The organism is Planosporangium spinosum (assembly GCF_049999945.1).
Classification (GTDB): Bacteria; Actinomycetota; Actinomycetes; order Mycobacteriales; family Micromonosporaceae; genus Planosporangium; species Planosporangium spinosum.
Map to the genome: position 1 here is coordinate 1 of NZ_JBLYUB010000020.1, position 57,671 is coordinate 57,671.

Annotated in this window: 46 protein-coding genes and 3 pseudogenes (1 of these 49 running past the window's edge); 24 read left to right on the top strand and 25 right to left on the bottom strand. The window is 69.0% G+C overall.

The features are described 5' to 3' along the window. Positions 1-214 precede the first annotated feature (214 nt). A pseudogene (locus tag ACNTMW_RS23975) lies at positions 215-2,067 on the top strand (IS481 family transposase). A gap of 375 nt (positions 2,068-2,442) precedes the next feature. Here ACNTMW_RS23975 and ACNTMW_RS23980 read toward each other — a convergent pair. Continuing rightward, positions 2,443-3,000 (bottom strand): dihydrofolate reductase family protein, encoded by a 558-nt coding sequence (locus ACNTMW_RS23980; protein ID WP_426636139.1) that lies wholly within the window; start codon positions 2,998-3,000, stop codon positions 2,443-2,445. A gap of 189 nt (positions 3,001-3,189) precedes the next feature. Between ACNTMW_RS23980 and ACNTMW_RS23985 the strand changes: the two genes are divergently transcribed. The 4 genes from ACNTMW_RS23985 (at position 3,190) to ACNTMW_RS24000 (ending at position 5,534) form a co-directional block, all read left to right on the top strand. Beyond that, positions 3,190-3,438, top strand: coding sequence for a DUF3027 domain-containing protein (locus ACNTMW_RS23985; RefSeq protein WP_426636027.1), 249 nt, complete (start codon positions 3,190-3,192; stop codon positions 3,436-3,438). 193 nt (positions 3,439-3,631) lie between these two features. Then, positions 3,632-4,522: an IS5 family transposase gene (locus ACNTMW_RS23990; protein WP_426636028.1), complete on the top strand. Its 891-nt coding sequence runs from the start codon at positions 3,632-3,634 to the stop codon at positions 4,520-4,522. Between the two features lie 251 nt (positions 4,523-4,773). Next, positions 4,774-5,196: a hypothetical protein gene (locus ACNTMW_RS23995; protein WP_426636029.1), complete on the top strand. Its 423-nt coding sequence runs from the start codon at positions 4,774-4,776 to the stop codon at positions 5,194-5,196. After that, the gene (locus ACNTMW_RS24000) at positions 5,193-5,534 is read left to right on the top strand and encodes a winged helix-turn-helix domain-containing protein (protein ID WP_405433767.1); all 342 of its coding nucleotides are present in this window, start codon (positions 5,193-5,195) and stop codon (positions 5,532-5,534) included. Before ACNTMW_RS23995 ends, ACNTMW_RS24000 begins: the two co-directional genes overlap by 4 nt. Before the next feature lie 121 nt (positions 5,535-5,655). Here ACNTMW_RS24000 and ACNTMW_RS24005 read toward each other — a convergent pair whose 3' ends face one another. From ACNTMW_RS24005 to ACNTMW_RS24035, 7 genes are all read right to left on the bottom strand, one after another. Beyond that, positions 5,656-6,009, bottom strand: coding sequence for an HIT family protein (locus tag ACNTMW_RS24005; RefSeq protein ID WP_426636030.1), 354 nt, complete (start codon positions 6,007-6,009; stop codon positions 5,656-5,658). A 174-nt stretch (positions 6,010-6,183) separates the two neighbouring features. Then, positions 6,184-6,927 carry a FadR/GntR family transcriptional regulator gene (locus ACNTMW_RS24010; protein ID WP_426636031.1) on the bottom strand — a complete coding sequence of 248 codons (744 nt, stop codon included), beginning with the start codon at positions 6,925-6,927 and terminating at the stop codon, positions 6,184-6,186. A gap of 73 nt (positions 6,928-7,000) precedes the next feature. Then, positions 7,001-7,576, bottom strand: a complete 576-nt coding sequence (locus tag ACNTMW_RS24015; RefSeq protein WP_426636032.1) for a ricin-type beta-trefoil lectin domain protein — start codon at positions 7,574-7,576, stop codon at positions 7,001-7,003. After that, positions 7,465-7,752, bottom strand: a complete 288-nt coding sequence (locus tag ACNTMW_RS24020; protein WP_426636033.1) for a cellulose binding domain-containing protein — start codon at positions 7,750-7,752, stop codon at positions 7,465-7,467. Before ACNTMW_RS24020 ends, ACNTMW_RS24015 begins: the two co-directional genes overlap by 112 nt. Further along, positions 7,737-9,314, bottom strand: coding sequence for a ricin-type beta-trefoil lectin domain protein (locus ACNTMW_RS24025; RefSeq protein ID WP_426636034.1), 1,578 nt, complete (start codon positions 9,312-9,314; stop codon positions 7,737-7,739). The genes ACNTMW_RS24020 and ACNTMW_RS24025 overlap by 16 nt, the downstream gene beginning before the upstream one ends. A 562-nt stretch (positions 9,315-9,876) precedes the next feature. Continuing rightward, on the bottom strand, positions 9,877-11,640 hold the full coding sequence (locus ACNTMW_RS24030) for an amylo-alpha-1,6-glucosidase (protein WP_426636035.1): 1,764 nt from the start codon (positions 11,638-11,640) through the stop codon (positions 9,877-9,879). Between the two features lie 32 nt (positions 11,641-11,672). Beyond that, a complete protein-coding gene (locus tag ACNTMW_RS24035; RefSeq protein ID WP_426636036.1) occupies positions 11,673-12,161 on the bottom strand; it encodes an ABC transporter permease subunit in 489 nt (162 codons plus the stop codon). A gap of 200 nt (positions 12,162-12,361) precedes the next feature. Here ACNTMW_RS24035 and ACNTMW_RS24040 point away from each other — a divergent pair, with 200 nt between their 5' ends. Next, the gene (locus tag ACNTMW_RS24040) at positions 12,362-13,372 is read left to right on the top strand and encodes a LacI family DNA-binding transcriptional regulator (RefSeq protein WP_426636037.1); all 1,011 of its coding nucleotides are present in this window, start codon (positions 12,362-12,364) and stop codon (positions 13,370-13,372) included. A gap of 241 nt (positions 13,373-13,613) precedes the next feature. On the opposite strand, the gene ACNTMW_RS24045 is transcribed toward ACNTMW_RS24040, so the two are convergent. Next, the gene (locus ACNTMW_RS24045) at positions 13,614-15,596 is read right to left on the bottom strand and encodes an alpha-L-fucosidase (protein WP_426636038.1); all 1,983 of its coding nucleotides are present in this window, start codon (positions 15,594-15,596) and stop codon (positions 13,614-13,616) included. A gap of 645 nt (positions 15,597-16,241) precedes the next feature. Between ACNTMW_RS24045 and ACNTMW_RS24050 the strand changes: the two genes are divergently transcribed. The 5 genes from ACNTMW_RS24050 (at position 16,242) to ACNTMW_RS24070 (ending at position 25,409) form a co-directional block, all read left to right on the top strand. Beyond that, complete coding sequence (locus ACNTMW_RS24050) at positions 16,242-18,665, top strand: ricin-type beta-trefoil lectin domain protein (RefSeq protein WP_426636039.1); 2,424 nt, start codon at positions 16,242-16,244, stop codon at positions 18,663-18,665. Between the two features lie 138 nt (positions 18,666-18,803). Next, the gene (locus ACNTMW_RS24055) at positions 18,804-20,504 is read left to right on the top strand and encodes a family 43 glycosylhydrolase (protein ID WP_426636040.1); all 1,701 of its coding nucleotides are present in this window, start codon (positions 18,804-18,806) and stop codon (positions 20,502-20,504) included. 95 nt (positions 20,505-20,599) lie between these two features. Next, positions 20,600-21,988, top strand: coding sequence for a ricin-type beta-trefoil lectin domain protein (locus ACNTMW_RS24060; protein ID WP_426636041.1), 1,389 nt, complete (start codon positions 20,600-20,602; stop codon positions 21,986-21,988). After that, the gene (locus ACNTMW_RS24065) at positions 21,943-23,754 is read left to right on the top strand and encodes a ricin-type beta-trefoil lectin domain protein (protein ID WP_426636042.1); all 1,812 of its coding nucleotides are present in this window, start codon (positions 21,943-21,945) and stop codon (positions 23,752-23,754) included. Before ACNTMW_RS24060 ends, ACNTMW_RS24065 begins: the two co-directional genes overlap by 46 nt. Before the next feature lie 185 nt (positions 23,755-23,939). After that, positions 23,940-25,409 (top strand): arabinofuranosidase catalytic domain-containing protein, encoded by a 1,470-nt coding sequence (locus ACNTMW_RS24070; protein ID WP_426636043.1) that lies wholly within the window; start codon positions 23,940-23,942, stop codon positions 25,407-25,409. A gap of 146 nt (positions 25,410-25,555) precedes the next feature. Here the strand turns inward: ACNTMW_RS24070 and ACNTMW_RS24075 are convergent, their stop codons facing one another. Together ACNTMW_RS24075 and ACNTMW_RS24080 are read right to left on the bottom strand one after the other, a co-directional pair. Beyond that, the gene (locus ACNTMW_RS24075) at positions 25,556-27,979 is read right to left on the bottom strand and encodes a ricin-type beta-trefoil lectin domain protein (RefSeq protein ID WP_426636044.1); all 2,424 of its coding nucleotides are present in this window, start codon (positions 27,977-27,979) and stop codon (positions 25,556-25,558) included. A 79-nt stretch (positions 27,980-28,058) separates the two neighbouring features. Then, positions 28,059-29,276, bottom strand: coding sequence for a ricin-type beta-trefoil lectin domain protein (locus tag ACNTMW_RS24080; RefSeq protein ID WP_426636045.1), 1,218 nt, complete (start codon positions 29,274-29,276; stop codon positions 28,059-28,061). A gap of 1,154 nt (positions 29,277-30,430) precedes the next feature. On the opposite strand from ACNTMW_RS24080, the gene ACNTMW_RS24085 reads away from it, so the two are divergent. The 5 genes from ACNTMW_RS24085 (at position 30,431) to ACNTMW_RS24105 (ending at position 38,396) form a co-directional block, all read left to right on the top strand. Beyond that, positions 30,431-32,863: a non-reducing end alpha-L-arabinofuranosidase family hydrolase gene (locus tag ACNTMW_RS24085; RefSeq protein WP_426636046.1), complete on the top strand. Its 2,433-nt coding sequence runs from the start codon at positions 30,431-30,433 to the stop codon at positions 32,861-32,863. Positions 32,864-33,049: 186 nt separating this feature from the next. Then, positions 33,050-34,324, top strand: coding sequence for an ABC transporter substrate-binding protein (locus ACNTMW_RS24090; protein ID WP_426636047.1), 1,275 nt, complete (start codon positions 33,050-33,052; stop codon positions 34,322-34,324). 74 nt (positions 34,325-34,398) lie between these two features. Next, positions 34,399-35,349: a carbohydrate ABC transporter permease gene (locus tag ACNTMW_RS24095; RefSeq protein ID WP_426636140.1), complete on the top strand. Its 951-nt coding sequence runs from the start codon at positions 34,399-34,401 to the stop codon at positions 35,347-35,349. Beyond that, on the top strand, positions 35,346-36,236 hold the full coding sequence (locus ACNTMW_RS24100) for a carbohydrate ABC transporter permease (protein ID WP_426636048.1): 891 nt from the start codon (positions 35,346-35,348) through the stop codon (positions 36,234-36,236). Before ACNTMW_RS24095 ends, ACNTMW_RS24100 begins: the two co-directional genes overlap by 4 nt. Positions 36,237-36,368: 132 nt before the next feature. Next, complete coding sequence (locus tag ACNTMW_RS24105) at positions 36,369-38,396, top strand: family 43 glycosylhydrolase (protein WP_426636049.1); 2,028 nt, start codon at positions 36,369-36,371, stop codon at positions 38,394-38,396. Positions 38,397-38,590: 194 nt separating this feature from the next. Here ACNTMW_RS24105 and ACNTMW_RS24110 read toward each other — a convergent pair whose 3' ends face one another. The 3 genes from ACNTMW_RS24110 to ACNTMW_RS24120 form a co-directional block, all read right to left on the bottom strand. Further along, positions 38,591-38,944, bottom strand: a complete 354-nt coding sequence (locus tag ACNTMW_RS24110) for an AAA family ATPase (protein ID WP_426636050.1) — start codon at positions 38,942-38,944, stop codon at positions 38,591-38,593. A 180-nt stretch (positions 38,945-39,124) separates the two neighbouring features. Then, positions 39,125-40,639, bottom strand: coding sequence for an arabinosylfuranosidase ArfA (gene arfA, locus ACNTMW_RS24115; RefSeq protein ID WP_426636051.1), 1,515 nt, complete (start codon positions 40,637-40,639; stop codon positions 39,125-39,127). 82 nt (positions 40,640-40,721) lie between these two features. Continuing rightward, on the bottom strand, positions 40,722-40,871 hold the full coding sequence (locus tag ACNTMW_RS24120) for a hypothetical protein (protein ID WP_426636052.1): 150 nt from the start codon (positions 40,869-40,871) through the stop codon (positions 40,722-40,724). Positions 40,872-41,328: 457 nt separating this feature from the next. Between ACNTMW_RS24120 and ACNTMW_RS24125 the strand changes: the two genes are divergently transcribed. The 3 genes and pseudogenes from ACNTMW_RS24125 to ACNTMW_RS24135 all read left to right on the top strand — a co-directional run. After that, positions 41,329-42,072 carry a class I SAM-dependent methyltransferase gene (locus ACNTMW_RS24125; RefSeq protein WP_426636053.1) on the top strand — a complete coding sequence of 248 codons (744 nt, stop codon included), beginning with the start codon at positions 41,329-41,331 and terminating at the stop codon, positions 42,070-42,072. A 113-nt stretch (positions 42,073-42,185) separates the two neighbouring features. Then, positions 42,186-42,325: pseudogene (locus ACNTMW_RS24130) on the top strand (IS5/IS1182 family transposase); the annotation flags it as partial. A gap of 48 nt (positions 42,326-42,373) precedes the next feature. After that, positions 42,374-42,505 (top strand): annotated as a pseudogene (locus ACNTMW_RS24135) (IS5/IS1182 family transposase); the annotation flags it as partial. Positions 42,506-42,641: 136 nt separating this feature from the next. Here ACNTMW_RS24135 and ACNTMW_RS24140 read toward each other — a convergent pair. After that, on the bottom strand, positions 42,642-42,992 hold the full coding sequence (locus ACNTMW_RS24140; protein ID WP_426636144.1) for an MDR/zinc-dependent alcohol dehydrogenase-like family protein: 351 nt from the start codon (positions 42,990-42,992) through the stop codon (positions 42,642-42,644). Then, the gene (locus ACNTMW_RS24145; RefSeq protein WP_426636054.1) at positions 42,893-43,132 is read right to left on the bottom strand and encodes a hypothetical protein; all 240 of its coding nucleotides are present in this window, start codon (positions 43,130-43,132) and stop codon (positions 42,893-42,895) included. The genes ACNTMW_RS24140 and ACNTMW_RS24145 overlap by 100 nt, the downstream gene beginning before the upstream one ends. A 219-nt stretch (positions 43,133-43,351) precedes the next feature. Between ACNTMW_RS24145 and ACNTMW_RS24150 the strand changes: the two genes are divergently transcribed. Beyond that, a complete protein-coding gene (locus ACNTMW_RS24150; protein ID WP_426636055.1) occupies positions 43,352-44,230 on the top strand; it encodes a GNAT family N-acetyltransferase in 879 nt (292 codons plus the stop codon). A gap of 413 nt (positions 44,231-44,643) precedes the next feature. Here the strand turns inward: ACNTMW_RS24150 and ACNTMW_RS24155 are convergent, their stop codons facing one another. Then, positions 44,644-45,126, bottom strand: a complete 483-nt coding sequence (locus tag ACNTMW_RS24155; RefSeq protein WP_426636056.1) for a DUF2269 family protein — start codon at positions 45,124-45,126, stop codon at positions 44,644-44,646. After that, a complete protein-coding gene (locus tag ACNTMW_RS24160) occupies positions 45,123-45,278 on the bottom strand; it encodes a hypothetical protein (protein ID WP_426636057.1) in 156 nt (51 codons plus the stop codon). Before ACNTMW_RS24160 ends, ACNTMW_RS24155 begins: the two co-directional genes overlap by 4 nt. Before the next feature lie 177 nt (positions 45,279-45,455). Here ACNTMW_RS24160 and ACNTMW_RS24165 point away from each other — a divergent pair, with 177 nt between their 5' ends. The 3 genes from ACNTMW_RS24165 (at position 45,456) to ACNTMW_RS24175 (ending at position 48,182) form a co-directional block, all read left to right on the top strand. Further along, complete coding sequence (locus tag ACNTMW_RS24165) at positions 45,456-46,412, top strand: GlxA family transcriptional regulator (RefSeq protein ID WP_426636058.1); 957 nt, start codon at positions 45,456-45,458, stop codon at positions 46,410-46,412. A gap of 330 nt (positions 46,413-46,742) precedes the next feature. After that, the gene (locus ACNTMW_RS24170) at positions 46,743-47,633 is read left to right on the top strand and encodes an IS5 family transposase (RefSeq protein ID WP_426636059.1); all 891 of its coding nucleotides are present in this window, start codon (positions 46,743-46,745) and stop codon (positions 47,631-47,633) included. A gap of 120 nt (positions 47,634-47,753) precedes the next feature. Then, positions 47,754-48,182 carry a DUF6010 family protein gene (locus ACNTMW_RS24175; RefSeq protein ID WP_426636060.1) on the top strand — a complete coding sequence of 143 codons (429 nt, stop codon included), beginning with the start codon at positions 47,754-47,756 and terminating at the stop codon, positions 48,180-48,182. Between the two features lie 343 nt (positions 48,183-48,525). Here ACNTMW_RS24175 and ACNTMW_RS24180 read toward each other — a convergent pair whose 3' ends face one another. The 4 genes from ACNTMW_RS24180 to ACNTMW_RS24195 all read right to left on the bottom strand — a co-directional run bounded on the left by ACNTMW_RS24180 (position 48,526) and on the right by ACNTMW_RS24195 (position 51,208). Beyond that, the gene (locus ACNTMW_RS24180; protein WP_426636061.1) at positions 48,526-48,927 is read right to left on the bottom strand and encodes a hypothetical protein; all 402 of its coding nucleotides are present in this window, start codon (positions 48,925-48,927) and stop codon (positions 48,526-48,528) included. A 284-nt stretch (positions 48,928-49,211) separates the two neighbouring features. After that, the gene (locus ACNTMW_RS24185) at positions 49,212-50,420 is read right to left on the bottom strand and encodes a GAF domain-containing protein (protein WP_426636062.1); all 1,209 of its coding nucleotides are present in this window, start codon (positions 50,418-50,420) and stop codon (positions 49,212-49,214) included. Positions 50,421-50,610: 190 nt separating this feature from the next. Beyond that, on the bottom strand, positions 50,611-50,766 hold the full coding sequence (locus tag ACNTMW_RS24190; RefSeq protein WP_426636141.1) for a helix-turn-helix domain-containing protein: 156 nt from the start codon (positions 50,764-50,766) through the stop codon (positions 50,611-50,613). Beyond that, positions 50,717-51,208, bottom strand: coding sequence for a recombinase family protein (locus ACNTMW_RS24195; protein WP_426636063.1), 492 nt, complete (start codon positions 51,206-51,208; stop codon positions 50,717-50,719). The genes ACNTMW_RS24190 and ACNTMW_RS24195 overlap by 50 nt, the downstream gene beginning before the upstream one ends. Positions 51,209-51,504: 296 nt before the next feature. Here ACNTMW_RS24195 and ACNTMW_RS24200 point away from each other — a divergent pair, with 296 nt between their 5' ends. Beyond that, positions 51,505-52,728 (top strand): PP2C family protein-serine/threonine phosphatase, encoded by a 1,224-nt coding sequence (locus ACNTMW_RS24200; RefSeq protein ID WP_426636064.1) that lies wholly within the window; start codon positions 51,505-51,507, stop codon positions 52,726-52,728. A 173-nt stretch (positions 52,729-52,901) separates the two neighbouring features. Here ACNTMW_RS24200 and ACNTMW_RS24205 read toward each other — a convergent pair whose 3' ends face one another. The 3 genes from ACNTMW_RS24205 to ACNTMW_RS24215 form a co-directional block, all read right to left on the bottom strand. Then, on the bottom strand, positions 52,902-53,216 hold the full coding sequence (locus ACNTMW_RS24205) for an STAS domain-containing protein (RefSeq protein WP_426636065.1): 315 nt from the start codon (positions 53,214-53,216) through the stop codon (positions 52,902-52,904). Next, on the bottom strand, positions 53,213-57,388 hold the full coding sequence (locus ACNTMW_RS24210) for a SpoIIE family protein phosphatase (protein ID WP_426636066.1): 4,176 nt from the start codon (positions 57,386-57,388) through the stop codon (positions 53,213-53,215). The genes ACNTMW_RS24205 and ACNTMW_RS24210 overlap by 4 nt, the downstream gene beginning before the upstream one ends. Positions 57,389-57,645: 257 nt before the next feature. Beyond that, on the bottom strand, positions 57,646-57,671 hold the 3' end of the coding sequence (locus tag ACNTMW_RS24215) for an STAS domain-containing protein (protein WP_426636067.1). Its footprint extends 301 nt past the window's final position; 26 of the gene's 327 nt are visible here — the last part of the coding sequence; the start codon falls outside the window, past its right edge; the stop codon is at positions 57,646-57,648.

Consider the following 57,671-nt stretch of genomic DNA (forward strand, 5'->3'; position numbering starts at 1 on the left):
GCAGAACAAAAGAGCGACCCGGAGATCCGCCGCTGTCTCAAGCGCTACACCGCGCGCCGACTGTTCCGGTTGATGGAAACCGCCGCAGCGCTTGACAGGCCATAGAAGCGTCAAGTGGAGCCCGACAACCAGCTATCGGCCGTGTCCGGTCTCAGGACCTGCGTGACACATCGGTATCAGGACCTGGGTGACACTCCGCCGAGTGCTGGTGGAGTTGACCATGACGGAGCAGCGGTACCGCGCTGTGTTGAAGGTTCAGGCCGGGGTGCCGGTGACCGAGGTGGCCGAGCGGTTCGGGGTGTTCCGCCAGGCGGTGCACCGCTGGATCGGCTGGCACCGCGACGAAGGTTTGGACGGCTTAGCGGGCCGGTCGAGCCGTCCACACAGCTCGCCGATCCAGACTCCGCCCGAGGTGGAAGCGGCGATCTGCGAGCTGCGTCGGACCCATCCGCGGTGGGGCGCCCGGCGGATCGAGTTCGAGTTGGGCCGCAACGGCTGCCCCGGTCGTATCCCCTCGCGTGTCACGATCCACCGGGTCCTGGTCCGGCACGGCCTGATCGACGCGGTCCCTCGTCGGCGACGGCGGGAGGACTACCGGCGCTGGCAGCGGGCGGTGCCGATGGAACTGTGGCAGCTCGACATCGTCGACGGCATCCGGCTGGCCGACGGGTCGGAGACCAAGATTGTCACTGGGGTTGACGACCACTCCCGGTTCTGCGTCATCGCCACTGTGGTGCGTCGGGCCACCAGCCGAGCCGTCTGCTCGGCGTTCGCCGAGGCGTTGCACCGGTTCGGGATCCCCGACGAGGTCTTGACTGACAATGGCAAGCAGTTCACCGGCCGGTTCACCAAGCCCCGTCCGGCCGAGGTCATGTTCGAGCGGATCTGCCGGGAGAACGGCATCGTCGCCCGCAACACCAAACCGAGAACCCCGACCACGACGGGGAAAGTGGAGCGGTTCCACCAGACCCTGCAACGCGAACTGCTCGACCATGTCCAGGTGTGGCCGGATCTAGAGGCGGCGCAGGCCGCCGTGGACGCGTTCCGGCACGAGTACAACACCAACCGACCCCATCAGTCGCTGGACATGGCGTTTCCGGCCGACCGGTTCACGCCCCGACCGGTCGACGAGCGGCTGCCGCTGCGACTGCCCACCGCGCTGTCAGCGGCCACTCTCACCGCGCGCACCGACCCGACTCCGGCGGCATTGCCTTCCCCGAGCGCGCCTGTGCCGCCGGCTCCGCTCGTGCTGTCCACCAACGGCGTCGACCCGGTCGACCTGGCCGTGGAGTTCACCCGGGTCGTGCCACTGTCCGGGAACCTGTGCGTATGCGGCCAGCAGTTCTGGCTCGGCCCGACCGGGCCGGCACCACGGTCACGTTCTGGGCCGACACCACCGTCGTGCACCTGCGGGTCAACGGAGTGCGACTCAAGACCGTCCCGTCCCGACTCACCATCGCCCAGCTGCAGCGGCTACTCGCCGAGGACGCCCAACCGGCCGGCCCGCCACCCATCCCCGCCGGTCAGCCCGGCGACCCGATCGAGGTCGACCGCACCGTCAACACTGTCGGCGCGATCGGCCTCGCCGGCCGGCAGCACTCCGTCGGCTACCACTTCGCCGGCCGGCGCGTCACCGTCCGCCTCGACCACGGCCTGCTCCAACTCGTCGACAACGGCATCCTGCGGCGCAGCCTGCCCAACCCCCTCACCCCCGCCGAGACGGCCCGCATCCGCGACGCCCGACCCGCCGGCCCACCACCAACGCCGGCGGTCGAGCCGGTGCGCGTGGAACGGCGAGTCAGCTGCCGGGGCGCTGTCGTTGTCGCCCGCCAACGCATCCACGTCGGTATGGTCCACGCCGGACGCACCGTCGCCGTCGAAGCCGCCGACCACACCTTCCGCGTCTACGCCGGCGACGAGCTGCTCGCCGAGGTTGCGCGGACCGCCACCAGGCCGATCGCCCGGTTCAAGGTCCGCAAGCCCGAACCGCCGCGCCGGCCTCCCGGTCAGCGCACTCCTGACCCTCGAGAATCCGATCACCCTGCCGGGCCGGTGGAGGCAGGCTGAACTCATAGCAACCGGCAAGCCATGGACCGGCGACGACATCCGTCACAACGAGGAGTGTCACCAGCGGTGGATCCTGCGCAGCAACCGGCGCACCAGCGACCCGGACTACACCGAGCAGTGGTATGACGCCTGGCTTCGGTCGTTGAAACGGGACCCCCCATAGGCGTCTCTTCTGGGCCCAGGGCGGAGTGTTTCTCCATGATCAATGTGCGGGACTTTGGGTCCCGCCCTGGAGGCGTCGGCGGGTGAGCCGAGCATGTCGATCAATTAGCCGGGGCCGCCGGTGACGTCGTGGCCGCCGAGAAGGGCATCGACCTCGTCGTAGCCGCTCGGGCCGATGCTGCCGGTGAGCTGGCGGCGATGGACTCCTGTGATTCAGCGCGCGCGGCGGTAGTGCGTGGCCACCGCGCCGTTGCGGAGCGGCTCCGCCGAGATCAGCTCGAGCTGGCGCGTGCCGGGCAGCCCGCCCTGGTGCAGCGTCGGGCCGTGGCCGGCGATCCTGGGATGGACGAGCAGCTTGTACTCGTCGATCAGGTCCAGCCGGTCGAGCTCGGTCGCGAGCTTGCCGCTTCCGAGGAGGACCCCGGCCGGGGTCGCGTCCTTGAGCTTCTGCACGCCCTCACGCAGATCGCCGGCGATGTGGTGGCTGTTGGCCCATGGGAAGTCTTTGCGCGTCGACGACACCACGTACTTGGGTTTGGCCTCCAGCTTGACCGCCCACTCGCGCATGGCCGGCGGCGCCTCCTCGTCGCCGCGGGCGACGGCCGGCCAATAGCTCTCCATCATCTCGTAGGTGACGCGACCCCACAGCATTGCCCCGCCCTCGTCCATGAGACGGGTGAAGAAGGAGTGCGTCTCGTCGTCGGCGATCCCCTCCTGGTGGTCGACGCAACCGTCCAGGGTGAGGTTGAGGCTGAAGATGAGCAGTCCCATGGCCGGCGAGTCTAACGCCACTACGGCGTCGACCCAGGCGGACGTCGCGTCAGCGAGCTCGAGGTACACGCGCCCCGTCTCGTTGAAGTCATCGGTCTGGACGAACCTGCGCTCGCTCGCGGGCTTCGCCAGGTCGACACCCACATCCAGGGCGGGTCCCAAACTCACGCCCAATGAACCCGCCGGAAGATGCCGGGACCCAGACTCCCGCCCAACCGGGACCGCTACTCGCGCTCAGAGCCAGACGCCGAGTGCGGCGGCTGCCGGTTCTGGGTCGCGCTGCACGGACACCTGGGCCGCGACTACGGCGCCTGCACGAACGCGGACTCGCCCTTCGACGGTCAGGTCCGCTTCGAGCACGACGGCTGCGCCGCCTACGCCGACCGTGAAGACGGCTCATTCGGGCAGCTTGAAACCGGATCCAGGAAGATCGTCTAGCCGGACGTGTCATTCACGTCCCGAGACTGATCTGTCACCCATGTCCTGAGTGCCTGTCTGGGATCTGAACCTCTGGATCGATCGGAGACGATCCTCAGTGTCGATGCCCGGCGTGTCGAGATGACAACAGGCAGAGCTCTTCGGTAGGTGCACTGGCGACCAAACCAGTTGTGCCACAACCGAAGAGCCCCGCATGAGTTTCTACCTGGTCGCCGGTGTCAGCGCACCTACCGACCCGGCGGATGCGTCCGCGCATCTGTCCACTGCCCGGCCCCGCCGCTACCCCTCCGATACCAGCGACGCCGAGTGGGCGGTCCTTGCTCCGCTGGTACCGGCCGGCGGGCCAGGCCGCCAGGGTGGACGCCGACCGACACATTCGCGCCGCGACATCATCGACGCGATCCGCTACATCGCCCACAACGGGTGCGTGTGGCGGGCGCTGCCGGCGGACTTCCCGCCCTGGCAGACCGTCTACGACTACCACGCCCGGTGGATCGCCGACGGCACCATCACCCGGCTGCACAACGCGTTACGTGACCAGGTCCGCCATGTCGAAGGCCGCGACCACGATCCCACTGCGGCCATCATCGATTCCCAGTCCGTACGCGCCGCCGAGACGGTCGCCCGCACCAGCCGCGGCTACGACGCCGGCAAGAAGGTCAACGGCCGCAAACGTCACCTTGCTGTCGACACCATCGGGCTGCTGCTCGTGGTGATGGTCAGCGCCGCCTCGGTGCAGGACCGCCACGCCGCTCGCATAGTGATCAACGCGCTGCGTGCGTGTCAGCGCCAGGTACGGATGGTCTGGGCCGACAGCGGCTACAACGGCACACTGGTCACCTGGGCGGCTACTCTGACGATCACCGTGCGGATCGTGGCCAAGCTCGCCGGTCAGATCGGATTCCGTGTGCTGCCTCGCCGCTGGGTGGTCGAGCGGACCCTGGCCTGGATCAGCCGCTGCCGACGCACCGTCCGCGACTACGAGCGCCTACCCGCTCACCACGCCGCCATGGTCCACTGGGCGATGATCATCGTGATGACCAGACGCCTGGCACGCCATCACCCAACTACCGCCACGGCATGAGATCCCAGACAGGCACTGAGACTCGACAATCAGCTATCGGCCGTTGTGACCCGACAACTGATGTACGACAGAACTCCGTCAGTTGAGGTGCGACACCGGCCAGGGAACTAGGCAAACGAGCCGTTGCCGCCTGAACGTACGGATCTGACGATGAGTGCTTGCCCCTGCATCGGCTCACCGTGTCAGCTGGCGCAGCTTCCCATCCCGGCATCGACTTGCCAATACGGCAAGTATATGCCAGAGTGGTATGCATGGATGACGAGATGACGCCCGAAGCGGCCCGTGACGCGATACGCTCCGCCGCCAGCGCGTCTCAACGGCTGCGGGCACGAGCGCGCTGGGCCAGCACAAAACTCACCGTCTTCGGGGTCGGCATCGGTCTGGTCACGGCTGCCGTCGGTCTCACCGAGTCGAAGCTGTTGAAGAGCGCCGTCTTCGTGGCGTGGGGGGCCCTGGCCGTAGCCATGACAATGTGGGAACGCCGCCGCCTCGCCCACCTTGCCGGCACACGCCAGCGCATCAGCCCGTACTGGGCTGGCAGCTTTGCCTTCTACGGCGTAGCGCTGGCAGCGGGCACCGACAAGACATTGGGAGACTTGACATACTGGCTGCCCGCCAGCGCAATAGTCGCACTGCCCATGCTCATCGGAGCGTTGCGGGAGCGGCGCGCATGAGCCACGGACGCGACAGTGACGCCGGGTGTGCGGGAGGCCTCACCCATCCGCGCCGCGATCTGGACGAGCTGCTGACCCACGCGGTCCGGTTCTCGATCGTCGCCGCGCTCGCTGGCGTTCAGCGCGCTGAGTTCGCCGCGGTACGCGACAGCGTGGAGATCAGCGACGCGATGCTCTCCAAGCAGGTGGCACTGCTGGAGAAGGCGAGCTACGTCCACGTCGAGAAGGGGCGCGTCGGCCGGCGACCGCGTACCTGGCTGTCACTGACCGGCGAAGGGATAGCGGCGTACGAGAAGCATGTCGCGGCGCTGCGAGCCATCGCCGGGCTCGCCGACTGACGCCAGACCGACCACATTGCCGCGATCCGCGCGGCTGTCGCAGATCAGTTGACGGACGCGTGTCGCACATCAGTCGACGGAGGACATCAGCTATCGGCCGTGTCGTACTCCGCTTGATGCGCTACATCGTGGCTTCACTTGATGCGTAACAGTCTGCCAAGGGCTGGTCGTGTTCGAGGTAAGGCCGCAGCCGTTTACACAGCTTGACGACGGCTGTCATTGGACCGCGAGGTGCGCCGGCCCATCGATCGCCGGTCATCCAGTCGTACTGGGCCGGCGTGCCGGGGTGGCGGACGAACACGTGTTGATGGAAGTGCGCGAAACTCATGCCGACGATAGCCGAGAACACGAAGTTGACGCCCAACTCCTTCCGCAAGCCCGAGGCGGCTCGCCTGACGGTACGGCCGATCGCTTCGGCCTCAGCGTCGCTAAGGTCGGCGAGGTGCTGGCTTTGGAGGCAGCCCTCGCCGGACACCGGCTGCCCGCGGTACCGGACCGGCGCCCGGTCGCATCGCCGCGCCACCCCGATCGTGGTCCTGACGCAGCGGCCCCCGCAGGACGCCCACCGCTGGCCCGCCACGCCGGCGGCACCGCCCCCGCCCGACGGCTCGCGCTTCTGATCGCGCCGGCGTAGCCGGGCCGCGACCGGTCAGCCGACCGTGGAGAAGATCCGCTGTTGGATCTCCCTGCGGTAGTCGTCCAAGGCGTTGTCGATGTGGATCGCGGCCGCCTGGGCCGCACCTTCCGGGTCACCGGCGCGGATCGCCTGATAGATGGCGTCGTGCTCGTCGACGGCCTTGGCGGCATGGCCACCAACCGAGCCACGCAGCCCGATAAGAGTGGATTGTGCCTGCAGCCGGCGCGCCTCGCGCACCGCGATCTGGAGAAACATGTTGTGCGAGGCGGTGGCGATACTGGCGTGGAACGCCTCATCCCCCTCGCTGAACAAGTCTTCGCGCCCGGTTTCGAAGCCACCGCGGCACATTTGCGCCGCCTTCTCGATGGCCTGCAGCTCGGCGGGGGTAGCCCGTCGCGCGGCCAGCCGGCTGGTCTCCATCTCCTGCGTCCGGCGAAACTCGAAGAGCATGTAGACGTGGTCCAGGTCGGTGGGGAGGAAGAAGTGCGCCCACCGCCCGGCACCGAACATTCCCTCGTCATCGGCGACGTAAAGGCCGCGGCCTTTCTCGGCGCGAACCCGGCCGAGCGCCGAGAGAATCTTGACTGCCTCGCGAACGACGGTGCGGCTCGTGCCCAGTTGTCGGGCCAGCTCGACTTCGGTGGGCATGCGGTCACCGGGGCGCAGGCGTAGCTGGGCGATCAACTCCAACACCCGCTCGGCGGCCACCTCGTAGCCCGGCCGGTATCCGCGTTCCGCGCGCTCGGTTTCCGTCACGGCCGCCCTCCGCAGATCAAGCCGATGGATGCGACTCATTGGCGTCCATATGTACTTGCGTCGAATCCTAGCCTCAGCCTCCGACGCGCGGCAGCCCATGCCCGCAGATCCGGGCACCCGGCGGCCCAGCACCCCGGCTTCGGCCACGAAATGAGTCCCGCGGGCGCCGACACCGCAGCCTGACACTGCCGCTCGGGTGCGCCCACCGCGGTGGAGCGGACGGCGCGGCCCCGCCACCGGACCTGTGCCAGGTTCGGGGCCGGACCTCGCCGGTTACCTGGCCCCGAAACCGATCAGTTGCGCAGGCTCCACTGCTGGTTCGACCCGCCCAGCAACCGTACAGCTGGATCAGCGTCCCGTTGCCGGTCCCGGAACCGCTGGCGTCGAGGCACAGCCCGGACTGCACTCCGGTGATGGCGCCGTTGGGGTTGACGTTCCACTGCTGGTTCGGCTGGCCGTTGCAGTCCCAGATGATCACCCCAGTGCCATGGGTCGTGCCGCCGCCCGAGGCATCCAGGCACTTGTTCCCGTATACCGTCAACTGCCTGTGATGCCCTGACCGTTGTTCAGGATCCACCGGACGGTCCACCCGTTGATCGCCGAACTGCCGGCCGTCACCGTGACCTCGCCCTGGAAGCCGCCGGTCCACGAGCTGACCGTGCGGTACGTCGCGCTGCACGCGCCGACGCGTCGGCCACCTGCCGTCGCATCGCGGCGTACCTCCTGGTCCGGCGCCACCGCGGTGGCCGCCGCGGTGGTCCGGTGCAGCTGGCGGTGGCGGGTGCCGTGCCACCGCGGTCCGGCCGGGTTCAGCTGCGGCTCCATTTCTGGCTGGCCGCCCCGGTGCAGTCCCAGATCTGGGTACGCGTGCCGTTGGCCGTACCGTTGCTCACCAGATCCAGGCACCGGCCGGAACCGACCGCGGTGATGGTGCCGTCGGCGTTGAACCGCCACTGTTGGTTCGCCTGGCCGTGGCAGTCCCAGATGATCACAGGTGTGCCGTTGGCGGTGCCGGCGTTGTTGACGTCGAGACACTTGCTGCCGTAGACCCGCAACTCCTGGGCGCTGGTCGAGGTCCACGACTGGTTGCTCTGGCCGTGGCAGTCCCAGATGATGACCGCGGCGCCGTTGGTCTGCGACGCACCGTTGACGTCCAGGCACCGGTTGGCCGGGGCGCTGCGGATGGCCGACGTGGTGCTCGGCGGAGGCGTGCCACCGCCGGAGACCAGGAACATCGCGGCGCCGTGCGCCGGCACCGACGCGCTGATCGCGCCGGTGGACGTGGAGTCGGTGTGTGCCCACAGGTCGCGGACCGTGTACGACGCGGCGCTACCGAGACCGAGCGCGGTGGCCGTGGTGGACACCGTGGCGGTGTTCCCGCCGCGGTTGAGCAGGACCGTGGCCACCGCACCGGTGGACATCGGCTTGCGCCAGACCTCCAGGTCACCACTGTCACTGATCTTGTAACCCTGCCTTCCACCCCAGTCCTGGTTGACCGCGATGACTTCGGTGTTGGTGAGGATAGCCCGGGTGGCCGCCGACATCGTGCGGATGTCGTTGCCGGCCAGCAGCGGCGCGTTCAGTAGCGACCACAGGCTGAAGTGGGCGCGGGACTCGGTGTCGGTGGGACCGTTGCCGACCTCCAGCATGTCCGGGTCGTTCCACGCGCCGGGCCCGGCGTACGTCTCCTTGCCGACCTGCTGGTCGAGGATGCCCATGATGGAGTTCCAGTTCCCGGCGATGTCGCCGGTGTTGCGCCACGAGTTGCCGACCCCGGCACCCCAGGTCCAGACGTTCTCCTGGCCCCAGTTGCAGAGACTGAACAGGATCGGCCGACCGGTGGCGGCCAGCGCGTCCCGCATCGCGGTGTAGCGCTGCTGCGCGCTGCGACCCAGGTGGTCGCCGCAGTTGTCGTACTTGAGATAGTCGATCCCCCACGACGCCCAGAGGTTGGCGTCCCGCTGCTCGTTGTTGATGCTGGCCGGGTAACCGGCACACGTCGTGGTCCCCGCCGAGGAGTAGATGCCCAACCTGAGGCCCTTGCCGTGGACGTAGTCCGCCAGGGCCTTGATGCCGCTAGGGAACTTCTGCGGATCAGCGACCAGGTCGCCGTTGGCATTGCGCTGCCGGGTGGACCAGCAGTCGTCGATGTTGACGTACTGGTACCCGACCGCCGCCATGCCACTGGACACCATCGCGTCGGCGGTCTGCCGGATCAAGCTCTCGTTGACGTTGCACCCGAACGAGTTCCAGTCGTTCCAGCCCATCTGCGGCGTGCGGGCCAGGCCGTTGTTCAACGCCTGCGCCGGCGGGGCACCCGCGAGCACCGCCGCGCCGACGGTTGCGGCGAGCAGAACGGGGAGCAGTAGGGCGGCTTTTCTGAGCATGTGCACTCCTCGCCTGATCGGGGCCGTGGCCTCCGTCGAACGCGGCCCGGACGGCCTGGTACCCGGCCCGGCAGCCCGGGTAGGCGGTGATGATGCGTTTCCGGCTGCCCGGCGCCGGTGCCGGTGGGTTCCGCACATCGCGCTTTCCCCACGTGCAGTGGGTGGTCTGCTCCGGGGCGACGTGCGGGTACGACCTACACGTCGGGGTTCCCCAGACGCCGCAAGCCGCTAATGAGATCCGACATCGCGCCAAGCCGGCTCGATCAGCCTAGGTCGATGAGTCTGAAGCCGTCAAGTGAAGTTCATCGATGGAGTGCGCGCTTCAGGTGATCCCGGAATCGCCCGCGTTCTCCGGCCGTCCCGGCATCGCGCCCCCGGTCGGGAACGGCGGGGCGGCGGTCGAAGCGGGAGTCGTCCGCGCTATTTCGGGGACCAATGAGTCATACCTATGGCCAACGCCGGTCTAGGTCCGGCTCGCAACCTGACCCGGGCGCACGGAGGGCCGGCGCTGTCCCGGTCCCCCAGCCCGGTGGGGTGGCTGCTGCCCCGCGGATCACCACGTTCAGACCGCTGGTACGGGCGGGCGCTGGCCCTCTCCGGCGGCGCCCGACTGAAGGCGACGCCGCTGGTACGCGGCGGCGAGGATCAGGTAGCCGCTGGCGGTCCAGGTGTAGGCGCGGTCCCGCAGGCCCGCTCCGGTCAGCGCGTCGAAGTTCTCGGCAAACCCGGACCGTTCGCACAGTGTCCGGAACCGACTGCTGATGTCGTCGGCGAGTGCGGTGAACCCGCCGCGGCGCAGCCCGTCCTCGATCAGGACGGTCGCTGGGGCCCAGATAGGACCACGCCAGTAGCCGTCGGCCTGGTAGTGGGGTGAGGTCGGCAGCTCGGTGGCCAGCCCGTGGGGCGTCAGGTGGCAGTGGAGGCGGCCGACCAGCGCCTGCAGTATCGGGTCGGGCAGTTCGTCCGCGAGCACGATGGGCATCAGGTCGAGCAGGCTGGCGCTGGTCCAGGTGTCGTCGGTGCCGGCCGCCCGGGCGGCGAACTGCTCCCCGCTCCACAGGTCCACCAGCGCCCCGCAGATCCGGTCAGCGGTCCGGCTCCAGGCCACCGCGTCGCCGGGGAGTTCCAGCTCGCCGGCGAGGTCCGCGAGTTGCCGCAACTGCAGGACGAGGTACGCGGCCAGGTCGGCCGATTCGACCACGCGTCCGGGGTCGAAGGTGGTGGCGTTGTCCCAACCGCTGTCGTTGCCGTGCTGGTAGTGCGGGAGCGGGCGGCCGGGCACGCGGCGGGAAATGAGCCAGAAGCGGGTCCAGCCCTCCAGCATCCGGTAGGCCCGGAGCATCTCGGCCCGCGGTAGCGCCGGGATCTCCCGGCGAAGCCGGCGCAGGGCCCAGCCGTGGATGGGCGGTTTGACGAAGTTGTAGAGGACCTCGGAGTGCGCGACGGAGTCGGGCAGGGAACCGGAGCTGTCCTGGTGGTCGAAGGGCAGCAGAAACTGGTCCCAGGCCAGCTCCGGCTGCCCCGCGGCCAGGGCGAGCGCGTTGAAGCAGTGGTCCCAGCTCCACACCTTGTCCATCCAGTGCTTGGACATCAGCACGGCCGGTCGGGTGACGAATCCGGCGGGACGGACGGTTGCCGACCACAGCACGTAGGCGGCCAGCTCGGCGGCTGGCGTCTCGACGGTGCGCCAGGGTGCGACCGCGTCCGCGTACCGGGAGAAGTCCGCGGCCGCGGCGGCAGCGACCTGGTCGAACGTCAGGTCCGCCCGGTACGGCGGGCGGGCGGTGCCGTACTCCTCGATGGCCAACTCCCAGGCGCCCCCGTCAGGGCAGGTGACGGCCCGCTCGACGGTGCCCAGCTGCTGCTCGCCTGTTGCGGTGACCGGCGAACCCGCTACCGGCGTGACGCGGTACCGCCGGCCCGTCTCGTACAGGGTGAACAGGTACGACCCGTCCACCGGGTCGTGCAGGAAGTAGGGCCCGGAGAACGGCGTCAGGGCAGGTCGGGCGGCGGCGATGCCCAGACCGAGCCCGGCGCCGCGGACGCGTACGGTATCGACGGATTCGTAGGCCAGCTCGATCCGGGCGTCGCCCCGCGCCCAGGTCAACCGGGATGGTTCGGCGGTGATGGTGGTCTCCACCCGCGCGCCGCCGGCCTGCGGGACCAGCCGCAGCACCGGGTGCATTCCGGTCTGGTGCGATACGAGATGGACGTCGTCCGCGTAGGTCTTCTCCGCGATGACCGGGGAGAAGCCGAACCAGGATCCGCAGTAGCTGAACGGAATCTCCCGTATCGAGAACTGCGGGCCGGGTCGGGCGACGGGCATGGTGAGGCTCGCTTTCGCTGGTTTCGGTCCGGTCAATCCCTGAGTGCACCGGCGGTGACACCGGCGGCGATGTAGCGTTGCGCGACGACCAGGAGCACGGCCGCGGGGACCGATGCCACGACGGCGGTCGCCATGATCGCGTTCCACTGCTGGTTGTTGTTGCCGATGTACTGGTAGATGCCCAACGTGATCGGTCGCCGCTCGCCGCCGCCATCCAGGGTGGACGCGGAAACTAAATCCGACCAGGCCCGCAGGAAGGCGAACAGGGCGACGGTGATGGTCGCGTTCCGGCCGACCGACCAGAACGTGCGCAGCGTTCCCGCGCCATCCACAGTGGCCGCCCGGGTGTGCTCCTCAGGAATCGTCGACATGAACGCCTCGAAGATGAGCACGCCGAACGGGACCGCGATGGTGGCGTCCGCGACGAGGAGGCCGGGCAGCGTGTTGATCACGCCAAGGTGCGGGTAAGCCGTGGTCGAATCGATTCGAACGAATCTAAGCTCATTTCCAGCGTCGGTCAAGACGTGGCGCAGCCCGGAAAGGCTAGATTAGGCCGGTGATCAGGTGGTCGCCCGGATACCGGAGATTGACAGCTATTGGTAGGTGACCTACGTTTGCCGAATCGGTTCAACAGCTCGGAGCCCTGAGCGCGGACGCCGGGTCCGCTAGGGCAAGCTGCCCACAGGCACGACCACGCCCGAACCGATCCGAGGAGTGCGGCATGAACATCGGCGAGATTGCCCGCAGAGCCGGCGTATCCCGCAGCACCGTGTCCTACGCCCTCAGCGGCAAGCGGACGGTCTCCGAAGCGACCCGGCGACGCATCCAGGCCGTCATCGACGAATCGGACTACCATCCCAACGCCGCCGCCCGCGCATTGAAGGAAGGCCGCACCCGCACCCTCGGGCTCGTCATCCCGCCGGCCAGCCTGCGCCTGACCGACGTTCAGCTCGGCTTCGTGGCCAGCGTCGTCGAAGCCGCCGCCCGGGTCGACCTCGACGTGCTGCTCTCCCCCTCCGGCGGCGACCACGACCGGTCCTTCGAACGGATCGTCACCGGCCGCCGGGTGGACGGCGTCATCCTGATGGAGATCCGGCTGCAGGACGAGCGGGTCGCCCGGCTGCAGCAGAGCGGCCTGCCATTCGTCACCATCGGCCACACCGCCGACCCGCACGGCACCTGCTGGGTCGACATCGACTACGCCACCCTCGTCACCCGGTGCGTGCACCACCTCGCCGACCTCGGCCACCGGCACGTCGCCCTCATCAACCGCTCCGCCGAGCTCGTCGCCTCCGGTTACGGCCCGGCCCACCGCGCGCTGACCGGCTTCCGCCACGGCATCGGTCAGCGCGGGCTGACCGGAGTGGACATCTGCTGCGCCGACGACCCCGCCGCCGGTGAGGCGTGCCTGGAGCGGCTGCGCACCGAGCACCCGGACATCACGGCGATCGTCACCATCAACGAGGCGGCCCTCCCGGGCGTCCAGCGCGCCGTCGAGGGCGCCGGCATCGCCGTACCCCAGGACCTGTCGATCACCGGCGTCCTCGCCCGGCACTGGGCCGAGGGCTTCCGCCCGCCGCTGACCGCCGCCGACGTGCCGACAGAGATGGGCACGCAGGCGGTCAACCTGCTCCTCGAACGCATCGCCACCCCCGACACTCCACCCCAGCACCTGCTGCTGACCCCACCCATCTCGCTGCGCGCCAGCACCGGCCCCGCGCCGGGCCGGTAGCCCGCAGGGGCGAACGCGGCGGACGAGCCGGCGGCACATCGGCCGGTCCCGCACGCCCACATCCGCCACGCCGGTCCCAGGAGTCACCCATGGATCCCCGTTCCCAGATCGGCCGGTGCGGGGGGCGGGACCCGCACCGGCCCACCGGCGCGAGGACGGCGCCCAGTCCGACTGGACCTGGTTACGCCCGGCCGTCTTGGTGCGGTAGAGCGCCTCGTCCGCCCGGAGCGCGGCTGGCAGGTCAGACGGCGGTCATGGTCCATTGGTTGTTGGTGCTGCCGTTCGGCGCCCACAGCACCACCGTGGAACCGACGGTGGAGTCGCCGGCGCCGTCCAGCGCGGTGCCGGTGCCCCGGTTGATGATCTGATAGCGGCCGTTGCCGAGACTGTTGAGCCGCCACTGCTGGTTGTTACCGCCGTTCCACGGCGCCTGCATGGCGGTGGCGCCGTTGGCGCTGTTACCCCCGCTGTCGACCACCATGCCGTTGGTGCGGTTGACGATGCGGTAGTAGCCGCCGCCCAGGTCCACCAGTTGCCACTGCAGGTTGCTGCTGCCGTCCCAGTTCCACTGCTTGAGCCGCGAGCCGGACGCGACGCTGCCGCCGCTGTCCAGGACCAGGCCGGTGGTGACATTGGCGATCCGCACCCAGCCGGTGCTCGGGCCGCCGCCACCCCAGGCGGGGATCTGGCCGGCGAAGGTCAGCTTGATCACGTATGCCAGGGCGCTGAACGGGGCGTTGGCCGACGGCAGGGTCACGTGTAGGCCGGCGCCGTCCTGACTGCGGCTCGGCAGGTCGATGTACTGTCCGGCGTTGGGGCCGAGCAGCTGCACCGAGACCAGCGTGCTCAGGTTGATCTGGTTGGTGCTCAGGCTGGGGATGTTCAGCGTGCTGCCCGGCCAGCCCAGCACGGTGGCGTACAGCACGGTGTTGTCCTTGTTGCGGGTGAACCGGATGTCCTGGCTGGTGCCCTCGCGGGGGGTGGTGAACGATCCGCCACCCATCTGGGTCGGGCCCTCACCGTGGATCGCGAAGACGCGGGTGGCGTAGACCGACTCACCGAACCGCTTGAGCTGGTCACCGATGCCGCGCAGGACCGCCTGCTGCCCGGCCGGGATGGTGCCGTCCGCCATGGGGGCGATGTTGAGCACCATGGTGCCGCCCTTGCTGACCCGGTCGATCAGGGCGTGCAGCAGGGCCTTGGTCGAGTAGTAGCCGATACCCTGGGTGTAGCACCAGCTGGAGCTGGAGATGCTGTCGTCGGTCAGCCAGTACGGGGTCTGGATGCCGGCCGGGCCGCCGCGCTCGAAGTCGTAGACCTCGCCGCGGTTGTTGAACCCGTCCTTGTACGTGGCGACCACGTCGGCGTTCCAGGCCACCGCCTTGTTGTAGTAGTAGGCCAGGAACTCCAGCCGTCGCGCCTCCGGGATCGCGCCCAGGTTGAAGTCCTGCCAGATGATGTCCGGCCGGTAGCCATCGATCACCTCACGCAGCTTGTCCACCCACAGCTGCTGCTCGGCGGCCGCGCCGAGCTGGCCGTACAGCTTCTTGAGGCTGCTGTCCGACTGCGCCGGCACCGCGCTGTAGTAGCCGGTGAAGTTGTAGGCATGGTGCAGCGACACGAACAGCCTCATCCCCTTGGCGCGGATCGCATCGGCGTGCAGCCGCAGCATGTCCAGCTTCGGCCCCTTGGCCACCGAGTTCCACTCGTTGACCGTGCTGTTCCACTGGGAGAACCCGTCGTGGTGCTCGGCCACCGGCCCGGCGAACCTGGCACCCGCGTCGACGAACAGCTGCGCCCAGGCGTCCGGGTCCCAGTTGCCGCCGGCGGAGACCAGCTTGGGCGCGTACTGCACCCAGTTGCCGGCCTTGTCGCGGGCGCCGTTGATGAAGTTGTGGTACGGCCACCCGGACGGATCGCCGTACACGCTCTTGTGGTGGTTGTTCTCCGCCGAGTTGGCGATGTACATGTTGCGCGGGTACCACTCGTTGCCGAACGCGGGGACACTGTAGACACCCCAGTGGTAGTAGATGCCGAACTTGGCATCCTGGAACCACTCCGGCGCCGGCGGGTGCTGGTCCACCGAGGCCCAGGTCGCGGCGTAACTCTGCGGACCGGCCGTGGCCCAGACGACACCGGCCCGCGACAGGCCGGCGGTGACCGCGCCGACACCTACCGCAGCGAGCAGGCGGCGACGGCTGACGGGGAAGGATGACGACGACATGGCGGGTAACCTCCCGGGTACGGGATGCAGGGCGGTTGGTGGGTGAACGGCATCCGGCGGGCGGGCCTGGTGTTTCTCCCTTCTCACCCGACGAGGGCGGCGCACGACGTCGAGAGTGCGAAGAGCCGCCGTGCTGTGTTGCCGTCCGTCGATCGCGGTAGACCGCGCGCATACCGCCGACTGCCGGCGGCCGGCCGGGCGGGATCGCGTTCCGGACAGGCGATGTCACCGCGTAGTCATAATTACGTCCATCAATTCGTTGCCAGTCAAGTCTCCAGGCCCGCCTAATTTTCCGGTCCGCGATCCGAGATTTCCTACCCTTACGCGCCAGTGGCGGCCGTCAGCCGCTGATCACTGCGCGATGGCCACCCGGGCCAGCTCGGACATCGACACACTTCACTTGACAGTGTCAGACTCATCGACTTACGCTCGTCGAACCGGTTCGACGTGGGAGCGGACAGGCAGACCGGGGCTCATGGGTCGCAGCCGCGCGCGCCGTACGCATGCGACCACGGCGGCAACTGGTCAGTCGCGGGATCTGGCCAGTGCCGCATCGGGCGATGGCCGCACGGAGCCGCCAGGCAATTCGCCGGTACGCCCGCCCCGTGAGCGGTCATCCGACTACTCGACTCTTGGGGGTCTCTCGTGCGGTTGTTCCCGACACGTACCGCCCGGCTGCCGCTGCTGGCCGGTCTGGCCACCGCGGCGTTGACCGGCACGGCAGCCGTTGTGGTCGTCGCCGGTTCAGCGGTCGCCGCCACGACCACGCTGTACGCCTCCCCCTCCGGCACCGGCAACACATGCTCCTCCACCGAACCGTGTCCCCTGGCCGCGGCACAGGCGGCCGTGCGCTCCCTGACCGGTGGCATGTCCGACGACATCGTGGTGCAGCTGGCGGACGGGGTGTACCGGCTGACCACGCCCTGGCGGCTGACCTCCGCCGACTCGGGCACAGGCGGCCATACGGTGCGGTGGCAGGCCGCACCATCAGCGCAGCCGACCATCAGCGGCGCGAAGAGAGTGACCGGATGGACGGTGGCCAACCAAGCCAGGAACATCTGGCAGGCCAGCGTGGGAGCCGGCCTGGAAACCCGGCAGTTGTACGTCAACGGCACCGTCGCCACCCGGGCCCGTGCCCAGGTCAACCGGTCCGACTTCACCTTCACCACCACCGGGCTGCGGTTCACCGCCAGCAGCCTCGGCTACCTCAACAGCCTGGCCAACCAGAACCGCGTCGAGGTGGAAAGCGTCAACTCCTTCACCGACCGGTACTCCCCGGTCCAGAGCATCGGCGGCAACGTCATCACCATGCAGCAGCCGGCGTGGAACAACAACACCTTCGGGTACGACACGTTCAGCAGCCCGTTCCGGGCCGGGCCGATGTACCTGGAAAACGCGTACGAGTTCCTCGATTCACCCGGGGAGTGGTACGTGGACACGACCGCCGGCATCCTGTACTACATTCCCCTGTCCGGTCAGAACATGACGAGCGTGGACGTGGAGTTCCCGCTGCTGCAGTCGCTGGTCCACGTCGGCGGCACCTACACGGACCCGGTCCACGACATCGCCTTCTCCGGCATCACCTTCACCGGCACCAGCTGGCTGGGGCCAAGTAGCAACCAGGGCTACGCCGACCAGCAGACCGGCGCCTACCTCGCCGGCACCTGGGACCGCCCCAGCGACGCGTTGACCTCCTGCCAGTCCGGATGCCGGCAGTTCGAAGCCACCCGCCCACGCTGGTCGCAAATGCCGGCCGCGGTACAGATCTCAGCCGCCAACCACATCACCTTCGACAACGACCAGTTCGTCAACCTGGGGCAGAACGCGATGGGCATCGGAAACGACGCCAACGCCCACGCCACCGGGGTCGGCCTGGGCGCCAGCGCCATCACCGTCACCCGCTCGGTGTTCACCGGCGACTCGGCGAGCGCGATCGTGGCCGGCGGGGTCCAGGCCGACGCCCACCACCCCGGTGACGCCCGGATGACCAACCGGGACATCACCATCAGCAACAACTCCGTCCACGACATCGGCATCGACTACCGGGGCATCACCTCGTTCCTGCCCACCTACGTCACCAACGCCGTGATTTCACACAACGAGATCTACAACATGCCCTACTCCGGCCTGTCCGCCGGGTACGGCTGGGGCGCCAACGACGCAGGGGGCAGCAGCGACTACGCCAACCGCGGCCTGTACAACTATCAGCCCCGCTACACCACAGCCACCACCGCGTCCGGCAACCAGCTCACCGGCAACTACATCCACGACGTCATGCAACAGATGAACGACGGTGGATGCATCTACACCCTCTCCGCCAACCCGAACGCCGTGATCAGCGGCAACTACTGCCTGCGCACCAACGGCTTCTTCGGACTCTACTTCGACGAAGGATCCCGCTACTTCACCGCTGGCAGCAACGTCTTCTCCGCCACGGGCGTCTGGTCCACGGCGAACGCCAACAGCTCCAACAACACCGGCAACCTCACCGTGACGAACAACTGGACCACCAACGGCACCACCTGGATCGGCGACGGTTCCCGCGGCAACTCCGTCACCAACAACACCGTGGTAACCAACAACAACTGGCCCTCCGGAGCCCAGAGCGTCATGGCATCGGCCGGCATCCAACCGTCCGGCGGCCCGTCACCCACCACGACGCCGCAGCAGCCGGCGGGCGGCCGACAGATCGTGGGGGGCCAGTCCGGCCGCTGCCTGGACGTGCCGAACTCCGCCACCACCAACGGCACCCAGCTGCAGCTGTGGGACTGCGGCGGCAGCGCCGGACAGCGCTGGACCACCACGGCCAGCAGGCAGTTGACCGTCTACAACGGCAGCAAGTGCCTGGACGCCAGCGGCGCCGGTACCGCCAACGGCACCAAGGTCATCATCTGGGACTGCAACGGCCAGCCAAACCAGCAGTGGAACCTCAACGCCAACGGCACCATCACGGGCGTGCAGTCCGGACTGTGCCTGGACGCCACCGGCGCCGCCACCGCCAACGGCACGCTCGTCGTCGGGTGGTCCTGCAACGGTGGGACGAACCAGCAGTGGAGCCTGCGCAACTGAGCCGACCGAGATCGACTAACCCGAATTCGTAACTGCCAGGTCAGGGGGCAGACCGTGAATCTCCGACTCTCCCGTCCGGCCAGGGCGAGGACCAGGCTTGTCACTGCGTTGGTCGGAGTCGCCGGCCTGCTCTGCGTCATGGCTCTGGTCCCGTCGTCCGCCAAGGCCGACAATCCCATCATCCAGACGATCTACACGGCCGACCCGGCGCCGCTGGTCCACAACGGCCGGGTCTACCTCTACACCGGACACGACGAGGACGGCTCCACGTGGTTCACGATGAAGGAGTGGCGGGTCTGGTCCTCCGCTGACATGGTGAACTGGACCGACCACGGCTCCCCCCTGAGCCTGGCCAACTTCAGCTGGGCGAGCGCCAACGCGTGGGCCGGCCAGGCCATCTACCGCAACGGCAAGTTCTACTGGTACGTCCCGATGACCAACCGGGCCACCGGCGCCTACGCCATCGGGGTGGCCGTCTCGAACAGCCCTACCGGACCCTTCACCGACGCCATCGGACACCCGCTTGTCGAAAACGGCCAGATCGATCCGACGGTCTTCATCGACGACGACGGCCAGGCCTACCTGTACTGGGGTAACCCCGACCTGTGGTACGTGAAGCTGAACGCCGACATGATCTCCTACTCCGGCGTTCCCACGAAGATCCCGCTGACCACCGCCGGGTTCGGCACGCGTACCGGAGACGCCAACCGGCCCACCCTGTTCGAGGAAGGCCCGTGGGTCTACCGGCGCAACGGCCTGTACTACCTGGTGTACGCCGCGAAATGCTGCTCCGAGTTCATCGCCTACTCCACCGCCCCGAGCCCCACCGGGCCGTGGACCTACCGCGGGACGATCATGCCCACGCAGGGCAGCAGCTTCACCAACCACCCCGGTGTCATCGACTTCAACGGCGGCTCGTACTTCTTCTACCACAACGGGGCGCTGCCGGGTGGCGGCGGCTTCACCCGTTCCGTCGCGGTGGAGAAGTTCAACTACAACCCCGACGGCACCTTCCCGACGATCACCATGACCACGACCGGCGCCCCTCAGATCGGGGTCCTGGACCCGTACGTGCGCCAGGAGGCGGAGACGATCGCCTGGGAGTCGGGCGTGAAGACGGAGCGCTCCAGCGAGGGCGGCATGAACGTCGGATCCATCAACAACGGAGACTGGATCAAAGTCAAGGGCGTCGGCTTCGGCGCCGGTGCGGCGTCGTTCAGCGCCCGGGTGGCCTCGGCCACCAGCGGCGGCCGGATCGAGGTTCGCCTCGACGCCGCCACCGGCACCCTGGTCGGCACGTGTACCGTCCCGGGCACCGGCGGCTGGCAGACGTGGGTGAGCGTCTCCTGCCCCGTGGCCGGCGCGACCGGCACCCACGACCTGTATCTGAGGTTCACCGGCGGCAGCGGTGACCTGTTCAACGTGAACTGGTGGCAGTTCACCCCGACCGGTGGGGGTCCGACGCCCACCACGCCACCGACCACCACACCGCCCACCACCACACCACCGACCACCACACCGCCTACCACCACACCACCGAGCGGCGCCGCCTGCACCGCGACGTACCGTACGACCAGTTCGTGGTCCGGCGGATTCCAGGGCGAGATCACCGTGACGGCAGGCAGCCGCGCCGTCAACGGCTGGACGGCGACGTGGACGTTGAGCCCCGGACAGAGCATCACCCAGCTGTGGAACGGCACGTTGACCACCAGCGGCTCGTCCGTATCGGTCGGCAACGTCTCGTACAACGGCTCACTCCAGGCTTCCGCTTCGACCACGTTCGGTTTCCTCAGCAGCGGAACGCCGTCCACCCCCACCATCGCCTGCACAAGCCCGTAACCATCGGCGGTTCCCGGCAATCAGCTGGAAACGTGGCATCCCGCGCCCGCTGCCGAGATTGCCGGCGCTCCCCCGGTCTCCCATCAGGAGCGGTCATGGACAGAAGACAGTCCCGACGATTGACGGCCTTCGCGGCGCCGATAATCGCCGTCGCGGCGTTACTGGCCGGGGCACCGGCCGCGCAGGCCGCCACCGCCACGGTCACCCCCGGCACGATGTGGACCGACACCGCCGGCAACCGGCTGCAGGCGCACGGTGTCGGCATCTTCAGCGTCGGCCCGACCTATTACATGGTCGGCGAGGACAAGGTCGCCGGATCCACGTTCACCGCGGTGGCCTGCTACTCCTCCACCGACCTGGTGCACTGGACCCGGCAGGCCAACGCCCTGTCCCGGCAGCCCAGTGGCGATCTGGCAGCCGGCCGGATCGTCGAACGCCCCAAGGTGATCTACAACAGCACCACCGGCACGTACGTGATGTGGATGCACATCGACAACACCTCGTACAACGACCAGCGTGCGGGCGTTGCGGTCAGCGACACGCCGTGCGGGCCGTACACCTACCTCGGCGCGACCCGGCCGCTCGGCCACCCGAGCCGGGATCTCGGGCTGTTCAAGGACGACGACGGCACGGCGTACATGATCCACGAGGATCCGGCCGCCGGGATGCGCATCGAACGCCTGAACGCGGACTACACGGCCGCGCAGAGCACCGTCGCCACCTTTCCGTCGCTGGAGTCGCCGGCGATGGCCAAGGTGGACGGCCGCTACTTCCTGCTCACCTCGCACCTGACCGGCTGGGCCACCAACGACAACGTGTACGCCACGGCGACCTCGCTGGCCGGACCATGGAGCGGTTTCACCAACGTCGCGCCGTCCGGCACCCGTACCTACGACTCGCAGACCTCGTTCCTGCTGCCGATCACCGGTGCCGCCGGAACCAACTACGTCTACATCGGCGACCGGTGGAACTCCGGCGACCTGTACTCCTCCGTGCCGGTCTGGCTGCCCATCACGCTGACCGGCAGCGGCACCGCGGCCCTGAGCTGGTACCCGCAGTGGGGGCTGGACACGACGACCGGAGCGATCACGCTGCCGTCCTATTCCCGGGTGACCAGCAACCAGTCCGGCCGGTGCCTCGACGTCGCCGGCGGTACCTCGACGAACGGTTCCACCACCCAGATCTGGGACTGCAACGGCGGCGCCGGGCAGAGCTACGCCCCGAACGCGGCCAGCGAGCTTCGCGTCTTCGGCAACAAGTGCCTGCAGGCCCGCGGCCAGTCAACGACGGCCGGGACCGCCGTGGAAGTCTGGGACTGCAATGGCGGCAACCACCAGAAGTGGATGCTGTCGTCCGACGGCACGATCGTCGGCGTCGCGTCCCGACTCTGCCTCGACGTCAACGGACAGGCCACCGCGAACGGCACCAAGGTGCAGCTGTGGACCTGCAACGGCGGCGCCAACCAGAAGTGGACCCGGCGATGACCCGACGCGCGTTGATTTCCTGTTTCGGTCTGCTGTGTCTGGTCGGGGCCGCGGCGTTCTGGCCGGTATCGACGGCGTCGGCGGCCAGCGGCCCGTCGGTGGACTTCTCGTCGACGCTCGGCGCCCCGGCGTACCACGCCTCGGGCACCCTCTACGGGATGGCCGAGAACGGCGCCAACCCGCCCGACCACTTCTACACCGACATCAGGTGGCACCTGGAGCGGGCCGGCGGTGCGCAGCTCGACAGCCCGGGCGGGTGGGTGGCCGGCAAGTACCCACGCCGGTGGAACGCCACGCTCGCACAGGCCAGGCGCACCGCGGCGCTGGGCGGCAGATTCGTCATCCTGCCGCATGACCTGTGGGGTGCGGACGGGTACCCCATCACGACCTGGCCCGGTGACAACGGCAACTGGACGAGCTTCGACTCGTTCTACAACCAGCTCACCGCGGACGTGCAGAGCAACGGCGTGACCGTCGAGTGGGACATCTGGAACGAGCCCGACCTCAGCGTGTTCTGGAAACCGTCCCAGCAGCAGTACCTGGCCATGTGGGCACGCGCCTACCGGCGTATCCGTGCCGCCTTCCCCAACGCGGTCATCGTCGGCCCCAGCACCGCCAGCCAACCGTCGTCCGGCAACGGCTGGTGGGCCACATTCCTGGACTACGTCAAGGCCAACAACGTCGTACCCGACATCTTCAGCTGGCACTCCCTGCCCGGCGACCCGGTGGCCAACAGGGCAGCCGCCGATGCACTCCTCGCGCAGCACGGCATCCCCGGCCACCCGTACCAGATCAACGAGTACGCGTCGCGCAGTGAGCAGACCCCGGGCGGGGGCGGCTGGTACATCTCGCGCCTGGAGCGGGCCGACACCGACGGGCTGCGGGCCAACTGGGCATCCGGCGCCGGGCTGCACGACGACGCGGCGAGCCTGCTGACCCACTCCGGTACGCGGTACCAGGCGCTGGGTGAGTGGTACATGTACCAGTTCTACGGCTCGATGACCGGCACCCGGGTCAGCGTCATCCCGTCCGGAAACCTGGACGCGGTGGCCACCCGGGACTCCGGAAACGCGAAGGTCCTGCTCGGTAACCACGGCGACACCGGCAGCATCGCGGTGACGCTCAACCGCCTGGACTCCACCAACCTCGTCTCCAACGGGCAGATCCGGGCCGTCCTGCAGCGCGTACCGTACAACGGCGGCGCCGCCGTCTCCGGCCCGGTCACCGTCTCCGACCAGAACCTGGCCGTCAACAACAACACCGCGACGCTGACGCTGAACTGGACGGACGCCCGCGATGGCTACACGGTGACCCTGCTACCGCCCGGCGGTGGACCGGGCCCGTCACCCACCACGACGCCGCCGCAGCCGGCGGGCGGCCGACAGATCGTGGGGGGCCAGTCCGGCCGCTGCCTGGACGTGCCGAACTCCGCCACCACCAACGGCACCCAGCTGCAGCTGTGGGACTGCGGCGGCAGCGCCGGACAGCGCTGGACCGCCACGGCCAGCAGGCAGTTGACCGTCTACAACGGCAGCAAGTGCCTGGACGCCAGCGGCGCCGGTACCGCCAACGGCACCAAGGTCATCATCTGGGACTGCAACGGCCAGCCCAACCAGCAGTGGAACCTCAACGCCAACGGCACCATCACCGGCGTGCAGTCCGGACTGTGCCTGGACGCCACCGGCGCCGCCACCGCCAACGGCACGCTCGTCGTCGGGTGGTCCTGCAACGGTGGGACGAACCAGCAGTGGAGCCTGCGCAACTGAGCCGACCCGCCGACCGGCCGGCGCCCGCACCACGCACTCCGCGTGGCCACGGGCGCCGGCACCGCATCCGAGATGGAGGTCTCATCATGCTTCGACGTGCCCGCGATACTTCAGGTCCCCCATCGCCCGCCAGGGGGACAACCGGCTCCCCCGCTCGTCGGTTCTGGGCAGCAGCCGCCGCCGCCGTGACCGTCATCGGGCTCGCCATGACCGCTGCCGCCGGACAACCGGCCTCGGCGGCCACCCAAGGTGCCCAGATCGTCGGCGGGCAGTCCGGCCGCTGCCTGGACGTACCGAACTCGTCCACCACCAACGCGACCCAGCTCCAGCTGTGGGACTGCAACAACACCGACGGACAGTTCTTCACCGCCACCTCCGGCAGGCAGTTGACCGTCTACAACGGAACCAAGTGCGTCGACGCCAGCGGCGCCGGCACCGCCAACGGCACCGCGGTCATCATCTGGGACTGCAACGGCCAGTCGAACCAGCAGTGGAACATCAACGCCAACGGCACCATCACCGGCGTGCAGTCCGGGCTGTGCCTGGACGCCAACGGCGCCGGCACCGCCAACGGCACGAAGATCATCCTGTGGTCATGTAACGGCCAGGCCAACCAGAGATGGTCCATGTCGGCCCAGCCCCCCGGTCCGTCCCCGACCACCCCCGGGCCGACCGTCTCCCCACCGGCCGACAGCCCGCCCTGCGACATCTACGCCGCCGGCGGGACGCCCTGCGTCGCCGCCCACAGCACCGTACGGGCCCTCTACCGCTCGTACGCCGGGAATCTCTACCAGGTCCGGCGTTCGTCCGACAACGCGACCAGGAACGTCGGGCTGCTGGCCCCCGGCGGCACCGCCAACGCCGCGACGCAGGACTCGTTCTGCACCGGCACGACCTGTGTCATCACCGTGGTGTACGACCAGTCCGGCCGGGGCAACGACATGTGGTACCAGGGTTCCACGGTGGTGCCCGGATCGCCCCAGAGCAGCCCGGCGCGGGCCACATCGGAGTCGCTGACGATCGGCGGCAACAAGGCGTACTCGCTGTACATCAATCCGGGCAACAGCTACTGGCGGGACGGCCACCTGACCGGCGTGCCGACCGGGGCCGCTCCGGAGGGCATGTACATGGTGACCAGCGGCACCCACGTCAACGGCGGCTGCTGCTTCGATTACGGCAACAGCGAGACGACCCGGAGCGCGGACGCCGCGGGCGCAATGGACGCGATCAACTTCAGCACCCAGTGCTGGTTCGGTGGCTGTTCCGGTTCCGGTCCCTGGGTGCAGGCGGATCTGGAGTGGGGCCTCTACTCCGGGGGCAGCCAGTCGTGGAACCCGAACCAGCGCGCGTTCCCCAGCAAGTTCGTCACGGCGATGCTGAAGAACAACGGTACGACGCGGTTGGCGCTCAAGGGCAGCAACGCCCAGTCCGGCACCTTGACCACCCTGTGGGATGGCGCGCTGCCGGGCGGATACAGCCCGATGCGCAAGCAAGGGGCGATCATTCTCGGTAGCGGAGGCGACTGCTGCAAACCCAACGGGGGCGCGAACCTGAGCGCGGGCACCTTCTACGAGGGTGCGATGGTGGCCGGCTACCCGTCGGATGCCACCGACAACGCGGTACAGGCGAACGTCGTCGCCGCCGGTTACCGCTGACGCCGGACGCCGGACGGCCCGTCTCCCCCGCCGGATACGGCCGGCCGCCGTGGCTGCCGGGGATTCAGGCCCTGGTAGGCCTGCGGGCCGGGAATCCGACCAGCGGATTCCCGGCCCGCACGCTCAACGCCGCCGGCGGCGACCGGTCACGACCGGATCCACTGCTGGTTGCTACCGCCGTTGCACGTCCACAACTCGACGGCCGCGCCGTTGGTGGTCGCCGCACCGGTCACGTCCAGGCACAGCCCGGACTGCACGCCGGTGATCGTGCCGTCGGGGTTCACATTCCACTGCTGGTTGGCCGCGCCGGTGCAGGACCAGATACGGATCCGGGCACCGGCTGAGGCGCCCGGCGCGTCCAGGCACTTGTTGCCGTACACGGTGAGCTGCTTGTTCGAGGCGACCGTCCACTGCTGGTTGGCGCCACCGTTGCAGTCCCAGATCTGCACGACCGCCCCGTCGGCCTGGCTCGCGCCGTTGACGTCCAGGCACCGGTTGGAGCCGGCGCCCCGGATCTCGCCGGTCGGGCCCGGCTGGCTCCCGAGCGGGGTGATCGACAGGTTGTCGAACTGGGCCGTCACGCCCTGGCCGGTGGCATAGCCGATCTGGCCGGCGACCCAGGCGGAGTCCGACACGGTGCCGACGGTGGTGCCATCGATGGCCGCGGTGAGGGTGCTCCCGTTGAGCGTCAGCGACAGGGTGTGCCAGCGGCCGGTCCCCAGCGCCGCGGTGGTCCCGCTGGCCAGGGTCCGCTGATTGCCGCTGGTGTTGTTGCTGCGGATGGACCACGCCCCGGTGTCGGCCACCCGCAGGTAGTAGGCGTTGAGGTTCTGCGGTTGCTCGTGGTTGTACGTGGTGGCCCGCCCGACGAGTTGGACGTAGCCCGCCTTCTCCAGCATGACGTCGGAGGACACGGTGTAGTTGCGCCAGGTCACGTCGCCCAGCAGGGTGAACGGCTCGGCGTGGCCTGAGGTCCAGTAGATGGGCGTCTGCTCCGACATCTGGCGTACGCACTGGCCGCTCCGGCCACCGCCGCAGCCGACCACCTCGAACGAGCCCTGGTGGTCCATCAGGTACTTCGCTTCCCGCGCGGTCTGGTAGCTGTCGAAGTTGTCGCTGTAGGGCAGCTTCAGGTTGCCCTGCGCGGGGCTCGTCGCGGTGCCCCTGCCCTGCCCGGTGGTGGTGGTGACGCTGTAGACGTACCCGGGCTGGACGGTGAGCGAGAACGTGCCGTTCGACGGGGTGATGTCACCGCGCCTGACGAAGTAGTCGGACGGGTTGTTCGATCGGACGTTGGTGGACCAGACGTGCACGGTCCCGGTCGACAGCCCTCCGGTGACGGTGAACGTCAGATCCTGCGCGGATCCCGCGTCCATCGTCTCGATGATGGTGCTGTAGTCGCTGTTGTTGGTGGACTTCAGCGAGACGTAGCTGCCGTTGCTGCGGTTGCCGCCGAGGTACCCGCTGGAGCTGTCCAGGTAGCGCCACCCCGGCGCGGTGAACTGGGTGGTCTGGGCCATCACCCAGGTGTTCCTGCCGATGGAGTAGTAGCCCGACCATGGCTGCGGGGCCACCGCCACCCCGGTGGTCGCCCACGGGATGTTGGGGGTGATCGCGGCGATGACCGGCCAGTTGATGTAGGCGGTCATCTTCCCGTCGATGTAGTCGCGGTTGATGCCACGGGCCAGGGCCTGCGCCCCGGCGTTGTAGTCGTCGGAGCCGTTCTCGCTGGCCCACAGCGGCTTGCCCGAGTTCACCGCGTTGGCCGAGCTGGGGCAGTCGGTCTGCGCGCTGCGGTAGCCGCAGACGTAGTGGCTGCCGAACACGGCCACGGCGTTGGCGAACGCCGGGTCCCGCTGCGCGTCGTCGGCCGTGCCCCAGCCGAACTCGTCGGACGCCACGATCTTCACGTTCGTGTATCCGCGGGAATTCAGTGCCGATCGGAGGTTCTTGTACCAGTTCACATCCCGGCCCCGCTCGTTCCACCCGCCGAGATAGTCGATCGTCAGGCCGTGGGAGGCGGCGCACCCGAGCCACGCCACCAGGTAGTCGATCGAGTCGTTGGACCAGAAGTTTCCGCTGCCGATCCAACCCGGCGCTCCCCACGACAGGCCCACCAGCTTGATGGTGGGGTTGCGCGCCTTCGCCTGGCCCATCAACCACCACTCGTACCCGCGGTCGCAGTTCACGCTGCCCCGGGTGTGCTCGTGGCTGGGTTCCGCTCCGGAGGTTGAGTTGGTGTCCCCACCGATCTCCACCTTCAGGATCTGCATCGCCGCGCCGTAGCCCGGCTTGAACAGGTAGTCCAGGATGTCGCTGCGCTGCGGTTCCGGATAGTCGATCAGCAGGCGGCTGTTGCCGCCGCCGCCGCTGATCGCGCCGACGCCGTCGAATACCCGCCCGCCGGACGAGCCGTTGATGCTGATCGCCGTCGCGGCCTGCGCCGGGGCGGGGAACGCGAACAGCACGCTCGCCGCTGCCACCAGGCCGGCGATCGCCGCCGAGCCGCGGGACAGCCACGCCGGGCGGATCGGCCGACGGTACGACCCGAGGTCCTCACGTATTCTCATGTAGGTCCATCCTCTTTCTCCGGGTGGCCGCATGACCGGCCCCTTGTGCACACCTCTGTCCGGTGTGCCGGGACACGGGTCAACCACGCAGGCTCCATTGCTGGTTGGGTTGGCCGTTGCAGGACCACAGGACGATGAGCGTGCCGTTGGCGGTGCCGGCGCCGCTGGCGTCCAGGCACAGGTTGCCGGGGCCCTGGAGTTGCCTGCCCGAGCCGTAGCTCCAGACCTGGCCGGGCTGCCTCGCGCAGTCCTGTAGCTGCACCTGGGTGCCGGCGTTCTGGCTCGGTGCGGTCACGCACCGGTTGGACTGTCCACCGACGATCTGCCTGCCCTGGTCGGGGCCGCCGGTGGGGGTCGGCGTGGGGGTCGGCGGCGGGGTGGAGCCGAACTGGGCGAAGAAGTTCCACACCACCGGCCTGGTCCAGGACTTTTCGCCGGGTGCGTACGGGTCGGCGCTGCCGTCCACGGCATTGGGGGCGTGCGGACCGTCGAAGGCGCCCCACGCTACCGGATAGCCCGGCCGGCACCCGGAGTAGTAGGTGACGATGTGCGTGAGGCTGCCCTGCGCCGGTTCCGGCGGATTCTGCGGGGTGCACCCGTTGTTCCTGACGAACTGGTCACGCAACGACCGCCCCAGTGAGATCGGCAGGACGTTGTCCCGCAGCCCGTGGAACCCGATGTAGGCGATGGGTTGGGTGCCGCCGTTGCACCCGCTGAGGTTCGCTCCGGAGTAGACCGCGACCGCACGGAATACGGTCGCGCGGGCGCAGGCGATGGCGTAACTCATCCCGCCGCCGTAGCTGAAGCCCATGGCGAACAGCTGCGTCGTGTCCACGCACAGGCCCGCCTCGATCTGGTTGATCATGTTGTCCACGAAGGTCAGGTCCTGGCCGCCGGAGTTCGCCCAGCCGTTGCCGAGGCCCTGAGGGGCGACGAAGATCGCGCTGTTGTTGGCCAGGGACCGGATCCCGTAGTAGGACCACGCGGATCCGCTGGTACTGCCGGAATCGACGTCGTTGGCGGTGCCGCCGTTCCAGTGGAACGCGAAGATCAGACGGTATCCATGGTTGTTGTCGTAGTTGTCGGGAACCCGCAGGATGTAGCTGCGGTTCTGCCCGCCACTCTGGATCGTGTGGGTGCCGCTGGTCAGCGTGGGCGCCTTGCCGCACCCGGCTGTCGTTGCCAATGCGCCGACTCCGGTGGCGGACGCGACCCCGCCGCGGAGCATGACACCGCCGACCGCCGCGACGACAAGCGCAGCGACCGCGGCTGATACGAGTGCCGATCTGTACCTCATGACCTGTCAGCTCCTTCCGACGTCGAGCTGTGGTTTCCTGCACCGCCGCGGTCGCCGTGGCATGAGAGTGGTGCGGCCCTGGCCATCCCCGAGCGGGCTCCACTACTGGTTCGCCTGGCACCTGCCGGGCCAGGCGACGAGCTTCGTGCCGTTGTTCGTCCCCTGCCCGCTCACGTCCAGGCACAGGACCGACCGCCCGGACACACGGCCGCCGCGCGGCCGGGACCGCGCGTTCGGGTGATCGGGCCCGCGTGTGGGTGGTCGCGGGCCGGGTGCGTCAGCGGGCATGCGAAGTGGACGGCTGACGACTGGACCCGGGCGTGTTCGGAAAGGGACTCCGCACAGTCGACGAATCGATTCGACAAACCGTAGAACCGGCACCATTGGGATGTCAAGTGATACTCATCAATGTAATCCGGCGGGCGACGCGGGGCCGCCGAGCCAGGCCGGGGCGCCGGAACGAGCGGCCAGCACCCCGCGGCCCCACCCGGACTCGGCGGCCGCGTTCGGGGACCTGGCGCGGTTCCGGCAGGCGTTCCACGGGCATCTGAGCGTGTGGGCGGATGCGCTGTTCAAGGTGACCGACGCGGTGTTGCGCGCCGACGGGCCGGTGCGCTCGCTTGTGGAGCAGTCGCCGGTGGGTGAGCCCCGGCGCGGACACGGGGCGTTGTGCACGGCACTGGCGCGGCCGGGTGGACATCGCGCGACTGTGCACCGCGTTGACCGCGGTGCCGATCCCGCGGGCGGCCGGTCACGCCGGCCGCCCGCGCCGTAACGGCGGCGAGTTCGCCTTCGGCGATCCCGGAACCAGCCTGTTCAGCGCACCAGGTCACGGTCGGCCGAGCATGTTACCGCTAACACGATGGCCGCACGCCCCGAAGGAGCACTGGCGCCGACATCCCGAAACTTCCGGAAGCGAGTCGGTTCACCCAATCGGAGAACGACCCGACGCGGTCAAGGCCGTCGCCCTGCCTGACCGGCTTGTACCTGCACTTATGCGGACGCCATCGCTCAGATTTGTTGCCGGAACCTTTCGAAAGATGTTGCCTGCGATGGGGATCGGATGGGAACATCGACGCTTGTATATCGCTAACACGGACGTCCAGTCGTCCCGCCAAGACGGCTCGGGCGCTGGCCAGGAAAGGGAGGCCAAGGTGATTACAAGCCCCTCCGCCCATCGTGGCGGGACCCGGCGGAAGAGATCGGCCATCGTCAGAGCGCTGGTCGCTGGTGTGGTCGGTGTCGTGGCGGTGGCCATGGCCGCGGTGATGATCCCCTCGGCAAATGCGGCGGCGAGCACGCTGGGTGCGGCGGCCGCGCAGTCGGGCCGGTACTTCGGTACGGCAATCGCGGGCGGCCGGCTTGGCGATTCGACGTACACCACGATCGCCGGGCGCGAGTTCAACATGGTGACGGCCGAGAACGAGATGAAGCCCGACGCGACGGAGCCGCAGCGTGGCCAGTTCAACTTCAACGCGGGCGACCAGATCTACAACTGGGCCACTCAGCGGGGAATGAAGGTGCGTGGGCACACCCTGGCGTGGCATGGGCAGCAGCCGGGCTGGATGCAGAGCCTGAGCGGCAGCTCGCTGCGGCAGGCGATGATCGATCACATCAACGGCGTGGTGGGCCACTACAAGGGCAAGCTCGCGTACTGGGACGTCGTGAACGAGGCGTTCAACGAGGACGGCAGCCGCCGGCAGTCGAACCTGCAGGGCACCGGCAACGACTGGATCGAGGTGGCGTTCCGCACCGCCCGGACCGCCGACCCGTCGGTCAAGCTCTGCTACAACGACTACAACATCGAGAACTGGTCCTACGGCAAGACGCAGGGCGTCTACCGCATGATCCAGGACTTCAAGTCCCGCGGCGTACCGATCGACTGCGTCGGCCTGCAGACCCACTTCACCGGCGGCAGCTCGCTGCCGGGCAACTTCCAGACGACCCTGTCGAGCTTCGCCGCCCTGGGCGTGGACGTGGCCCTGACCGAGGTCGACGTGACCAACGCGTCGACGTCGCAGTATGCCGGGCTGACCCAGGCGTGCATGAACGTGCCCCGCTGTGTCGGCATCACGGTGTGGGGAGTGCGTGACAGCGACTCGTGGCGCTCGGGCGAGAGCCCGCTGCTGTTCGACGGCGGCGGGAACAAGAAGGCCGCCTATACGTCGGTGCTCAACGCCCTCAACGCCGCCACCGGCGGTCCCACGGGTGGCCCGACCGGTGGTCCGACCGGCAGTCCCACCGGCGCCAACGAGATCGTGGGTTCGCAGTCGGGCCGGTGCATCGACGTGCCCAACGCCTCGACCACCAACGGCACGCGGGTGCAGCTCTACGACTGCAACGGCCGGTCCAACCAGCAGTGGACGTACACCGCCAGTAAGCAGTTGATGGTGTACGGCAACAAGTGCCTGGACGCCAACGGCGCCGGCACCGCCAACGGCACGGCCATCATCATCTGGGACTGTAACGGTCAGGCCAACCAGCAGTGGAACGTCAACGCAGGCGGCACCATCAGCGGCGTGCAGTCCGGCCGGTGCCTGGACGTGTGGGGCACCGCCAACGGGCAGCAGATCCAGCTGTACGACTGCCACGGGCAGGCCAACCAGCAGTTCAGGCTCGTCTCGCTCGGCGGCCCCACCTCACCGCCCTCGTCCTCGCCGTCACAGCCCCCGGGCGGGTCGTGCTCGCTTCCGTCGACGTACCGCTGGTCGTCGACGGGCGCGCTGGCGAACCCGCAGAACGGGTGGGTGTCGCTCAAGGACTTCACCAACGTCGTCTACAACGGCAAGCACCTGGTCTACGCGTCGAACGTCAACAGCGGAGGCTCGTACGGCTCGATGGCCTTCGCCCCGTTCACGAACTGGTCCGACATGGCCTCGGCCGGCCAGACCGGCATGAGCCAGGGCACGGTGGCGCCCACGCTGTTCTACTTCGCCCCGAAGAACATCTGGGTGCTGGCCTACCAGTGGGGTCCGAACGCGTTCAACTACAAGACCTCCAGCGACCCGACCAACCCCAATGGTTGGTCCGCGCCGCAGGCGCTGTTCACCGGGAGCATCTCCAACTCCGGCACCGGCGTGATCGACCAGACGCTCATCGGTGACGACCAGAACATGTACCTGTTCTTCGCCGGTGACAACGGCAACATCTACCGGGCCAGCATGCCGATCGGGAACTTCCCGGGCAACTTCGGTTCCAACTACACGACGATCATGAGCGACTCGCAGTACAACCTGTTCGAGGCGGTCGAGGTCTACAAGGTTCAGGGCCAGAACCAGTACCTGATGATCGTCGAGGCGATCGGGAGCCAGGGGCGGTACTTCCGCTCGTTCACGTCCAGCAGCCTGAGCGGTTCGTGGACCCCGCAGGCGGCCAGTGAGAGCAACCCCTTCGCCGGCAAGGCCAACAGTGGCGCAACCTGGACCAACGACATCAGCCACGGTGACCTGGTCCGCACCAACCCCGACCAGACCAAGACCATCGATCCGTGCAACCTCCAGTTCCTGTACCAGGGCAAGAACCCCAGCGCGGGGGGCGACTACAACCTGCTTCCGTGGCGGCCGGCTGTGCTGACGCTGCAGCGCTAGAGCTCGCATGAAAGCCGGTGGATGTCGCCCCCGGGTGATGTCCGCGCGTGGGTGACGACCCGGACCAGTTCCACCGGCTGACCGCTCGGATGTGTCCGGCGCCCCTACAGGGCGCCGGACACGCCGCGCAGCCTACCCGGCTGACCACCTGCCGCAGCAGGTCACGACACCCACGGAAGGGGCCACGTGAATCGCCGCACCGCCATAACGGTCATCCTCGCCGCCACACTGCTGGCCAGCCCGGCATGTTCCGGCGGCTCCGACAACGGATCAACATCTTCCGGGTCGAACACCTTCGAGTTCTGGTCCTTCACCGGCATCAACCAGAAGGCCGACGTCGAGCGCTACACCAAGGCGCACCCGGAGATGAACATCAAGCTGACGGAGGTGGGCAGCACCAGCGAGACCGCCCAGGCGCTCACCGCCGCCCTTGCCGGCGGCAAGGTACCGGACCTCGTGCTGATCCAGGGCGACGATCTGCCGAAGTTCATGGCGTCGCCGGACAACTTCGTCGACCTCAGGACGCTCGGGGCCGACAAGATGAAGGGGGACTACCTTGACTGGGTCATGAGCCAGCCGACCGCCAAGGACGGCAAGATCATAGGCATCCCGACGGACGTCGGGGGTCTGGCGATCGCCTACCGGACCGATCTGTTCAAGGCGGCGGGCCTGCCGACCGACCGGGACGAGGTCTCGAAGCTGTGGCCCACCTGGGACGCCTTCATCGACGTCGGCAAGAAGTACGCCCAGGCGACCGGCAAGCCGTTCCTGGACAACGCGCCGACGAGCGTCTACTTCCAGGCCATCAACCAGGGGACCGAGCGCTACTACAACAACGCCGACCACAAACTGTCCTACGACAAGAATCCCCAGGTGAAGGACGCCTTCGACATCACACTGAAGGCGATCGCGGCCAACATCTCCGCCAAGCAGAGCTCATTCTCCTCGGGGTGGACCGCCGGCATGGGCAAGGGCGACTTCGCCGTCGTGTCCGCGCCGTCGTGGATGCTCAACTCCATCCGCACGAACGCCCCCAACACGTCAGGCAAGTGGGATGTGGCCGAGATCCCCGGCGGTGCCGGCAACTGGGGCGGCAGCTTCCTGGCGATCCCGAAGCGAGCGAAGAACCCGAAGGCCGCGTGGAAGTACATCACCGAGACGCAGTCGCCGGCCGGACAGCTCGACCACTTCCTGGTCAGCGGGGCGCTGCCGACGACGCCCTCGGTCTACACGGATCCCAGGCTCGTGTCGAGGACCGACCCGTTCTTCTCCGACGCGCCGATCGGCAAGATCTACACCGAGTCCGTGACAAAGCTCAAGCCGTTCTACATCGGTCCGGAGGACGGCTCGATCGGAACCGAGTTCCTCAATGTCCTGACAAGTGTCGAGCAGGGCAAGGTCGCGCCCGACAAGGCCTGGAGCACCGCCATGGCCAACGTCAAGAAAGCTATCCAGGGTTGACCGGACGGCCGGCGGGCGGCGGCCGGAGTCATCCGGTCGCCGCCTCGCCGGGAAAGGTGATCGCTGTGACGACCATGCTCAGCCCGACCTCGGCGACGGCCACGCAGGCAGCCGCGCCACGGACCGGGGCCGTGCACCTGGGGATCCGGGACCGGCTGGCGCCCTACGCGTACGTGGCGCCGTTCTTCCTGCTCTTCGCCGTCTTCGGCCTGTTCCCGCTGCTGTTCACGTTCTACATCGCCCTGTTCGACTGGGACCCCATCGGCGAACACACCTTCGTCGGGCTGGACAACTTCTCCCGGTTGCTGGACGACCCGCGGTTCTGGGGCGCGCTGCGCAACACGTTCAGCATCTGGGCGCTGTCGACCGTTCCGCAGCTGCTGCTCGCGCTCGCCGTGGCGCACGTGCTCAACCACGCGCGGTTGCGGGCCTCGACGTTCTTCCGGATGTCGGTGCTGGTGCCGTACATCACGTCGGTGGCGGCGACCACCGTCGTCTTCGCCCAGCTCTTCGACCGCGACTACGGCCTGCTCAACTGGCTGATCGGGCTGCTGGGCCTCACGCACGTGGAGTTCACGGCGTCCGTCCTCGGCAGCCACATCATGATCGCCACGATGGTGATGTGGCGCTGGACCGGGTACAACACCCTGCTCTATCTCGCCGCGCTGCAGGCGCTGCCGCGCGAGGTGTACGAGGCCGCCGCGGTGGACGGCGCCGGCGGGTGGCGGCAGTTCCGCCACATCACGATCCCCTCGCTGCGGCCGATCATCGTGTTCACCGTGGTCACCTCCACGATCGGCGGATTGCAGATCTTCACGGAGCCGCTGCTGGTCAACCCGGGCTCGCTGACGTGCGGGGCGGCCCGCCAATGCCAGACCCTCACCCTCTTCCTGTACGAGCAGGGCTTCGGCCGGTTCCACTTCGGCTACGGCGCGGCGATCGGAGTCGCGCTCTTCGTCATGGTCGTCATCGTGGCCACGATCAACTACCTGCTCGTCACCCGGATCCGCTCGGAGCGTCCATGAGCACCACATCCCGGGCCGCCACGCGGCCAACCCCGGTCACCGGGCCGCGACCGCACCGCCGCCACCGCGTCAACCAGGTCCCGTGGTGGGTGTACGCCCTGCTCGGCGTCATGGTCCTGCTCTGCGTCTTCCCGCTCTACTGGATGTTCGTGGTGTCGACGACCGACTCGGCCACCGCGACGAGCCTGCCGCCGCATGTGCTGCCCGGACGCAACTTCCTGCACCTGGCGGGCCTGGTCTTCGACACGGTGCCGTTCCTGCACGCCCTCGTCAACAGCCTCATCGTCGCCACGGCCATCGGCGTCGGCCAGGCCCTGCTGTGTGCGCTGGCCGGCTTCGCGTTCGCCAAGCTGTCCTTCCGGGGGCGCAACACCCTGTTCCTCTTCCTCGTGCTGACCATGACGGTACCCACCCAGTTGTCGGTCATCCCGCAGTACCTGATCATTTCGGAGCTCGGTTGGGTGGACTCGCTGCAGGCCCTGATCGTCCCCGGGCTGGTGAGCGCGTTCGGCATCTTCTGGATGCGTCAGCACATCACCCACACCATCGACGACGAGTTGTTGCAGGCCGCACGCGTGGACGGCGCGACGACCTGGCAGATCTTCTGGCGCGTCGCCTTCCCGCTGGTCCGGCCCGCGGCGTTCGTGCTGGGCCTGTTCGGGTTCGTCACCGCCTGGAACGACTTCCTGTGGCCGTTCATCGTGCTCAAGTCACCGGACAAGTACACCATCCAGATCGCCATCAAGGCCCTCCAGAACAGCCGGGACATCGATCTCGGTCTGGCCATGTCCGGCTCGTTCCTGGCCACGTTGCCGCTGCTGGTGCTGTTCGTCTTCGTGGGACGGCGCCTGGTCAACGGGATCATGGAGGGTGCGTTCAAGGGCTGATCGGCACCGCCGCCCCGATCACCACCCGCCCCGTGCCGGCCGGGTGCCACACGTCGATCTCCCGAAGGAGCCCAGCATGACCGCGGCCGTATCAACCCCCGGCCACCCGACACGCGACGCGGGGCGGGGCGGGTGATCCTGCCACCGGTCCTGCGCACGGGCCAGGCCACGGTCGCCGGCGTCCGGCTCGTCAGCGACCACCCCGACCTCGACGTCACCGCCGGGCTGATCACCAGCCGGGCCGCCGGCGCCGTGACCGCCCGCATCCGCGTGACACCCGCCGATGCCGACGACCGCTGCACCGAGCCGGACACGTTCGAGGTCACCGTGCTGCCGGCGACCGCACCCGTGCTGCTGGCCGGCACGCGACGCCCGGACCCCGACCCGGACGTGTACCCGCCACGCCTCGCGTTCGGCCTGCACCTGACGCTGGTGACGGCGGAGGGCGCGGTCACCCGCCTCAACGACGGCCGCGCGGTCCTCTTCCCGCGCTCGGTACCCACCGCACACCTGGACGTGCGCCGGGTGCGCACCTTCACCGACCCGTGGGTGTTCGCGACGCCCGACGGTTACGCGATCGTTGCCTCGCCCGCCCTACGCGATGGCTCGCCCGAACCGGCCGCCGCATCCTCGGTCCTGCTGTTCCGATCGACCGACCTGGTCAGCTACCAGGAGATCGGGCTCGTCCAGCTTGCCGGCGGGGGCGGCGTCCGGCGGCCGCGCGGGGTGTACGACAGCGCCCGCGCCGAGTACGTCCTGTGGTGGACCGACAACGAGGGTCGGGAGTGGTCGTCGCGATCGGCCACGCTGCCCGGGCCGTGGGGGCGCATCTCCCCCGGCGCGCCCGCCGTACCCGGGCTGCCGGTGCCGGACCCGGCCGCCGGCGACGTCCCGGCCTGCGCCCTGCCACTGACCGAGGAGGCCGCCGGGCGGCTGCTGCGCCGCTTCGGACGCATCCGCAACGTCGCCGTCGAGATACCGCCGTTGCAGGTCACGGCCGGCGCCGCGGCGCGCGACCTACCGTGGGCCCGGCTGACCTACGACGACGGCTCCACCGCCCGGCGCCCCGTCGACTGGGACGCCGCCAGCCTCGCCGCCGTCGACTGGGGTACGCCCGGCGAGTACATCGTCACCGGTACGGTCCGGCAACGGGTCTACCCGTTCCCGTTCGTCGTCGACCGCGCCGACCCCACCGTGCTCGCCTACCGCGGACGCTGGTACCTCATCGCCACCGACGACCCCGGTGGAGACTGCGTGACAACGACCAGCCTGCTGATCCGCACCGCGGACAGCATCGCCGGACTCGCCACCGCGACCGACCACGCGATCCTCGGCGTCGGGCCGGCGGGAATCGCCGGCTGCTTCTGGGCGCCGGAGCTGCACGTGTTCCACGACCGTCTGCACTGCTTCTTCGCCCCGAGCGTCGGAGCGCCGGACTGGAAACGCGTCCAGTGCCACGTGATGCGGCTGCGCGAAGGCGGCGACCCGGTCGTCGCGGGCGACTGGGGGTCACCCCGCCCGGTCCTGCAGGCCGACGGCTCGCCGCTGCAGCTCGACGCCGAGCACCCCGGGCTCAGCCTCGACATGACCTACGTCGAGGACGCCGAGCGCAGCTACGTCGTCTGGTCCCAGCGGTACATCACCGACCGCATCGGCGACGCCGGACTGTGGATCGCCACGATCGACCCCGCCGACCCGTGGCGACTGAGCAGTGACCCGGTCCATCTCCTCGCCGCCGAGTACGGCTGGGACGACGACGTCGCCGAGGGCCCGTTCCTCCTGCGGCACGGCGACCGCCTCGTCCTCACCTACTCCGGTTCGGCGGTCGGGCCGACGTACGCCGCGGGCGCGATCGAGGCGGCCAGCGGCGCCGACCTGCTCGACCCTGGCGTCTGGGCCAGGACCCACTCACCTCTCCTCACCACCGGCAGCCATTTCAGCCACTGGGGACCGGGCCACAACACGTTCAGCCGTGACGAGGACGGCCTGGAGCTCGTCGTCTTCCACGCGCATCCCACGATCACCACCCGTGGGCGGTGCACCGCGCTACGGCGCAGCCACTGGGCCGCTGACGGGCACCTGGTCCTCGACCAGCGCCCCGACGAGGAGGTCGCGCCGCACCTACGCGCGGTCCGGACGGTGGTACGCGTCCATTCATGAGCCGCACGGCCGGCCGGTGCACCCCGGCCGGCCGTGCGGCTCATTGCGGTGTGGATGAGCGGCGGCCGTCAGTTGCGCAGGCTCCAGCGCTCGCCCGCCGACAGCCGGGCCACCATGTCGCGCCTGGTCGGATCCGCAAGCGCCGTGAAGACCCGCGACAGCGCGTCGGCGGCCATCACCACTCACCGTGCCTTTCAACTCCCTGGTTGAAAGGTAACGTACGCCAGCAGCGTGTGGCCCATGCCGGCCATGATCATCAGCCGTACTCCCGGGATCTGCTCGGCGATGATCGCGCCGTGGCCCGGCTTGACCGGCTCGTGGCTGCCCTCGATGACCAACGTGGGCGCCTTCACCTGGTCCAGCACCCCCACCGGTTCGAAGTCGGGATTAGCCATCGCGGCCAGCCGGTGGTTGGCCGCCGCGACCAGCAGCGCCGTCTTGCCCATCCCCGCCTCGCCCCGCAGCACCACCGCGCCGCCGACGCCGTCGCGGGCCCGCGCGATCACCTCGTCGAGCGCACCAGTCTCCGCAGCTCTTCCGTAAAGCACGAGCACCCACTGTAGAAGGCCCGTGCCCGGCAACCTCCATGTCGGGCGAGCGACTGGCACCGTCACCGCTGGACCGGCACGGTCGCGTCGGCCGGCCACCCAACGCTGTCCCGCCGACCCTCCGCCGAGGGGCCGGAACTGCCCGGACTCCTTTGTCCGGGTGTGTGCAGCGCAGTCGCGTCACACTGGCTCAGCGGCGGCCAGTTCCAGGACGTTCCAGGAGGTCGGCGGCAGGGTGACGGTGAGGGTCCCGGCGTCCAGCCGTGCGCCGGAACCCTGCCGGGGCACCACCCGGTCCGGGTGGGCCAGGTTGTTGGTGGCACGTACGTTGTCGTCGGTGAGCACGAGGTGCTGTCCGATCCGCAGCGGACCGAACGCGCGCGCGTCGACGGAAAGTTCGAGCGGCCCGGTGCGGTCCCGGTTGACGGCGAACAGCGCGATCCGGCCGAACTCGGCGTCGTAGCTGGCGGCGGCGGTCACCGCCGGCACCGGGCCGTACGCCCTGGTGTCGATGGACGGCGACACCGGCTCGACCCGCAGCGCCTCACCGCGGGCGAGCGCGGCGGCGTGGGCGAACGGGTAGAAGGTGGTCTGGCGCCAGGCGGGGCCGCCGGGCTCGGTGCGGATCGGGGCAATGGTGTTGACCAGTTGGGCCTGGCAGCCGATCGCGACCCGGTCGGCGTGCGACAGCAGCGAGATGAGGTACGAGCCGACGACGACCGCGCTGGCAACGTTGTACTCGTCCTCGATGAGCCGGGGCGCCTGCCGCCATTCGAGGGCGGCCTCGCCGGAGAACTGGCTCTGGTACCACACATTCCACTCGTCGAACGAGATGCGCAGGCGTTTCCGGCTGCGCAGCTTCGCCTTGACGTGGTCGGCGGTGGCGATCACCTCCTCGATGAACGCGTCCATGTCCACCGCGGAGGCGAGGAAGCTGTCCAGGTCGCCGTCGTGCTCCTCGTAGTAGGCGTGCATGGACACGTAGTCGACCAGGTCGTAGCAGTGTTCGAGGACGGTCGCCTCCCACGCGCCGAAGGTCGGCATGTTCCGGCCGGAGCTGCCGCAGGCGACCAGTTCGATCGTCGGGTCGAGCCGACGCATGGCGTTGGCCGTCTCGGCCGCACGCCGCCCGTACTCCTGCGCGGTGAGGTGACCGATCTGCCAGGGGCCGTCCATCTCGTTGCCCAGGCACCACAGCCTGATCCCGTACGGGTCGGCGTCCCCGTTCTTGATGCGCAGGTCGGAAAGTTCGGTCCCGCCCGGGTAGTTGCAGTACTCCAGCAGCTCGACCGCCTCGGCGAGCCCCCGGGTGCCAAGGTTCACCGCAAGCAGTGGCTCCGCACCGACCTGGCGGATCCACGCCATGTACTCGCCCAGTCCGAACTGGTTGGTCTCGATCGAGCGCCAGGCCAGGTCGAGCCGGGTGGGCCGGGCCTCGCGCGGCCCGACGCCGTCCTCCCAACGGTGGCTGGACACGTAGTTGCCGCCGGGGTAGCGCACCACGGTCACGCCCAGCTCGCGGGTCAGTGCGACGACGTCCTGCCGCAGCCCGAGCTCGTCGGCCGAGAGGTGGTCCGGCTCGTAGATGCCGGTGTAGACACACCGGCCCATGTGTTCGACGAAAGATCCGAACAACCGCCGGTCGATGGCGCCGATGCGGAACGCTGGATCGAGAGTGATGCGCGCAGCTTTCACTACAGGGCCCTCCACCGAGCGGTTGACATTCCTCTGGCAACGATGCCGTCCACCATCATAAAGACATTCATCAATGTTTAGGCTACGCCCGGGCGGCGGGAGCGGTGGTAGCCGGATGTCGCGAACGGCGGCCTTGCACCCAGCGGCGGGGCAGGACCTGGAAGCCGACCCGGCCGGCGAGCGTGGCCACGATCTGCACGCCGGCGCCGAGTGTGGCGGTGAAGCCGAGCATGGGCCGGCGTAGGCGGAGTCGACCCAGATCACGCGGACGCGTGGGTGGCAGCCAGAGACTCGCACCTCGAACCCGCAGGTCAAGAGAAGATCGCGGCAGCACGGTGCGGCCCACTCCCCTGCTCAGAGCGTCTGCCAGTATCTGGCGATGTCGTCCTGGATCGGGCGGCCCGGCCGTACCGATGGCTGCACAGCCGCACTCCCCCACCTTCCGCTTCCATGACTGCTGTGCTCGTACCATCCACTTGGGAGCAACCCGGATTGGCCTCCGTGACACCAGGGTGCGGACCGGGGATGGCCCGCCACCGCCGTCAGAGAAGAATCGTCAAGACCCGTGGATGACGTCGCGGAACAGGCGACAGCAGCGGGATAGACGGCGCGGCGATCTCAGCGCGTCCGAACATCCAGGTTGGAAAAGTCGTTGGACATCGCGTACGCCCGCAGCGATCGTTGGCGTCATGCGGCAGGAGGAGATCTGGGGCGTCGATACCGCCCAGCGCTACGACACGCCGGGCACGGGCATGTTCGCGCCCGAGGTCCTGGGGCCGACCGTGGACCGCCTCGCCGAACTCGCCGGCGACGGGCGGGCGCTTGAGTTCGCCATCGGAACCGGTCGCGTGGCCCTCCCGCTCGCCGAGCGAGGGGTGCCGGTCACCGGCATCGAACTGTCCCAGCCGATGGTCGACCAACTGCGAACGAAGGTGGACGACGCGACGCTGCCGGTGGTCGTCGGTGATATGGCGACCACGGTCGCGCCCGGCGAGTACACGCTCGTCTACCTCGTCTACAACACGATCTCCAACCTGCTCACCCAGGCCGAGCAGGTCGCCTGCTTCCGCAACGCTGCCCGCCACCTCGCACCCGGCGGCCGGTTCGTGATCGAGCTTTGGGTGCCGGACCTGCGCAGGCTCCCGCCGGGCCAGCAGGCCACCGTCTTTCATTGCGAGCCCGGCTACATAGGCTTGGACACCTACGATGTTCTGCGCCAGCACGTCACATCGCACCACTTCACCTTCGATGACAGCGGGCAGGCACGACTGTCTCGCAGCCCGCACCGCTACATCTGGCCGGCTGAACTGGACCTCATGGCTCAGTTGGCAGGGTTCGAACTCGAGACCAGGCACGCGGACTGGGCCTGGGCCGAATTTACCGCCGAGTCGCGTTCGCACGTGTCCGTCTACCGCCTCCCGCCGAACCAATAGCCCTACCCGCGGATCCGGGCGACTGCGTACCTCGGTCTTGAACTCTGGCCACCGGCGACTATGCGGCCTGGGTGTCGCCGGGTCGTTCGACGAGCTGGCCGTCGACGAAGATTGCACCGGCGTTACCCGGCTCGGTGCACGACCACACAGCCGCCCGCGGTCACGGCATCATCACCGCGCTGACCGCTACGGCGGTGGCACCTTCACCGACAAGGGCTGTCGCGGTGCCCGGGGCGCGGTCGGCGTGCCGTTCTACGGCCGCGATCTACCGAAACGGATACGGGAGTGCAACGCCGACCGTGCCAAGGTCCGCGCCATCGGTGAACGCGCCGTCACCACGCTCAAGATGTGGAAGCTGCTGGCCGAACTGCGCTGCTGCCCGCAACGCGCTACCCCGATCACCCCGGCCGTCCTCGTGCTCCAACACCACGAGGACGCCCATCACCGAGATCGGAAAAGGCTCACTCGCCGTAGCCGTAGCCGCAATGGCCGACGACAGGCGGATGCGCACTACCGCCGTGATGCGGAGCCGTACCGGTACGAATCGGGATCCGGCTGCCGGCTGAATCTCATGGTGCGACGTCCACCAGGACCTTGCCGACCGTGCCGACCGTGCCGGTCTCGACTGCCCGGTGAGCGTCGGCGGTGCGGTGCAGCGGGAAGCGGACCAGCGGTAGGCCGTGCTCGTCGCCGACCGGCAGGGCGCCGTCGCGCACTGCCGCGGTGACATCCTCGACGGCTGCGGCGCGCGCTTGCGGGCCGGCTGTGCAGAGCACCAGGAACTGCAAGCGCGTGTTCAGCACCATGTCCTGCCCCACGTTCAGCTCGACCGCTTGTCCGCCTTCGTTGGCGTAGGTCGCGATCGTGCCGCGTGGACGCGGTACGGCCAGGTCCAGGGCGAGGTTCGCGCCGAGCGCCACCTCGCGACGATGTCGACGCCGTCCGGGACGATTTCGCGAATCCGTGCCGCCGGGTCGCCAACGCGATAATTGATCACATGATGGGCGCCGGCCGCGGTGGCCAGATTCGCCTTCTCCGGGCCGCTGACCGTGCTGATCACGGTACGCTAAGGCTTTCGGCAGGGGCGTGTGGGCTGGGATGCTCCGTGTTGTGACGGTCATCGAGCGGAGTCGCGTACTGCCGGCGGCACGATGGCACGCATCGGCCGTCGTGCTGCGTAGCAAGCGGATCGCGGCCTGAGTGGTCAGAGACTTGTTCCCGATCCTCGGCGCCGCATATCAGGAGTGCGTCGCGGGCGGCGATCGGCTTGGATATTCACATGCATGTCGACCTGACGACGCCGCATCCCCACGCGCTCGACGCGATCCTGTCCGACCTGGCGTCATGGCAGCAGGACGGTCTGCCGGTCCAGTTACATCCGGGCGACCTTGGGTGGCAGTGGCGCTTCGGACCAGCCGTGCTGGCCAAGGCCCTACGCGTCTGGACCGCGAACGAGACGGTCGTAGCGATCGGATTCCTCGACCAAGCGTCCCTGGTCCGGATGGGTTTTGCGCCATCAGCAGACCAGGATGAGGAACTCGCGCAAGCACTCCTGCGTGACCTTGAGGATCCAACCCGTGGTGTCCTGACCGGTGACAAAGTGGTCGTCGAGGCCCGTTTCGGAGTGGCCTTTCGTTCACTGCTTCACCAGCGCGGCTGGATCGATGACGACCCGTGGACGCCGTTGGTCCACGACCTACAGGACCCCGTCGAGGTCCCTGATCTGCGAGTGGAGATTGTCGGGCATGACCGTGTCGCTGACCGTGTCGCTGACCGGGTCGCGGTGCAGCGCGCGGCCTTCGACCGCTCGACCTTCACCGCCGACCTGTGGACCGTGATGTCGCAGTCTCCGGCATACCGGCGCGCTCGTTGCCTGGTGGGATATGACGACCAGGACAACGCGGTGGCGGCGGCCACAGTCTGGTCAGCCGGTGAGGGCCGCCCCGGCCTCCTGGAGCCTATGGGCGTCCACCGCGACCATCGCGGTCACGGCTACGGCACCGCGATCACCCTTGCCGCAGCCTCAGCCCTGCGAGACATGGGCGCTTCCAGCGCCACCGTCGCTACCCCGACCTCGAACGGAGGCGCTGTCGCGACCTACGCATCCGCTGGCTTTCGTTGCATGCCCGAAGTCACCGATTTCGCTTTCACGCGTTGACGTCGCAGGTTCAGCAAACGCACGCTCATCGGCTTCTTATCCTTGCCAGCCGCATCACGATGCGCGGGACTGCTGCGGGCGTTCATGGTCGTGGCCCGGTTGGTCGCCGCCATTGGGACCTCCGCGCCCCGCTTGCTTATGAGCCGCACGTGCGGCGTGGGGACTGGCGAGTCGTCGGAGCGCAAGCAGGCCGCCGATGCCTGGAAGCACGGCGGTCGCTCGCGTCCCTGTGGTGGTTTCGGGTCGGCGGGCGGTGAGGATGATGACCAATAGGTAGGCGCAGCCGTGCGTAGGCCCAACGAGAGAGGCCACCGCCCGCCAGTGCACCGTGGCGAGATTGGTCAGCAGGACGAGCAGCGACACCAACTCCACGGCCGCCGTGATCCGCAGCGGGCGCAAGGACGAACTCACGGTCAGACTCCCGTCGTCGAGCCGGGCCGGACAATCATCAGCACGGTGACCGCAGCCCACAACACGTTGAACACTCCGGTGTACATGGCCAGCCGCGCCGGCATTCTCCGATCGCTCTGCGCGTTCGCCGCGGTCGCGGGTGATGAAGCGAGCCCGGCGAGGATGCGGCTCTGACGCGGGAGAATCACCAGCGCCAGCACCGCTGCCGCAGCGGCGGTCAGCCCGATCGACGTGATCAGCCAGGCATTTCCCAGCACATGGAGGCTGCTGGCGGTGGCGAACCCGAATACCGGAACCACGATCCCGATCGCGGCATAGACCCGGCAGATGCGATGCAGCGTGCCTAGGGTGGCGAGTTCGCGGTCCGGGTGGAATGCCGAGAGGGCACGGCGGGTCGCGGCGGGGAACATGCTGGCCGCGACCGTTACCGGTCCGATTGCGATGACCGCGGCCAGCACATGAACACAGAGCAGGACCTTGGTCACGCGCCCGCTCCTGACGAATCCGCCGCGATGCGGTGTTCTCTGCCCCTGGAGACGGGCAGACGGGCAGCCGCGGCGCGGCCGGTCATCTCCCCACCGTCGGTGGTGATGTCCAGTGGGTCGAATCCATCGAACAACACGATCTGCGCCAGCATTGTCGTACAGTCCTCCACACGTTTGGTCGCGTCGACGCTAACCGTGGTCCCCGGACACCGGAACAGGCTGGATTGCCAACATCCAACGGATTCTCGCCACCAGACGTGAGCTGGACACAATGGTGTCGTGCCTGGTCCACGGCTTGGCTGGAACAGTCGTACATCTATGGTATTGCCATGCATACGGTGACTGTCCTGGCTCTGGACAACGTCATCCCGTTCGACCTGTCCACGCCGATCGAGGTGTTCACCCGCACCCGACTGCCCGACGGCCGCCCGGCGTACCGCGTCCGAATCTGCGCCGCCACCCCGACCGTCGACGCCGGCACGTTCACCCTGCAAGCGCCGTGGGGCTTGGACGCCCTGGCCCAGGCGGACACCATCATCCTGCCCGGCTGCGCCGACCCCACCGTCCCCATCCCGGACGACGTGCTCGACGCCCTGCGCCAGGCCGCAGCGGGCGGCACCCGCATCGCCTCGATCTGCTCAGGCGCGTTCATCCTCGCCGCCACCGGGCTACTCGACGGGCACCGCGCCACCACCCACTGGCTCGCCGCCGACACGCTCGCCAAACTCCACCCGAGCATCGAGGTGGACCCGGACGTGCTCTACGTGGACAACGGCCAGTTCCTCACCTCGGCCGGCGCCGCGGCAGGGCTGGACCTGTGCCTACACCTGATCCGCCGCGACCACGGCTCCGCGGTCGCCGCCGACGCCGCCCGCCTGTCGGTGATGCCCCTGGAACGCGAGGGTGGACAAGCCCAGTTCATCATCCACGACCAACCACCCACACCACGCGGCTCCGTCCTGGAACCCGTACTCCGCTGGATGCAGGACAACGCCGACACCGACCTCACCCTGACCGACATCGCCGAACACGCGGGCATGAGCACCCGAACGCTCAACCGACGCTTCCGCGAACAAACCGGCACCACGCCACTGGAATGGCTGCACCGCACCCGCATCCGCCAGGCACAGCACCTGCTGGAAGGCACCGACCACCCCGTCGACAGGATCGCCAGCCAGGTCGGATTCGGCTCACCGACCGCCTTCCGAGACCGCTTCAAACGCGTCGTCGGCACCAGCCCCAACGCTTACCGCGCCGCCTTCCGCGGACCCGCCACCGAGACCTGATCGACAGCACACCAACCTCGACCAGCCCGCTCGCGACCGGCGCGCTCGTCGCCGATCTGAGATGGCAACGCGCGAGCCGCCGTGTCTTTCGGGACGTTCGACTGCCAGAGCGAGGCTCCCAACCCGGGGACGTTGCCCCCTACAAGCCGTAGTCACCGCGCCCCAAACCACCAGCCCACTGTCTCAGTGCCTGTCTGGGATCTGAACCTCTGGATCGATCGGAGACGATCCTCAGTGTCGATGCCCGGCGTGTCGAGATGACAACAGGCAGGGCTCTCCGGTAGGTGCACTGGCGACCAAACCAGCTGTGCCACAACCGAAGAGCCCTGCATGACTTTCTACCTGGTCGCCGGCGTCAGCGCACCTACCGACCCGACGAACACGTCCGCTCATCTGCCCACCACCCGGCCACGCCGCTACCCCTCCGATACCAGCGACGCCGAGTGGGCGGTCCTTGCTCCGCTGGTACCGGCCGGCGGGCCAGGCCGCCGCGGTGGACGCCGACCGACACATTCGCGCCGCGACATCGTCGACGCGATCCGCTACCTCGCCCACAACGGGTGCGTGTGGCGGGCGCTGCCGGCGGACTTCCCGCCCTGGCAGACCGTCTACGACTACCACGCCCGGTGGATCGCCGACGGCACCATCACCCGGCTGCACAACGCGTTACGTGACCAGGTCCGCCATGTCGAAGGCCGCGACCACGATCCCACTGCGGCCATCATCGATTCCCAGTCCGTACGCGCCGCCGAGACGGTCGCCCGCACCAGCCGCGGCTACGACGCCGGCAAGAAGGTCAACGGCCGCAAACGTCACCTTGCTGTCGACACCCTCGGGCTGCTGCTCGTGGTGATGGTCAGCGCCGCCTCGGTGCAGGACCGCCACGCCGGCCGTGCACTCGTCCACGCGCTGCGTACCTGCCACCGCCAGGTCCGGATGGTCTGGGCAGACAGCGGCTACAACGGCACACTGGTCACCTGGGCGGCTACTCTGACGATCACCGTGCGGATCGTGGCCAAGCTCGCCGACCAGATCGGATTCCGTGTGCTGCCTCGCCGCTGGGTGGTCGAGCGGACCCTGGCCTGGATCAGCCGCTGCCGGCGCACCGTCCGCGACTACGAGCGTCTACCCGCTCACCACGCCGCCATGGTCCACTGGGCGATGATCATCGTGATGACCAGACGCCTGGCACGCCATCACCCAACTACCGCCACGGCATGAGATCCCAGACAGGCACTCAGAGGGCCTGGATCGTCTGTCCACGATGGTTGGCGAGATCCCGTTGGTACCTGGCACTACAGCCACTGTTGCGGGTGCGACCAGCCGATTAACGTCCCGATCATGATCGTCATCGCGCCGATACTGATTGGTGTCCTGTACGCGTTCCTCATGTCCCTGCTCCGAGAGCCAACGAGACGACGGTTCAACGCCATCATGGTCGCCGGGGCCGGTGCCGCCTATCTCAGCAGCGGCAGTTTCGGACCCTGGGAGTTCGCCTTCACCATCGCGGTCACCTACTGCGCCTACCGCGGCCTCGACTCCTACACCTGGATCGGCATCGCCTGGCTACTCCACACGGCCTGGGACGCCCTGCACTACCTACGAGGTGCTCCGATCATCCCGTTCGCGTCGCACTCGTCGCTCGGCTGCGCGATCTGCGACCCAGTGATCGCCATCTGGTGCCTGCGGGGTGGGCCTTCGCTGCCTGGTCTGATCAGGTCCTGGTTCTCGCGGCGGCCTGCATCCGGGTCCGGCGCCACCGGTTCGTAGACACACCAGTCCACAATCCGTACCGCGTCGGATGTGATGCGGAGCGCACCGTTGGACAACCGACTGTGCGCCTGCGGGGTCCGCCCTGCGCATCTATGGACTCCGGTCGCCGGCGCCCTGCGGATCACGCTGATGCTGCGCGAAGGTCGGCGCCTCTGGCGGAGGCGTCCTCTTCTGCCGCCGAGCGCGCGTCCAACTATCGGATGATGGGGCGAGCCGAACTTTGGCGTGTCAGCCTGCCAGCCACCCGATATTCCGCTGCTGCACCCAACTGCTGCACCTGACGGAAAAATTCTCCCAGCCGCGGAAACAACAGGACTTGCTGGTGAGGTGCTGGCGCGGCTCACGCCTTCTCGCCCGCCTCGATCTCCTCGGGCGAGAGTCGACTAACCTCGAGACCAGCCTCGGTACGGACCAAAGTCAGGGCACCTATCCAACTGCTGTCGTCCGGATACTCCCAGCTGGCTGGGTCCGCCAGGACGTGCGGCAGCTGCGATCGGGGCACGACATCTCCGGGTTCGAGTCCTGGGAGCCCCTCATCCGAGATCCATGGCTGGTACCTGCGTACCTCGATCCATCCGCGGTCGACCAGAGACAGCAGGATCCGGGCGAGTTCGTCGAACGGCAGCCACTGCTCCGCTTCGTCGAGGTCGCCACGGACACCGGGCAGGATGTCGATCTCCATCGCGTTGATAAAGAAGGCCTGTTCGACGTGGTTCAGATTGTCCCAGTCCTGCTGACTCATTCTGTGATCATGACAGTTACAGAAGAGTCGGACCAGCCGGTTTCACACCGCCGCCAGCGCCCCAAAAGCAGCCGCGACCTGGTCCGCATCAGCCCGGGCGAGATCCGCCGTCTCCTGGCACACGTAATCCACCCCGTCGTCCGGCCCTTCGACCGCCTCGCCGCCTGGTCACACCTACGCCGCCGCTACCAAGCTCGCGCCAAACACAGCCACTACCAGCGAAGACAAAGATCAAACAACGGTCCACTGTTGCAGAACTAGCCCTCGGCGGCCCGGCCGCGGTGTCAGCGGTTGAGATAGGAGGCCAGGCCCCCGAGTTCCTCGCTGGCGATGAACACCGACCGCACGTTGAGGAGAGCTTCCTCGACATGGGCAGTGCAGCCCCACGCCGAGTCGCCCCACGAGTCGGCGATTTTGATCTCGGCCGGTGCGGTGCACCCGGCGGCGCCGCCGAGCTGGCAGCGTTCGGGGTGCGGCGTGGTGGCCTGCGCGGCCGCGGCGGTGCGCGTGCGGGCGGCCAGTTCCGCGGCGGCGGCGCGCTGTTCGGCCTCGGCACGCCGTTCTCGCTCGGCGTGTACCGCCCGGGCCAGGGCGTCACGGGCTGCCTCGGCGTGTGCTTCGGCGGCTCGTCGTGCCTGTTCGCTGTGGTGGCGTTCGATGGCCAGGGCCGCGGTGCCGGCGAAGACCCGGGCGAGGGCGAGGTCGGTGTCCTGCGGGACGCGCGGGGTGCGGTGGTACATGGCGAAGGTGCCCAGCAGGCTGCCGTCGCGGGCCAGGATCGGCGTGGACCAGCAGGCGGCCAGTCCGGCCTGCTCGGCCAGGTCCCGGAAGTCGGCCCAGAACGGGTCGGTGGTGATGTCGGTGACGATGACCGGTTGCCGCCGGTGGGCGGCGGTGCCGCAGGAGCCGACGCCCTCACCGATGGCGATCCCGTCGATCGCCTGGTTGTAGAAGTCGGGCAGGCTGGGCGCGACGCCGTGGTGCAGGTGCCGGCCGTCGGGATCGGCCAGCAGCACGGAGGCGAGCACCTCCTGCGGTGCGAGAGCTTCGATACAGCGGGCCATCCCGTCGAGTACCTCGGTCAGGGGCGCCTGACGGGCGATCTGCTCCAGCAGGGCGCGGTGTTCGGCCATCAGCCGTTGGGCATGCTTGACCTGGGTGGTCTCCACGCCGATCACACGGATGCCGGTCACGGTGCCGTTGGCGTCCCGGCGCGGCTCGTAGGTGAAGTCGAAGAATGCCTCCCGCGCGTGCGGGCCGACGCCCAGCACGACCCGGACGTCACGGCCGGTGTAGGCCTCACCGGTGCGGTAGACCTGGTCCAGCAGGTCGAGGAAGCCCTGGCCGGCCAGTTCGGGCATCAGCTCGGCGAGCGGGACCCCGGTGCGAGCCCGTTCTTCGCCGATGGCGGCGAAGAACGCCGGGTTGGCCGTCTCCACCAGGTACCCCGGCCCGGCGAGCGACGCGAAAACGGCGGTGGACTGCCCGAACAACGCCCGCAGATCCTCTTCCGCGCCTTGCCCGGCAACCGCCGCAGTCGGCCGCTGGCCCGATACCGCCGTCATGGTGTGCGCCGCCTCTCGTCCACGGATGCGTGAAATGATCGCTGACCAACCGGCAGGTGACAGCGGCCAGGGCACGGGCGAAGTTCGCTGCGGCCGCCGGTACAGCGTACCGGCGGGACTATCCGGGATTCCACGTCGAGGTGGCCGCGGCGGCCCGTTCCCGGAGCCGGTACAAAGTCGAGCGAGACGCCTCGAACAGTTTCGCCAGTTTGGCGATGGTGTCCTCACCGGCGGCGTGCAGCTGGACCAGGTGCGCCTGCCTCGGCGGGGACAGCTTCGGCGCGCGGCCTTTTGGCTTGCCCCTGGCCCGGCGATCGCCACGCCTTGGCGGGCGCGCATCCGTAGCAGGTCGACTTCGAACTCGGCGGCGGTGGCCAGGATGTTGAGGAACATCCTGGCCACCGGGTCGGTCGGCTCGTAGACCATCGCTCCCAGCTGCAGGCGGATGCTGCGGGCGACGAACGAATCGCCGATCTGCCGGGCGTCGGAGTGGAGCAGACCAGCCGGTCCAGCTTCGGCACCATGAAGGTGTCACCAGTGCGCACGGCGGCGCGGGTCTGCCCCGGGCCGGGGCGGGCCCGGGTGGTGCCGGAGTACGTCCGGTCGCGGTAGATGCGGTTGGCGGCGACGTGGAGGGCGAGCAGGATCTGCCGGTTGGCTTCCACGTCCTGCTTGTCGGTGGTGCAGCGGGCGTACCCGATCAGCACGGCGGTCACCCGGCGGGCGTAACGGATAGTCCGGGTTTACCGGACAGGTCATCAGGCACCTCATCTCAGGCATGCCCTGCTGCTGGTCGACGACGTCTTCGGCTCGGCCGGCCAGGGGTCCGATGAGGGTTCGGCATACGGATACATCTCCCTGCGGCAGCCCACGATCGTCCTTGACGCCCGGTGCGCGCCACCAGAATGCCCCTGGTGACACCTGACAGCCAGACACCGGGCCTGGTGTGGCGGTCGCCGCGTCATGGTCGACGGCCGGCATTTCACCCATCCGGCACGGCTATGATCCGGCCGTGACACCAGGGCCGGGCACCGCAGACGGCGGTGAGAAGCTGCGCCGCCTGCAGGCGGTGACCGACGCGGCCCTGTCGCACCTGGATGTTGAGGATCTGCTCGTCGAACTCCTCGACCGGGTGCGGGAGATTCTGAAGGTCGACACCGCCGCGGTTCTGCTACTGGAGCCCTCCGGTCAGCACCTGGTCGCCACCGCGGCCCGAGGCCTGGAAGAAGAGGTCCACCAAGGGATCCGGATACCCCTCGGCGCCGGTTTCGCCGGCCGGGTGGCCGCCGGCGGGCGCCCGGTGCGCCTTGAACGCGTCGACTCGACCACCGTGGTCAACCCGATCCTGCTCGACAAGAAGATTGCCTCCCTGCTCGGCGTGCCGCTGATCGCGGCCGGACGGGTCACCGGCGTGCTGCACGTGGGCTCCCTGACCCCCCGTCGGTTCTCCGACGACGACGAGGACCTGCTGCAACGCGTCGCCGACCGGATCAGCCTCGCGACCCAGGCCCGGCTGGCCAGCATCGACCGGGCCACCACCGTGGCCCTGCAACGCAGCCTGCTACCCGGGAGCCTGGGCGCGATCGACGGCATCGACGCGGCCGGCCGGTACGTTCCCGGCGCCGAGGTCGGCGTCGGCGGCGACTGGTACGACCTGTTCACCCTGCCATCCGGCCATATCGGGGCCGTGATCGGCGACGTGACCGGCAGCGGCCTGCAAGCCGCCGTGATCATGGGGCGCCTGCGCAGCGCACTACGCGCATACGCGCTGGAGTCCGCCGACCCCGCCGACGTCCTGACCCGCCTCGACCGAAAGATCCAGCATTTCGAACCCGACGCCATGGCCACCGTCGCCTACACCGTGCTCGACCCCGGCCGCGGACGGGCCACCCTGTCGGTGGCCGGGCACCCGCCGCCCGTCCTCGCCGAGCCTGGCTACCCCGCCCAGCTGCTCGACGCGCCGGCCGACCCGCCCCTCGGCGCCTACCGCAACGCCCGCCGCCGCGCCGTCGACGTGCCGGTGCCACCCGGCAGCCTTCTGTTTCTCTACACCGACGGCCTCGTCGAACGGCGTACCCGCCCCATCGATGAGGGTCTCCGGCTTCTGCTCGCCGCGGTCGCCCCCGCATCCGCGGAGCGCGTGTGCGCGACCGTCATGGCCGCCCTCATCGGTGACCAGCCCGCCACAGACGACGTCGCCATCCTCGCCCTCCACCACAACCACCGGCCGGACTGAACCGAGACCGCCTGCGGTGAAAGGTCGCCGGTGCGCCGGCCATGCCGAGCATGTCACCCAGCCTTCGTGCGCCCTGAGACCTCCGGCGAGCAACAACACCAAGCGTTGATCGTGGTAGCGGGGCGGTCGGTGCGCCGGTCGCGGACCCGGAAGCCGTGGCCGTAGCGGGCGACTCAGTCGCCGGCGGCCGGCTCGGCGATGGTGACCGGTGCCATGTCGGCGAGCCCGGAGATCCGCAGCACGCTCTCCAACAGCGGATTCGCGGTGATGCGGACGTCGTCGACGTGGGCGAACAGGCAGGCCAGAGCCGCGCTGTCGAGGTACTCCACGCCGGTCAGGTCGACGGTCAGGCGACTGTCGGTGGTCATCGCGGCGTCGAGCGCGGCGTTGAACTCACCCACGTTGCTCAGGTCGATCTCACCCACGGCGGTCAGGGTCGGTTCGCCAGCCCGGGACCGGCTGGTGGACAGCGTGAGGGGAGTGTTCATGCGGGGATCCTCGTCTGCATGGTGACGGTCGTGCCCGTGCTGGTGGTCGCGACGGCAACATGCTGCATCAGGGCGTGCATGAGGGTCAGGCCGCGGCCGCGGTGGGAGTTCGGGTCGTTGGTCGGTGGTCGCCAGGTGCCGGTGTCGATGACGACGATCTGCAGGTCGTTGCCGGCGATGGCCGCCTGGAGCCGGATTTCGCCGTACGGTGCGTCGCGGTGGCCGTGCTCGATGGCGTTGGCGCAGGCCTCGCCGGCGGCGACGATGATGTCCTGCGTGTGCATCGGGTCGACACCGGCCCGTCGCAGCCACCGACGCAGCGCCGACCGGGCGGAGGCCAGCTGGGCCGCCTCCGCGGGGAAGGACAGCTCCAGGGGCGCCGGATGGCGGTACACGAGCAGGGCGACGTCGTCGTGTCCGCCGTCCGTACTCATCCGGTTCATGACGTGGTCGGCGAGCTGTTCCACGTTGAGGGTGAGGTGCTCGCGTACGGCGTCGGCGGCCTGGGTGATGCCGGTTTCCAGGGCGCGGCGACGCCGTTCGACGAGGCCGTCGGTGTACAGCAACAGCACCGAGCGCGGCGGCAGCAGGCAGGTGGCGGACGGCCGCGGTTTTCGGGTGCCGATCCCGAGTGGGCCGCCGCGGCCGCCTTCGAGGAGTTCGGTGTGCCCGTCGGGGTGGGTGAGGATCGCGGGTGGGTGGCCGGCGCTGCTGTAGGCCAGCTCACCGCTGTCGGGGTCGAGGATGCCGCAGAACACGGTCGTGCACAGCGCTCCGGGCAGCTTGGCGGCGAACCGGTCGAGCGCAGTGAGCGCTTCGGCGGGGCTGGCGGCCTGCAGCAGCAGCGCCCGGCAGGCGCTGCGTAGCTGGCCCATGACGGTAGCGGCGGACAGGCCGCGGCCGACGCAGTCGCCCACGACGATGCCGATGCGCCCGTCGTCGAGGTCGACGGCGTCGTACCAGTCGCCGCCGACCTGCAGCGGGCGGCTGGCGGGCTGGTAACGGACGGCGAACCCGTCGGGCAGCTGTGCTGGGCCGAGGATGGACCGCTGCAGCGCCAGCGCGACCTCGGTCTGCTGGTCGGCGGCGTAGGCCCGGTGCAGCGCCTGCCCGACCGAGCCGGCCAGCAGGAGCAGCAGGGTCTGGTCATGGGTACCGAACCCGCGCGCCGGGTCGAGTTCCAGCCAGAGTACGAGCGGCCCGTCCGGCGCCTCGATGGTCGTGCCGACGCCGGTCGGGCGCAACCCGTCGGCCGGGTCGATCGTCACCCGCAGCGCCGGCTGTTCCCGCAGCGCCTCGACCATTGCGCGGATGTCGGGCGGAAGCTGGTCGCCATCCATGCCGGGGGAAGCCGTGACGTGCCGGTCGCGGGAGGAGTCCCAGCGTACGGCCACCGCCCGGTGGGCGTGCCAGCACCGGCGTAGCTCGTCGAGGGCGGCGCCGAGCACCTCCGGCGTGCTGCCGGCCTGGGACAGCCGCCGGTTTAGGGAGCTGAGGGCGGCCTCGCGCTGGACGGTGTAGTGCTCGGCGGTGACGTCGCGGATGGTGCCGACGACCATCCGGTGGCCGGCGTCGTCGGCGACGGCGTTGTAGTTGACCGCGGCCCACAGCCGGTGGCCGTCGCGGTGGCGCAGCGGCAGCATGAAGCTGCCGTTCGGGCGGTCCAGGATCTCGCCGAGGGCGTTGGTGACCGCGCGGTACGCTTCCGGGTCGGCGGACTCGTCCGGCCACCACGGCTGCGGGGCGGGGTAGGGCAGGTCGTCGGCGCGGTAACCGAGGATGTGGGTGAACGCCTTGTTGATTTCGATGACCGCGCCGTTCTCGTCGACGACGAAGAACCCTTCCTGCAAGGAGTTGATCATCGCGTGGCGCCACTGTGCGTGGTGGTTGCGCAGCTTCGACAGGTCGATGGTGGCGCGCACCCGCGCCCGGAGCTCATCGGCGGAGAACGGCTTGACCAGGTAGTCGTCCGCGCCGGCGGTCAGGCCCTCGATCGCGGCCTCCTCACCGGCGCGAGCCGACAGCAGCATGACGGGCACGCTGGCGGTACGCGGGTCGGCGCGCAGCGCGGCCACCAGCTCCAGGCCGTCCATGCCGGGCATCATCACGTCGCTGACGATCAGGTCCGGCCGGTCGGCGCGGGCCGCGACCAGCGCCTCGTGCCCGTCACTGACGGTTGTCGCGTCGTACCTGTCGCCGAGCAGGCGCCGCAGGTACTCGCGCATGTCGGCGTTGTCGTCGGCGACCAGTACCCTGGCCGGTCGCCCCTGCGGGCCCGGCGCCGCCTTGGTCGTACGCCGGGACGCCGCGCCCGGGTCGTCGCCGTCGCCGGGCCCGGCCGGGTCGCCGGGCAGCCAGCGCAGCGCCTCCTGCACGAACGGCTCGGCCGTGGCCGACACCGCATCGGCACCGGCGGCGGTCGCGACCTGTCCTTCGGGCAGGTGGGCGGAGCCGAACGGCAGGCGGACGGTGAACGTGGTGCCCACCCCCGGCGCGCTGGTCGCGGTGATCGTGCCGCCGTGCAGCTCGACCAGCTCCTTGACCAGCGCCAGGCCGATGCCGCTGCCTTCGTTCGAGCGGGACCGGGTCTGCGGGATGCGGTGGAAGCGCTCGAACAGGCGGGGCATCTCCTCCGCGGGTACCCCGATGCCGGTGTCGGCCACCTCCACCACGGCCCGGCCGTCCTCGGCCCGTACCGAGACCCGGATCGAACCGGCGAAGGTGAACTTCAAGGCGTTGCTCAGCAGGTTGAGCACCACCTTCTCCCACATGCTCCGGTCGACGTAGACCGGCTCGTCCAGGGGTGGGCAGTCCACCTCGAAGGTCAGGCCGGCCTTCTCCACCGCGGCGCGGAACACGCTGGCCAGTTCGGCGGTGAACGCGGGCAGCCGTACCGGCTCGTAACGGGCCTGCACGCGGCCGGCCTCGATGCGGGAGAAGTCCAGCAGCGTGTTGACCAGCTTGCCCAACCGCAGGCTGTTGCGGTGGATGGCGTCCACCTCGTCACGGGCCCGCTGGTCGTCGGCGGCCAGACGCTCGCGCAGCTCCTGCACCGGCCCCAGGATCAGGGTCAACGGGGTGCGGAACTCGTGGCTGATGTTGGAGAAGAACGCGGTCTTCGCCCGGTCCAGCTCGGCCAGCTCCTCGGCCCGCCGTTGCTGCGCCTGGTAGTTGCGGGCGCTGCCGATGCCCGCCGCGACGTGCCCGGCGGCCAGCTCGACGAAGCCCCGGTACCCCTGGTCCAGGGGCCGGTACGGGTTCAGCGCGGCGACGAGGAACCCGTACGGCGCCGCGCCCTGCTGCACCAGCGGCACCAGCAGCGCCTGGGCGGGCGGATCCGGCCAGTCCCCGGAGGGCAGCCCGGGCAGCGAACTGTCATCGAGGTCGACCAGCACCGGCTCCTGCCCGGCCAGTCTCGCCGCCGGCCAGACGCCGGCCGGGTGGTCGGCCGCCAGGATCGGCGGTGCCGCCGGATGCCCGGCCGCGATCCCGGTCGCGGCCGCCAGCTCCGCGCGGCCGTCGTCTCCGAACAGGTACGTCAGCGTGAACGGCAGGTCCCGCAGGTTGCGGCCGAGCTGCTGGGCGGCGAAGGCCAGCATCTCCTGCTCGGTGCGCACGACGCTCGGGTCGGAGCCAAGGTCGCGCAGGGTCGCCATCCGACGCTCGCCGACGACGCGCTCGGTGTCCTCGGTGACCACACACAACATGCCGGTGAGCGCACCGGCCTCGTCGCGCAACGGGCTGTAGGAGAAGGTGTGGTACGTCTCCTCCCGGAAGCCGGACCGCTCCAGAAACAGCAGGAGGCCCTCGTCCCACGTCGCCTTCCCCGTCGTGAGCACGGTCTCGATGCGAGGGCCGATGTCGCCCCAGATCTCGGCCCACACCTCGCTGGCCGGGCGGCCCAACGCCCACGGGTACTTCCGGCCCAGCGTGTCGCGCCGGTAGGCCGCGTTGCAGAAGAACGTCAACTGCGGGCCCCACGCCATCCACATCGGGAACCGCGACGACAGCAGAATGCTCACCGACGTCCGCAGGCTCTGCGGCCAACCGGCCGTCGGCCCCAGCGGCGTCGCCGCCCAGTCGACCGTCGCAAGATCGGGGCCGACCTCGTCGTCAACGGTGAAGACGTCGACCCCGGCGGCGGGAACCGGCTGCCGCTCAGCACTGTCCATCGCTACCGACTCTCCATCCGCACGGAGTGTGACTCGATCGACGAACAGGCCGATGAGCGGAACTCACGGTACCGCGCGGTGGACAGGTCCTGGCAGCGACAGGTCCGGCAGTGGCTAACTCAGCCTCCCAAGGAGTTGGTCACGCGGACGGGATCGTCGGGCCAATAGCGCCTGACCGGTGGCGAACGCCACCCACGTGCTCCCGGGCGAGGCGGGATAGGCATCTGGTGCTGCCGCACGGTTCGCGTCAGGGCGGGTCAGGCCGCGCCAGCGTCGGGCGGGC

What these genes read in the sequence shown, in the direction of transcription:
- ACNTMW_RS23980 (WP_426636139.1), bottom strand. Translation starts at nt 3,000, where the DNA reads ATGGGACTGCTCATCTTCAGCCTCAACCTCACCCTGGACGGTTGCGTC.
- ACNTMW_RS23985 (WP_426636027.1), top strand. Translation starts at nt 3,190, where the DNA reads ATGCCGGGACCCAGACTCCCGCCCAACCGGGACCGCTACTCGCGCTCA.
- ACNTMW_RS23990 (WP_426636028.1), top strand. Translation starts at nt 3,632, where the DNA reads ATGAGTTTCTACCTGGTCGCCGGTGTCAGCGCACCTACCGACCCGGCG.
- ACNTMW_RS23995 (WP_426636029.1), top strand. Translation starts at nt 4,774, where the DNA reads ATGGATGACGAGATGACGCCCGAAGCGGCCCGTGACGCGATACGCTCC.
- ACNTMW_RS24000 (WP_405433767.1), top strand. Translation starts at nt 5,193, where the DNA reads ATGAGCCACGGACGCGACAGTGACGCCGGGTGTGCGGGAGGCCTCACC.
- ACNTMW_RS24020 (WP_426636033.1), bottom strand. Translation starts at nt 7,752, where the DNA reads ATGGAGCCGCAGCTGAACCCGGCCGGACCGCGGTGGCACGGCACCCGC.
- ACNTMW_RS24025 (WP_426636034.1), bottom strand. Translation starts at nt 9,314, where the DNA reads ATGCTCAGAAAAGCCGCCCTACTGCTCCCCGTTCTGCTCGCCGCAACC.
- ACNTMW_RS24030 (WP_426636035.1), bottom strand. Translation starts at nt 11,640, where the DNA reads ATGCCCGTCGCCCGACCCGGCCCGCAGTTCTCGATACGGGAGATTCCG.
- ACNTMW_RS24040 (WP_426636037.1), top strand. Translation starts at nt 12,362, where the DNA reads ATGAACATCGGCGAGATTGCCCGCAGAGCCGGCGTATCCCGCAGCACC.
- ACNTMW_RS24045 (WP_426636038.1), bottom strand. Translation starts at nt 15,596, where the DNA reads ATGTCGTCGTCATCCTTCCCCGTCAGCCGTCGCCGCCTGCTCGCTGCG.
- ACNTMW_RS24055 (WP_426636040.1), top strand. Translation starts at nt 18,804, where the DNA reads ATGGCTCTGGTCCCGTCGTCCGCCAAGGCCGACAATCCCATCATCCAG.
- ACNTMW_RS24060 (WP_426636041.1), top strand. Translation starts at nt 20,600, where the DNA reads ATGGACAGAAGACAGTCCCGACGATTGACGGCCTTCGCGGCGCCGATA.
- ACNTMW_RS24075 (WP_426636044.1), bottom strand. Translation starts at nt 27,979, where the DNA reads ATGAGAATACGTGAGGACCTCGGGTCGTACCGTCGGCCGATCCGCCCG.
- ACNTMW_RS24080 (WP_426636045.1), bottom strand. Translation starts at nt 29,276, where the DNA reads ATGAGGTACAGATCGGCACTCGTATCAGCCGCGGTCGCTGCGCTTGTC.
- ACNTMW_RS24095 (WP_426636140.1), top strand. Translation starts at nt 34,399, where the DNA reads ATGCTCAGCCCGACCTCGGCGACGGCCACGCAGGCAGCCGCGCCACGG.
- ACNTMW_RS24100 (WP_426636048.1), top strand. Translation starts at nt 35,346, where the DNA reads ATGAGCACCACATCCCGGGCCGCCACGCGGCCAACCCCGGTCACCGGG.
- ACNTMW_RS24120 (WP_426636052.1), bottom strand. Translation starts at nt 40,871, where the DNA reads ATGCTCGGCTTCACCGCCACACTCGGCGCCGGCGTGCAGATCGTGGCC.
- ACNTMW_RS24125 (WP_426636053.1), top strand. Translation starts at nt 41,329, where the DNA reads ATGCGGCAGGAGGAGATCTGGGGCGTCGATACCGCCCAGCGCTACGAC.
- ACNTMW_RS24150 (WP_426636055.1), top strand. Translation starts at nt 43,352, where the DNA reads ATGCATGTCGACCTGACGACGCCGCATCCCCACGCGCTCGACGCGATC.
- ACNTMW_RS24160 (WP_426636057.1), bottom strand. Translation starts at nt 45,278, where the DNA reads ATGCTGGCGCAGATCGTGTTGTTCGATGGATTCGACCCACTGGACATC.
- ACNTMW_RS24165 (WP_426636058.1), top strand. Translation starts at nt 45,456, where the DNA reads ATGCATACGGTGACTGTCCTGGCTCTGGACAACGTCATCCCGTTCGAC.
- ACNTMW_RS24170 (WP_426636059.1), top strand. Translation starts at nt 46,743, where the DNA reads ATGACTTTCTACCTGGTCGCCGGCGTCAGCGCACCTACCGACCCGACG.
- ACNTMW_RS24175 (WP_426636060.1), top strand. Translation starts at nt 47,754, where the DNA reads ATGATCGTCATCGCGCCGATACTGATTGGTGTCCTGTACGCGTTCCTC.
- ACNTMW_RS24180 (WP_426636061.1), bottom strand. Translation starts at nt 48,927, where the DNA reads ATGAGTCAGCAGGACTGGGACAATCTGAACCACGTCGAACAGGCCTTC.
- ACNTMW_RS24205 (WP_426636065.1), bottom strand. Translation starts at nt 53,216, where the DNA reads ATGAACACTCCCCTCACGCTGTCCACCAGCCGGTCCCGGGCTGGCGAA.
- ACNTMW_RS24210 (WP_426636066.1), bottom strand. Translation starts at nt 57,388, where the DNA reads ATGGACAGTGCTGAGCGGCAGCCGGTTCCCGCCGCCGGGGTCGACGTC.